The 56,968-nt window shown below is 68.3% G+C and carries 49 protein-coding genes and 1 pseudogene (2 of these 50 cut by a window edge); 23 read left to right on the top strand and 27 right to left on the bottom strand.

Annotation, left to right across the window (positions count from 1 at the left end):
- On the top strand, window positions 1-631 hold the 3' end of the coding sequence (locus LRH25_RS03620; RefSeq protein WP_231010181.1) for a peptide MFS transporter. It extends 845 nt beyond the left edge of the window; only the last 631 of its 1,476 coding nucleotides appear in the window; the start codon falls outside the window, past its left edge; the stop codon is at window positions 629-631.
- Window positions 632-653: 22 nt separating this feature from the next.
- Entirely contained in the window at window positions 654-3,566 is a 2,913-nt protein-coding gene (locus tag LRH25_RS03615) for a protein kinase domain-containing protein (protein ID WP_231010180.1), read from the top strand.
- A 21-nt stretch (window positions 3,567-3,587) separates the two neighbouring features.
- Here LRH25_RS03615 and LRH25_RS03610 read toward each other — a convergent pair whose 3' ends face one another.
- Entirely contained in the window at window positions 3,588-4,343 is a 756-nt protein-coding gene (locus LRH25_RS03610; protein WP_141287736.1) for a Crp/Fnr family transcriptional regulator, read from the bottom strand.
- A gap of 130 nt (window positions 4,344-4,473) precedes the next feature.
- On the opposite strand from LRH25_RS03610, the gene LRH25_RS03605 reads away from it, so the two are divergent.
- The 10 genes and pseudogenes from LRH25_RS03605 to LRH25_RS03560 all read left to right on the top strand — a co-directional run bounded on the left by LRH25_RS03605 (window position 4,474) and on the right by LRH25_RS03560 (window position 14,019).
- Window positions 4,474-6,423 (top strand): AMP-dependent synthetase/ligase, encoded by a 1,950-nt coding sequence (locus LRH25_RS03605; protein ID WP_141287735.1) that lies wholly within the window; start codon window positions 4,474-4,476, stop codon window positions 6,421-6,423.
- 1 nt (window position 6,424) lies between these two features.
- A pseudogene (locus LRH25_RS03600) lies at window positions 6,425-7,210 on the top strand (ABC transporter ATP-binding protein); the annotation flags it as partial.
- A gap of 94 nt (window positions 7,211-7,304) precedes the next feature.
- Window positions 7,305-8,234 (top strand): branched-chain amino acid ABC transporter permease, encoded by a 930-nt coding sequence (locus tag LRH25_RS03595; RefSeq protein WP_141287733.1) that lies wholly within the window; start codon window positions 7,305-7,307, stop codon window positions 8,232-8,234.
- A gap of 12 nt (window positions 8,235-8,246) precedes the next feature.
- Window positions 8,247-9,311 carry a branched-chain amino acid ABC transporter permease gene (locus LRH25_RS03590; protein ID WP_141287732.1) on the top strand — a complete coding sequence of 355 codons (1,065 nt, stop codon included), beginning with the start codon at window positions 8,247-8,249 and terminating at the stop codon, window positions 9,309-9,311.
- 131 nt (window positions 9,312-9,442) lie between these two features.
- Complete coding sequence (locus LRH25_RS03585) at window positions 9,443-10,765, top strand: ABC transporter substrate-binding protein (protein WP_141287731.1); 1,323 nt, start codon at window positions 9,443-9,445, stop codon at window positions 10,763-10,765.
- A 19-nt stretch (window positions 10,766-10,784) separates the two neighbouring features.
- A complete protein-coding gene (locus LRH25_RS03580) occupies window positions 10,785-11,654 on the top strand; it encodes an ABC transporter ATP-binding protein (RefSeq protein ID WP_141287730.1) in 870 nt (289 codons plus the stop codon).
- Window positions 11,655-11,663: 9 nt separating this feature from the next.
- Window positions 11,664-11,975: a hypothetical protein gene (locus LRH25_RS03575; protein WP_141287729.1), complete on the top strand. Its 312-nt coding sequence runs from the start codon at window positions 11,664-11,666 to the stop codon at window positions 11,973-11,975.
- A gap of 10 nt (window positions 11,976-11,985) precedes the next feature.
- Entirely contained in the window at window positions 11,986-13,257 is a 1,272-nt protein-coding gene (locus LRH25_RS03570; RefSeq protein ID WP_231010263.1) for a phenylacetate--CoA ligase family protein, read from the top strand.
- 80 nt (window positions 13,258-13,337) lie between these two features.
- Window positions 13,338-13,583, top strand: a complete 246-nt coding sequence (locus tag LRH25_RS03565) for an AbrB/MazE/SpoVT family DNA-binding domain-containing protein (RefSeq protein ID WP_211361581.1) — start codon at window positions 13,338-13,340, stop codon at window positions 13,581-13,583.
- A 1-nt stretch (window position 13,584) separates the two neighbouring features.
- On the top strand, window positions 13,585-14,019 hold the full coding sequence (locus LRH25_RS03560; protein ID WP_141290530.1) for a type II toxin-antitoxin system VapC family toxin: 435 nt from the start codon (window positions 13,585-13,587) through the stop codon (window positions 14,017-14,019).
- A 59-nt stretch (window positions 14,020-14,078) separates the two neighbouring features.
- On the opposite strand, the gene LRH25_RS03555 is transcribed toward LRH25_RS03560, so the two are convergent.
- The 4 genes from LRH25_RS03555 to LRH25_RS03540 all read right to left on the bottom strand — a co-directional run bounded on the left by LRH25_RS03555 (window position 14,079) and on the right by LRH25_RS03540 (window position 19,087).
- Window positions 14,079-14,501, bottom strand: a complete 423-nt coding sequence (locus LRH25_RS03555) for a DUF1801 domain-containing protein (protein ID WP_211361582.1) — start codon at window positions 14,499-14,501, stop codon at window positions 14,079-14,081.
- A gap of 10 nt (window positions 14,502-14,511) precedes the next feature.
- The gene (locus LRH25_RS03550; protein WP_141290532.1) at window positions 14,512-14,775 is read right to left on the bottom strand and encodes a hypothetical protein; all 264 of its coding nucleotides are present in this window, start codon (window positions 14,773-14,775) and stop codon (window positions 14,512-14,514) included.
- A 13-nt stretch (window positions 14,776-14,788) separates the two neighbouring features.
- The gene (locus tag LRH25_RS03545) at window positions 14,789-17,074 is read right to left on the bottom strand and encodes a beta-propeller fold lactonase family protein (protein WP_231010179.1); all 2,286 of its coding nucleotides are present in this window, start codon (window positions 17,072-17,074) and stop codon (window positions 14,789-14,791) included.
- Between the two features lie 153 nt (window positions 17,075-17,227).
- On the bottom strand, window positions 17,228-19,087 hold the full coding sequence (locus tag LRH25_RS03540) for an ABC transporter ATP-binding protein (RefSeq protein WP_141288588.1): 1,860 nt from the start codon (window positions 19,085-19,087) through the stop codon (window positions 17,228-17,230).
- Between the two features lie 219 nt (window positions 19,088-19,306).
- On the opposite strand from LRH25_RS03540, the gene LRH25_RS03535 reads away from it, so the two are divergent.
- Genes LRH25_RS03535 through LRH25_RS03515 form a run of 5 tightly spaced genes read left to right on the top strand, consistent with a single transcriptional unit; the run spans window position 19,307 to window position 25,040 of the window.
- Window positions 19,307-20,986, top strand: coding sequence for an ABC transporter substrate-binding protein (locus LRH25_RS03535; protein ID WP_141288584.1), 1,680 nt, complete (start codon window positions 19,307-19,309; stop codon window positions 20,984-20,986).
- A gap of 14 nt (window positions 20,987-21,000) precedes the next feature.
- The gene (locus LRH25_RS03530; RefSeq protein WP_141288585.1) at window positions 21,001-22,023 is read left to right on the top strand and encodes an ABC transporter permease; all 1,023 of its coding nucleotides are present in this window, start codon (window positions 21,001-21,003) and stop codon (window positions 22,021-22,023) included.
- Window positions 22,020-22,991, top strand: a complete 972-nt coding sequence (locus LRH25_RS03525) for an ABC transporter permease (protein ID WP_141288586.1) — start codon at window positions 22,020-22,022, stop codon at window positions 22,989-22,991. The genes LRH25_RS03530 and LRH25_RS03525 overlap by 4 nt, the downstream gene beginning before the upstream one ends.
- Window positions 22,984-24,030, top strand: coding sequence for an ABC transporter ATP-binding protein (locus tag LRH25_RS03520; RefSeq protein WP_231010178.1), 1,047 nt, complete (start codon window positions 22,984-22,986; stop codon window positions 24,028-24,030). Before LRH25_RS03525 ends, LRH25_RS03520 begins: the two co-directional genes overlap by 8 nt.
- Complete coding sequence (locus LRH25_RS03515; RefSeq protein WP_231010177.1) at window positions 24,030-25,040, top strand: ABC transporter ATP-binding protein; 1,011 nt, start codon at window positions 24,030-24,032, stop codon at window positions 25,038-25,040. The genes LRH25_RS03520 and LRH25_RS03515 overlap by 1 nt, the downstream gene beginning before the upstream one ends.
- 111 nt (window positions 25,041-25,151) lie before the next feature.
- Here the strand turns inward: LRH25_RS03515 and LRH25_RS03510 are convergent, their stop codons facing one another.
- Window positions 25,152-26,129 carry a proline iminopeptidase-family hydrolase gene (locus tag LRH25_RS03510; protein WP_141291762.1) on the bottom strand — a complete coding sequence of 326 codons (978 nt, stop codon included), beginning with the start codon at window positions 26,127-26,129 and terminating at the stop codon, window positions 25,152-25,154.
- Between the two features lie 406 nt (window positions 26,130-26,535).
- Between LRH25_RS03510 and LRH25_RS03505 the strand changes: the two genes are divergently transcribed.
- Window positions 26,536-29,514, top strand: coding sequence for a di-heme oxidoredictase family protein (locus LRH25_RS03505; RefSeq protein ID WP_310742405.1), 2,979 nt, complete (start codon window positions 26,536-26,538; stop codon window positions 29,512-29,514).
- A gap of 354 nt (window positions 29,515-29,868) precedes the next feature.
- Here the strand turns inward: LRH25_RS03505 and LRH25_RS03500 are convergent, their stop codons facing one another.
- Window positions 29,869-33,156: an amidohydrolase family protein gene (locus LRH25_RS03500; protein ID WP_170200820.1), complete on the bottom strand. Its 3,288-nt coding sequence runs from the start codon at window positions 33,154-33,156 to the stop codon at window positions 29,869-29,871.
- Between the two features lie 95 nt (window positions 33,157-33,251).
- Window positions 33,252-34,328 (bottom strand): dihydroorotase, encoded by a 1,077-nt coding sequence (gene pyrC / locus LRH25_RS03495; RefSeq protein ID WP_141287141.1) that lies wholly within the window; start codon window positions 34,326-34,328, stop codon window positions 33,252-33,254.
- A gap of 219 nt (window positions 34,329-34,547) precedes the next feature.
- Here pyrC and LRH25_RS03490 point away from each other — a divergent pair, with 219 nt between their 5' ends.
- Window positions 34,548-34,853, top strand: coding sequence for a hypothetical protein (locus tag LRH25_RS03490; protein ID WP_141287139.1), 306 nt, complete (start codon window positions 34,548-34,550; stop codon window positions 34,851-34,853).
- 140 nt (window positions 34,854-34,993) lie between these two features.
- On the opposite strand, the gene LRH25_RS03485 is transcribed toward LRH25_RS03490, so the two are convergent.
- From LRH25_RS03485 to LRH25_RS03465, 5 genes are all read right to left on the bottom strand, one after another.
- Window positions 34,994-35,728: an amino acid ABC transporter ATP-binding protein gene (locus tag LRH25_RS03485; protein ID WP_141287137.1), complete on the bottom strand. Its 735-nt coding sequence runs from the start codon at window positions 35,726-35,728 to the stop codon at window positions 34,994-34,996.
- 9 nt (window positions 35,729-35,737) lie between these two features.
- Window positions 35,738-36,403 (bottom strand): amino acid ABC transporter permease, encoded by a 666-nt coding sequence (locus LRH25_RS03480; protein ID WP_141287135.1) that lies wholly within the window; start codon window positions 36,401-36,403, stop codon window positions 35,738-35,740.
- Window positions 36,400-37,143 (bottom strand): amino acid ABC transporter permease, encoded by a 744-nt coding sequence (locus LRH25_RS03475; protein ID WP_141287133.1) that lies wholly within the window; start codon window positions 37,141-37,143, stop codon window positions 36,400-36,402. The genes LRH25_RS03480 and LRH25_RS03475 overlap by 4 nt, the downstream gene beginning before the upstream one ends.
- Window positions 37,144-37,225: 82 nt before the next feature.
- Window positions 37,226-38,155 carry an amino acid ABC transporter substrate-binding protein gene (locus tag LRH25_RS03470; protein ID WP_141287131.1) on the bottom strand — a complete coding sequence of 310 codons (930 nt, stop codon included), beginning with the start codon at window positions 38,153-38,155 and terminating at the stop codon, window positions 37,226-37,228.
- A gap of 50 nt (window positions 38,156-38,205) precedes the next feature.
- Window positions 38,206-39,135, bottom strand: a complete 930-nt coding sequence (locus LRH25_RS03465) for a transporter substrate-binding domain-containing protein (protein WP_231010176.1) — start codon at window positions 39,133-39,135, stop codon at window positions 38,206-38,208.
- 405 nt (window positions 39,136-39,540) lie between these two features.
- Here LRH25_RS03465 and LRH25_RS03460 point away from each other — a divergent pair, with 405 nt between their 5' ends.
- Entirely contained in the window at window positions 39,541-39,786 is a 246-nt protein-coding gene (locus LRH25_RS03460) for an AbrB/MazE/SpoVT family DNA-binding domain-containing protein (protein ID WP_141289395.1), read from the top strand.
- The gene (locus tag LRH25_RS03455; protein WP_141289394.1) at window positions 39,783-40,199 is read left to right on the top strand and encodes a type II toxin-antitoxin system VapC family toxin; all 417 of its coding nucleotides are present in this window, start codon (window positions 39,783-39,785) and stop codon (window positions 40,197-40,199) included. Before LRH25_RS03460 ends, LRH25_RS03455 begins: the two co-directional genes overlap by 4 nt.
- Before the next feature lie 181 nt (window positions 40,200-40,380).
- On the opposite strand, the gene LRH25_RS03450 is transcribed toward LRH25_RS03455, so the two are convergent.
- From LRH25_RS03450 to LRH25_RS03405, 10 genes are all read right to left on the bottom strand, one after another.
- A complete protein-coding gene (locus LRH25_RS03450; RefSeq protein ID WP_141289393.1) occupies window positions 40,381-41,994 on the bottom strand; it encodes an inorganic phosphate transporter in 1,614 nt (537 codons plus the stop codon).
- Between the two features lie 86 nt (window positions 41,995-42,080).
- A complete protein-coding gene (locus LRH25_RS03445) occupies window positions 42,081-43,115 on the bottom strand; it encodes an AAA family ATPase (protein WP_141289392.1) in 1,035 nt (344 codons plus the stop codon).
- The gene (gene pnuC / locus LRH25_RS03440) at window positions 43,112-43,699 is read right to left on the bottom strand and encodes a nicotinamide riboside transporter PnuC (RefSeq protein WP_141289391.1); all 588 of its coding nucleotides are present in this window, start codon (window positions 43,697-43,699) and stop codon (window positions 43,112-43,114) included. Before pnuC ends, LRH25_RS03445 begins: the two co-directional genes overlap by 4 nt.
- Entirely contained in the window at window positions 43,696-45,066 is a 1,371-nt protein-coding gene (locus LRH25_RS03435) for an AMP-binding protein (protein WP_231010175.1), read from the bottom strand. Before LRH25_RS03435 ends, pnuC begins: the two co-directional genes overlap by 4 nt.
- A complete protein-coding gene (locus LRH25_RS03430; protein ID WP_231010174.1) occupies window positions 45,063-45,935 on the bottom strand; it encodes a hypothetical protein in 873 nt (290 codons plus the stop codon). Before LRH25_RS03430 ends, LRH25_RS03435 begins: the two co-directional genes overlap by 4 nt.
- A 74-nt stretch (window positions 45,936-46,009) precedes the next feature.
- A complete protein-coding gene (locus LRH25_RS03425) occupies window positions 46,010-47,365 on the bottom strand; it encodes a sigma-54-dependent transcriptional regulator (protein ID WP_141290618.1) in 1,356 nt (451 codons plus the stop codon).
- Entirely contained in the window at window positions 47,362-49,236 is a 1,875-nt protein-coding gene (locus LRH25_RS32970) for a sensor histidine kinase (RefSeq protein WP_231010173.1), read from the bottom strand. The genes LRH25_RS03425 and LRH25_RS32970 overlap by 4 nt, the downstream gene beginning before the upstream one ends.
- A 7-nt stretch (window positions 49,237-49,243) precedes the next feature.
- Window positions 49,244-50,170: a LysR substrate-binding domain-containing protein gene (locus LRH25_RS03415; protein WP_231010172.1), complete on the bottom strand. Its 927-nt coding sequence runs from the start codon at window positions 50,168-50,170 to the stop codon at window positions 49,244-49,246.
- A 6-nt stretch (window positions 50,171-50,176) separates the two neighbouring features.
- Complete coding sequence (locus LRH25_RS03410) at window positions 50,177-51,112, bottom strand: 2-hydroxyacid dehydrogenase (RefSeq protein WP_231010171.1); 936 nt, start codon at window positions 51,110-51,112, stop codon at window positions 50,177-50,179.
- A gap of 44 nt (window positions 51,113-51,156) precedes the next feature.
- Entirely contained in the window at window positions 51,157-52,998 is a 1,842-nt protein-coding gene (locus tag LRH25_RS03405; protein WP_141285767.1) for an ABCB family ABC transporter ATP-binding protein/permease, read from the bottom strand.
- Between the two features lie 46 nt (window positions 52,999-53,044).
- Here LRH25_RS03405 and LRH25_RS03400 point away from each other — a divergent pair, with 46 nt between their 5' ends.
- Entirely contained in the window at window positions 53,045-53,482 is a 438-nt protein-coding gene (locus LRH25_RS03400) for an acyl-CoA thioesterase (protein ID WP_141285765.1), read from the top strand.
- Window positions 53,483-53,520: 38 nt separating this feature from the next.
- Window positions 53,521-54,609 carry a zinc ribbon domain-containing protein gene (locus LRH25_RS03395; protein WP_141285763.1) on the top strand — a complete coding sequence of 363 codons (1,089 nt, stop codon included), beginning with the start codon at window positions 53,521-53,523 and terminating at the stop codon, window positions 54,607-54,609.
- On the opposite strand, the gene LRH25_RS03390 is transcribed toward LRH25_RS03395, so the two are convergent.
- The 4 genes from LRH25_RS03390 to LRH25_RS03375 form a co-directional block, all read right to left on the bottom strand.
- Window positions 54,606-55,013, bottom strand: coding sequence for a hypothetical protein (locus tag LRH25_RS03390; protein WP_141285760.1), 408 nt, complete (start codon window positions 55,011-55,013; stop codon window positions 54,606-54,608). The genes LRH25_RS03395 and LRH25_RS03390 overlap by 4 nt on opposite strands.
- A 71-nt stretch (window positions 55,014-55,084) precedes the next feature.
- Window positions 55,085-55,858: a hypothetical protein gene (locus LRH25_RS03385; RefSeq protein WP_141285758.1), complete on the bottom strand. Its 774-nt coding sequence runs from the start codon at window positions 55,856-55,858 to the stop codon at window positions 55,085-55,087.
- 78 nt (window positions 55,859-55,936) lie between these two features.
- The gene (locus LRH25_RS03380; RefSeq protein WP_141285756.1) at window positions 55,937-56,701 is read right to left on the bottom strand and encodes an enoyl-CoA hydratase; all 765 of its coding nucleotides are present in this window, start codon (window positions 56,699-56,701) and stop codon (window positions 55,937-55,939) included.
- 70 nt (window positions 56,702-56,771) lie between these two features.
- On the bottom strand, window positions 56,772-56,968 hold the 3' portion of the coding sequence (locus tag LRH25_RS03375) for an acetyl-CoA C-acyltransferase (protein WP_141285754.1). The gene runs 1,003 nt beyond the window's last position; 197 of the gene's 1,200 nt are visible here — the last part of the coding sequence; its start codon lies beyond the right edge, outside the window; the stop codon is at window positions 56,772-56,774.

The following is a 56,968-nucleotide window of genomic DNA, read 5'->3' as shown; positions in this document are numbered from 1 at the left end:
GCTGGCCATCGCGGTGATCGTCTTTTTCGTGATCTTCTTCTGGCTGGGCTACGAGCAGACCGGCGGCACGATGACGCTGTTTGCCGACGAGCAGACCGACCGCCATCTCTTCGGCTGGGAGATCCCGGCGACCTGGTTCCAGCTCGTCAACCCGCTGACCATCATCCTGCTGGCGCCCGCCTTCGCTGCGCTCTGGACCCGGCTGGACCGCTCGCGCTACGCACTGCCGGACCCGGCCAAGATGGCGCTGGGCATGATCACGCTGGGCCTGGGTTTCGTCGTGATGGCGATTGCACAGCAGCGCGCGCAGGCCTTCGGCCATGTCGGCCCGCTGTGGCTGGTGGTCGTGTACGTGCTGCACACGCTGGGCGAGCTGATGCTGTCGCCGGTCGGCCTGTCGCTCACCTCGCGCCTGGCGCCGCGCCACCTGGCCGGCCTGCTGATGGGCTGCTGGATGGCGGCCACCGGCGTGGCCAACTACCTGGCCGGCTCGCTCGAAGGCCTGCTCGCGGGCAGCGGCATCCCGCCTTTCGTGTTCCTCTACGGCAGCTCCATCGGCGCAGGACTGCTGCTGCTGTGCCTCACGCCCTGGCTGAACCGGTTGACCCGGCACACGTCAGGCGAAAGCTGATCGCCCCCGCGGGAAAGACGCGATGAAAAAGCTCGACAAGTTCTCGTCCAACTGGGCTGCCATCAGCGGACTGCTCGACGAAGCGCTGTCGCTGCCGCCGGCGCGGCGCGAAGCGTGGCTGGCCGGCTTGTCAGGCGCGGACGCCGACCACCGCGAAGCGCTGCATGCGCTGCTCGCCGGGCAGTCGAAGATCGAGTCGGGCGACTTCCTGGCCAAGCCGCCGGCCTTGCACGCCATGCCGGCCGACGCGGGCGAAGGCCTGGCGCCTGGCGGCAGCGTGGGCCCGTACCGGCTGGTGGAACGGCTCGCGCTCGGCGGGATGGGCGCCGTCTGGATCGCCGAGCGCGCCGACGGTTTGATGAAGCGGCAGGTCGCGCTGAAGCTGCCGCGGGCCGTCTGGGGCGATGCCTTTGCCGAACGCCTGGCCCGCGAGCGCGAGATCCTCGCCTCGCTCGAACACACGCACATCGCCCGCCTCTACGACGCCGGGGCCGATGCCCAGGGGCGGCCCTACCTGGCCATGGAGCTGATCGACGGCGAGCCGATCGATGCCTGGTGCCGCGAGCGCGCGCTGCCGCTGCGCGAACGCATCGCCCTGCTGCTGCAGGTGATGGCGGCTGTCGCCCACGCCCACGCCAAGCTGGTGGTGCACCGCGACCTGAAGCCCAGCAACATCCTCGTCACGAACGACGGCCAGGTGAAGCTGCTGGACTTCGGCATCGCCAAGCTGCTGCAGGCCGGCGAAGCAACGCAGGAAACCGGGCTGACCGCCGCCCACGGCCGCGCGCTGACGCCGGACTACGCGAGCCCCGAGCAGATCGCCGGCGAGCCGCTGGGCACAGCCAGCGACATCTACAGCGCAGCGGTGGTCGCCTTCGAGTTGCTGGCCGGCGGCCGCCCGTACCGCCTCAAGCGCGCGAGCGCGGCGCAACTGGAGGAGGCCATCGCCTCCGTCGAACCCGCGCTGGCCAGCCAGGTGGCTGACACGCCAACGCTGGCCCGGCAGCTCAAGGGCGACCTGGACGCCATCCTGCACAAGGCGCTGAAGAAGCAGCCCGCGCAGCGCTACGCGACGATGGACGCGTTTGCGCAGGACCTGCGGCGGCACCTGGCGGGCGAACCGGTGGAGGCCCGGCCGGACCGGCTGTCGTACCGCTTCGCCAAGTTCGTCGGCCGCTACCGGCTGCAAGTGGCCGCGGGAAGCCTGGTCGCGGTGGCGCTGGTGGCGGGCGCCTCGGTCTCGGTCTGGCAGGCGCGGCTCGCGCGCAACGAGGCGGATGCCGCGCGCGCCGTGCAGCAGTTCCTCGAAAGCGTGTTCACCGCCAACAGCGCCGACCAGGCCGACCCCGCCAAGGCCCGCAACACCACGGCAAGCGAACTGCTGAACCGCGGCGCCCAGCGCATTGACACCGAGCTGCACGACGCGCCATTTGCGCGCCTGCGGCTGCTGAAGATCCTGGCGTCCATGTCCGAGGACATGCAGCTCGAAGAACAGCAGCTCGCGCTTTGCCGCAAACGGCTGGCGCTGGCGCGCGAGCTGACCGGCCCCGAGAGCGACGACACCGTGCTGGCGATGGCCGACACGGCTGCCGCACTGACCCAGCAGGAGCATCGCGAAGAGGCACAGCTGCTGCTGAAGGACGGCGCCGCCATCCTCGACGCCCGCCATGACGACAGCTCGCAGGCACGGTTTCGCATCGAGCTGCGGCAGGCCGCGCTGGACGCCCGCCTGGACCCGGCGCATGGCGAGGCGGCTGCGGCCCGGGCGGTCGCCATCGCGCGGCGCGGCCCGCCCACCGCCGACCTCGGGCTGGCCCTGCAGTGGCTGGGCCAGAATGCTTCCTACGTCGGCCACAACGAACAGGCGCGCGACGCGCTGACCGAAGCGATCACGCTGGGTGAAGCCCATCCAGAGTTCGGTGCCAGCCAGTTGTTCACCGCCTACATCACGCTGGGCAACGTGCAGCGCGCGCTCGGCGCCTACGACCAGGCCCGGGCGAGCTTCCTGCACAGCCTGGAGATCGGGCACCGGACGGCCGCGGCGCCCGGACAGGTCCATTTCACCGAGGCGACCTTCGCCAACTTCCTCTACGACACAGGCCGCTTCCACGAAAGCCTGGCCGTCGTCGAGCCGGCCTACCGCTTCGGCCTCGCCGGCGAGCTTCAGATGGGCCTGGCCAAGCCGATGATGGTGGCTGCGCACGGCAGGATCCTGATCGCCCTGGGCCGGACCGAAGAAGGCCTGGCCGACGTGGATCAGGCGTTCAAGCTCGGCGACCGGATGAAGGATGCACCCGACTTCGCCGTGCCGCTCCTGAGCTTCCGGGCACGGGGGCTGACCGACCTCGGCCGCTTCGACGAGGCGCAAGCCGCCATCCAGCAGGCGCAGGACATCGCCACCAAGGCCAACTACCAGGCGGGTAGCTTCATCCGCGCGGCGCATCGGCGCCTGCTGGTCGCACAAGGGCAAGGCCGGCAGGCGCTGGCCGAGTACCAGCAAGCGCGCGCCGACAAGAAGCTGCCGAAGGACCCGGCGCCTTCCGAGACAGTGGCTGCACAGGCTGAATCGGCATGGCTGCAGATGGCCGCGGGCAACGCCGCCGATGCCGAGCGGCTGGCCCGGCAGGCGCTTGAAAAGATCGCGCAAGGCCAATCCGCCGACTACCAGCGGGACCACGAAGCGCTGGCCACGCTGGTGCTCGGGCAAGCCCTGCTGGCGCAACACCGCGCAGCCGAAGCGAGGCCCGTGCTGGAGCAGGCCGTCAAGCTGCACCGCGCCGAGTACGACGCCGCGCGCAGCCTGGCGCTTGCGGACGCACTGCGCAGCTTCGCCGACTGCCAGCGCGCGCTCGGCGAATCCGCCCACGAGGCGCTGGCCGAGGAGAAGCGGATCCGAGCGACACACGGCCAGGCTGCCGTGGCGTTAACGCACTGAAAGTGCCGGCCAGAATGCTGGCTATTGGCTGCCCGCAGGTGGCACCGGATAGCGCCTCAGCCCTTCCAGGTTCAGCACCCGCAAGCCCCCGTATTCGATCTGGATCAGCTGCGCGCCCTGCAGCGAGCGCAGCGCCTCGTTGACCCGCTGGCGCGACAGGCCGACCAGGTAGGCCAGTTCCTGCTGGGTGATGCGCAGCAACTGGCCCACGCCCGGGTAGAGCACCGGGTGGAACAGCGCGGCAAGGTTGCGCGCCACGCGCGAATCGGGGTCGTTAAGGCGGTCCGTCTCGCGGGCCAGGATGAACTGGCCCAGGCGCTCGTTGAGCTGGTTCAGCACGAAGCGGTTGAAAGCGATGCTGCGGCCCAGCAGGTCGTGGAAGGCATCGATCGGCAGGCCGGCCACCGCGCTCTGGCGCAGCGCCTCCACGTTGTAGCGGTAGGGCTCGCGCTTGAGCAGCGTGCCCTCGCCAAACCAGGCGCCCGGCGGCAGGCCTGCAAAAGTGACGATGGGGCCATGGCTGCCGTCGTTGCTCATCTTCAGAAGGCCTTCCACCAGGCCGAACCAATAGGTGGGCGCCTTGCCGAGACGGCAGATCAGGTCGCCCGGCTCCGCCGTGACGACGCGGACCTCGGGTTTCACGAGTGCCTGGTCCTCGCCGCTCAAGAGCGCCAGCCACGGAATGGTGGCCAGCTCGGCCTCGTGTGCGCGCCGCGAGCGCTGGTAGAGCGAGGGCGCCGCTGGGCCGGAATGCTGGAGAGTTAAGGCGACGTTCATGTGCCCCGACATTGCCAGCAAGCCGCGGGAAAGTCCGCCCCGGACAGACCCGTAGATTGTCGTTGAACCGACAACATGGCGTCAAAGCCGGCCCTAGCATCCGGCGCAAACAGCCACCGGAGACTCGCCCTTGGACACGACGTTTGTGCGCCTGCTGCTGCTACACGCCGCCGCTCGACCGCAGGACCCGGCGCTGCGCGAAAAGGAATACGGCATCTGGCAAACCACCTCCTGGGGCGCACTGGCCGAGCGCGTGCGCCTGCTGGCCGCGGGCCTGGCCGCAGCAGGCCTGCAGCGTGGCCAGCACCTGGCCGTGATCGGCGACAACCGGCCGCGGCTTTACGCCACCATGCTGGCCGCGCAGGCCCTGGGCGCGGTGCCGGTGCCGCTTTACCAGGACGCGGCGGCGGCCGAGTTCGTGTTCCCGCTGGTGAATGCCGAGATCGGGTTTGCGGTGGTAGAGGACCAGGAGCAGGTCGACAAGCTGCTGGAGATCCGCACGCAGTGCCCGCAGCTCGCGCGCATCTGGTTCGACGACCCGCGTGGCCTGCGCCGCTACGAAGCGCCCGGCCTGGCCTCGCTGGACCAACTGCTGGCCGAAGGCGCAGACTTCCATACCGGCCAGCCAACCTTCGTGGACGCGCAGATCGCGCTTGGCCAACCCGACGATGTGGCCGCGATGTTCTTCACCTCCGGCACCACCGGCCAGCCCAAGGGCGTGGTGCACAGCCACCGCACGCTGCTGGACCGCGCCGCGGCCGGCCAGGCCTTCGACAGGCTGACCGAGCACGAAGAAGTGCTGGCCTACCTGCCGCCGGCCTGGATTGGCCAGAACATCTTCAGCTATGCGCAGTGGCTGGCCTGCGGCTACGTGGTGAACTGCCCCGAGTCGGCCGCCACCGTCAGCATCGACCTGAAGGAGATCGGGCCGACCTACTATTTCGCGCCGCCGCGCATCTTCGAAGCGATGCTGACCACCGTCACCATTCGCATGGAAGACGCCAGCGCGATCAAGCGCGGCCTGTACCAGCACTTCATGGCACTCGCCCGCCGCGTGGGCACTGCGCTGATGGACGGCCAGCCCGTCGGCGCGCTGGACCGGCTCCGCTATGCACTGGGCAATGTGCTGATCTACGGCCCGCTGCGCAACACGCTGGGCCTGTCGCGCGTGCGGGTGGCCTACACCGCGGGCGAGGCCATCGGGCCGGACCTGTTCGCGTTCTACCGCGCCATTGGCATCAACCTGAAGCAGCTTTACGGCTCGACCGAGACCGCCGTGTTCGTCTGCCTGCAGCCGGACCATGAAGCGCGGTCCGACACCGTCGGCGTGCCCATCGCCGGCGTGGAGCTGAAGGTCTCCGAACAGGGCGAGGTGCTGATCAAGTCGCCTGGCCTGCTGCGCGGCTACTACAAGAACCCGGCCGCCACCGCCGAGGTCATGACGGCAGACGGCTGGTACCGCAGCGGAGACGCCGGTTTCCTCGATGCCGGCGGCCACCTGAAGATCATCGACCGCGCGAAGGACGTTGGCCGCCTCGCGGGCGGCGCGTTCGACGGCGCGATGTTCGCGCCCAAGTATGTGGAGAACAAGCTGAAGTTCTTCCCGCACATCAAGGAGGCCGTGGCCTTCGGCGACGGCCGCGACCGCGTCTGCGCCTTCATCAACATCGACTTCGAGGCCGTGGGCAACTGGGCCGAGCGGCGCAACCTGGCCTACGCCGGCTACACCGACCTGGCGCAGAAGCCCGAGGTCTACGCGCTGATCCAGGACTGCGTGCAGCAGGTCAATGCCGACCTGGCGCGCGACGAGCTGCTGGCCGGCTCGCAGATCCATCGCTTCCTGGTCCTGCACAAGGAACTGGACGCCGACGACGGCGAGATGACCCGCACCCGCAAGGTCAAGCGCAGCTTCATTGCCAGCAAGTACGCGCCGCTGGTGGACGCGCTCTACGGCGGCCTGAAGCAACAGTACATCGAGACGGCGGTGACCTTCGAGGACGGCCGCAGCGGCCGCATTGCCGCGACGCTGCAGATCGCCGACACCCAGACCTACCCTGCCGCTTCACGGAAGGCTGCATGACATGAGCAGCAAGACTTCAACGGCCGCCGGCGAGGTCATCCTCGACGTGCAGCACATCAGCCTGCGCTTTGGCGGCGTCAAGGCGCTGAGCGACATCAGCTTCAATGTGCGCGAGCACGAGATCCGCGCCATCATCGGCCCGAACGGTGCCGGCAAGAGCTCGATGCTGAACTGCATCAACGGCGTCTACACGCCGCAGGAGGGCCAGATCACCTTCCGCGGCCAGACCTTCAGCCACATGAACTCGCGCCAGGTGGCCGAGATGGGCGTGGCCCGCACTTTCCAGAACCTGGCCTTGTTCAAGGGCATGAGCGTGCTGGACAACCTGATGACAGGCCGCAACCTGCGCATGAAAAGCCCGCTGCTGCTGCAGGCGCTGCGCTGGGGGCCGGCGCTGAAGGAAGAGATCGCGCAGCGAGAAGCGGTCGAACGCATCATCGACTTCCTGGAAATCCAGGCCTTCCGCAAGACGCCCGTCGGCCAGTTGCCCTACGGCCTGCAAAAACGCGTGGACCTGGGCCGCGCGCTGGCGATGGAACCCAGCGTGCTGCTGCTGGACGAGCCGATGGCCGGCATGAACGTCGAGGAGAAACAGGACATGTGCCGCTTCATCCTGGATGTGAACGACGAATTCGGCACCACCATCGTGCTGATCGAACACGACATCGGCGTGGTGATGGACCTCTGCGACCGCGTGGTGGTGCTGGACTACGGCAAGAAGATCGGCGACGGCACGCCGGCCGAGGTGCGCGCCAACCCCGAAGTCATCCGAGCCTACCTGGGCACGGACGCCGCGCCGCCCGCTGCGGCTCCACGCGCCACATCGCCTGTCACCCCGCCGCTGGCCGACCAACGCGCCGCAGCCTGAAAGGAACATCGAGATGGGGTTTTTTCTGGAAACGGTGTTCGGCGGGCTGATGGCCGGCATGCTGTACGCGCTGGTCGCGCTGGGCTTTGTGCTGATCTTCAAGGCCTCTGGCGTCTTCAACTTTGCACAGGGTGCGATGGTGCTGTTCGCAGCGCTGGCGATGGCGCGCTTCTCCGAATGGTTCCCGCAGTGGTTCGGCTTCGAGAGCCTGATCCTGGCCAACCTGCTGGCGCTCATCGCCAGCGTGGCCTGCATGATCGTGGTGGCCTGGCTGGTGGAGCGGCTGGCGCTGCGCGGCCTGGTGAACCAGCCGGCCATCACGCTGCTGATGGCCACGCTGGGCATCAGCTACTTCCTCGATGGCGCCGGCCAGCTGCTGTTTGGCAGCGCCACCTACAAGATCGACGTGGGCCTGCCGAAGGACCCGATGTTCGTGCTGGAGAACACCTTCCCCGGCGGCCTGCTGCTGAACAAGGAAGACCTGTATTCGGCGCTGATCGCCGCGCTGCTGGTCGCCACGCTGACGTTGTTCTTCCAGAAGACCCGCACCGGCCGCGCGCTGCGCGCGGTGGCCGACGACCACCAGGCCGCCCAGTCCATCGGCATTCCGCTGGCGCGCATCTGGGTCATCGTCTGGGCCGTGGGCGGCGTGGTGGCACTGGTGGCCGGCATCATCTGGGGCAGCAAGCTGGGCGTGCAGTTCTCCATCTCCATGGTCGCGCTGAAGGCCTTCCCGGTGGTGATCCTCGGCGGCCTGACCTCGGTGCCCGGCGCCATCGTCGGCGGGCTGATCATCGGCGTTGGCGAAAAGCTGTCGGAAATCTACCTCGGGCCCACCGTGGGCGGCGGCATCGAGAACTGGTTTGCCTACGTCCTTGCGCTGGGGTTCCTGCTTGTTCGCCCCCAGGGTCTTTTCGGCGACAAGATCATTGACCGCGTCTGAGGAGGCCATCACATGCTCTATCGTGAAAACGGCCAGTTCAAGACCTCGTACGCGGCGGACCTGGCGCTGTTCCCCATCGCGCAGGACCGCTGGGCCATGTGGGCGCTGGTGGCCATCGCCTTTGTCGCCGTGCCCTGGCTGGCCAGCGACTACACCTTCCGCGCGGTGCTGATCCCGTTCCTGATCCTGTCGCTGGCCGCCATCGGGCTGAACGTGCTGGTGGGCTACTGCGGCCAGATCTCGCTGGGCACCGGCGCCTTCATGGCGGTGGGCGCGTATGCCGCGTTCAACCTGCAGGTGCGCATCGAGGGCATGCCGCTGATCCTGTCGCTGATCGGCGGCGGGCTGGCGGCCACCGTCTGCGGCGTGCTGTTCGGCCTGCCCAGCCTGCGCATCCGCGGGCTGTACCTGGCGGTGGCCACGCTGGCGGCACAGTTCTTCATCGACTGGTTCACCAACCGGGTCAAGTGGGTCACGAACGACTCGCCTTCGGGCTCGGTCAGCGTCGGCCCGCTGCAGGTCTTCGGCTTCGACGTGAGCAGCCCGGTCCAGAAGTACCTCTTGTGCCTGACGCTGGTGGCCGTGCTGGCGCTGGCGGCCAAGAACCTGGTGCGTGGTGCCATTGGCCGCGAATGGATGGCCATGCGCGACATGGACGTGGCGGCAGCCGTGATCGGCATCCGCCCGGTCTATGCCAAGCTCAGCGCGTTTGCGGTCAGCAGCTTCATCGTCGGCGTGGCCGGCGCGCTGTGGGCCTTTGTGCACCTGGGCGCTTGGGAGCCCGCGGCGTTCGGCATCGACAAGTCCTTCCAGCTGCTGTTCATGATCATCATCGGCGGGCTGGGCTCGATCGCCGGCAGCTTCCTCGGCGCGGCCTTCATCGTGCTGCTGCCGCTCCTGCTGAACCACTTGCCGCATTGGCTGGGTCTGCCGATTTCCACCGGCACGGCCTCGCAGCTGGAACACATGATCTTCGGCGCGCTGATCGTGTTCTTCCTGATCGTCGAGCCACACGGCCTGGCCAAGCTGTGGTCCACGGCCCGGCAAAAACTTCGCCTCTGGCCCTTCCCGCATTGACATGAACCACCCCTACCGCCTTCGGCGGCCCCTCAAGGGGCAGCGCCAGTGGCCCGGCGAAGCCGGATCCACGGCGCTCGCTTGATTGAAGTCACGCACCGCACAGAGTGCATCACCTAGGAGACAAACACATGCGCTTCACTTCCCTGGTTCGCACCACGCTGTTGGCCGCGGCCGCGCTGGCTTCGGCCACCGTTCCGCTGGCCGTGCAGGCCCAGGCAGCCAATGAGCAGTTCATCCCGCTGCTGGTCTACCGCACCGGCCAGTTCGCGCCGCTGGGCATTCCCTGGGGCGACGGCAAGCAGGACTACCTGAAGCTGATCAATGCCCGCGACGGCGGCGTCAACGGCGTGAAGCTGGCCTTCGAGGAATGCGAGACGGCCTATGACGCGGCCAAGGGCGTGGAGTGCTACGAACGCCTGAAGACCAAGGGCGGCGGCGCGAGCGGCTTCGACACCCAGTCCACCGGCATCACCTTCGCGGTGACCGACAAGGCCTTTGTCGACAAGGTCGTCGTCGAGACGCCGGGCTATGGCCTCTCGGCCTCGGCCGACGGCAGCGTGTTCGAGTGGAACTTCCCGCTGCTGGGCACCTACTGGACAGCGGCCGACGTGATGCTGCAGGACATTGCCAAGAAGGAAGGCGGCAGCCTGAAGGGCAAGAAGATCGCGCTGGTCTATCACGACAGCCCCTACGGGAAGGAGCCCATCGCGCTGCTGCAGCGGCGCTCAGCCGCCGAGGGCTTCGAGGTGCAGCTCTACCCGGTCACGCCGCCCGGCGTGGAGCAGAAATCCGTCTGGCTGCAGATCCGCCAGGCGCGGCCGGACTACGTGCTGTTCTGGTCCGCCGGCGTGATGACGCCGGCCGGCATCCGCGAGGCCCAGGCCAGCGGCTTTCCGCGCGAGAAGATGTACGCGATCTGGTGGGCCGGTTCGGACCATGACGTGAAGGACATTGGCGCCGGCGCCAAGGGCTACAACGCGATCACGCTGCACAACAGCTCGGCCCGCGACCGGGTGCACGAGGACCTGAAGAAGTTCGTCTACGACAAGGGCCAGGGCACGGGCGCGGCGACCGAGATCGGCGCGCTGGCCCACACCCGCGGCATGATGATCGCGATGCTGCAGGTCGAGGCCATTCGCGCGGCGCAGGAGAAATACGGCAAGGGCAAGGTCATGACGCCCGAGCAGGTGCGCTGGGGCTTCGAGAACCTGAACCTCACGGCCGACAAGCTGAAGGCTCTGGGCTTTGGTGAAGTGATGCGGCCGGTGCAGACCAGCTGCAGCAACCACATGGGCACCGACTGGGCCCGCATCGTCCAGTGGGACGGCGCGAAATGGAACCTGGCCTCCGACTGGTACCAGTCCGACAAGACGCACATCGATCCGATGGTCAAGGAAGCCGCGGCCAAGTACGCCAAAGACAAGAACCTCAAGCCACGCAGCTGCAGCTGAACCGAGGGAGCCGGCCACCATGGAAGCGATTGCTGAATCGGCCCCACCGTTGGCGGCCACGCCGAAGGCCGCGTTGCCGCCCGCACTGCTGGACGTCAACGGCATCGAGGTGATCTACCACCACGTGATCCTGGTGCTGAAGGGCGTGTCGCTTCAGGTGCCTGAAGGATCGGTGGTGGCCTTGCTGGGCGGCAACGGCGCGGGCAAGACGACCACGCTGCGCGCCGTCTCCAACCTGCTGGCGGGCGAGCGCGGCGAGGTCACCAAGGGCCGCATCGAGCTGCGCGGCGAGCGCATCGAAAAGCTCAGCCCGGCCCAGCTGGTGCAGCGGGGCGTGGTGCAGGTCATGGAAGGCCGGCACTGCTTTGCGCACCTCACCATTGAAGACAACCTGCTCACGGGGGCCTATGCGCGCAAGGACGGCAAGGCCGCGGTCGCCGAGACGCTGGAGAAGGTCTACGCCTACTTCCCGCGGCTGAAGACCCGCCGCAGCAGCCAGGCCGCCTACACCTCGGGTGGCGAGCAGCAGATGTGCGCGATCGGCCGCGCACTGATGGCCAACCCGAAGATGGTGCTGCTGGATGAGCCGTCCATGGGCCTGGCGCCGCAGATCGTGGAAGAGGTCTTCCAGATCGTGCAGGACCTGAACCGCAAGGAGCGCGTGACCTTCCTGCTCGCCGAGCAGAACACCCACATCGCGCTGCGCTACGCGGACCACGGCTACATCCTCGAAAACGGCCGCGTGGTGATGGACGGCGCCGCGGCCGAGCTGCGCGAAAACGAGGACGTGCAGGAGTTCTACCTGGGCATGGGGCGCGAGGAAGGCGGCGAGCGCAAGAACTTCCGCGACGCGAAGAGCTACAAGCGCCGTAAAAGATGGCTGGCATGAGGAGCCGCGATGAGTGACGACGATCTGTCCGGCTGGGCCCTGCCCGCCTTCAAGCCCGACGAAGCGTTGCAGACGCTGCGCCGTGGCCTGCGCGACCTGAAGCTGCAGGAGCAGGCCGGCGGCGCGCCGCTGCGCTACCAGTTCAAGGGCAAGCCGGTGGCCGAGCTGAGCCTGGCCGAAGGCGGCTTGCAGGTGCGCTGGGTCAAGCGCCCGTCGCACAGCCCTGAATGGCAAAGTCGCACGCTGGGCAACGCGGCAGCGGTGCGGGACTGGCTGGCCGCCCTGAAGCGCCAGGCGGCCGGCTGGGACGGCAAGGAGTGACACGGTGAGCCTGACCTCGTTCTACGACCTGCTGGAGGCCCGCGACCCGGCGCAGCGCGAAGCCAGGCTGATGGCCGCACTGCCCGGCGCGGTGGACAGCGCGCAGCGGCGCAGCCGGGCGATGGCCGAAACGCTGCAAGGCGTGGACGCCGCCGCGGTGTGTTCCCGCGCCGCGCTGGCCACGCTGCCCGTCACGCGCAAACACGAGCTGCTGGCGCGCCAGCAGGCCAGCCGCGCGGCCGGTGGCGAGCCGTTTGGCGGCTTCTCGGCCGTCGGCTGGACGGGGCAGCCGGTGGCACATGGCGCGCGCCGCGTGTTCCAGTCGCCCGGCCCCATCTACGAGCCCGAGGGCACCGCGCCGGACTACTGGCGCATGGCCCGTGCGATCTGGGCCGCCGGCTTTCGTGCCGGCGACCTGGCGCACTGCAGCTTCAGCTACCACCTCACGCCTGCCGGCTCGATGATGGAAACCGGCGCGCACGCCATCGGCTGCGCCACCTTTGCCGGCGGCGTGGGCAACACCGAGCTGCAGCTGCAGGCCGCGGCCGAGCTGAAGCCGCAGGGCTACATCGGCACGCCCAGCTTCCTGAAGATCCTGCTGGACAAGGCAGCCGAGACCGGCGTGTCCCTCGCCTCGCTGCGCAAGGCGCTGGTCTCCGGCGAAGCCTGCCCGCCCTCGCTGCGCGACTGGCTGGCCGAGCGCGGCGTGGCCGCCTACCAGTGCTACGCCACGGCCGACCTGGGCCTGATCGCCTTCGAGACCCCGGCCCGCGAAGGCCTGGTGCTGGACGAAGCGGTGATCGTCGAGATCGTGCGCCCCGGCACCGGCGACCCGGTGCCCGAAGGCGAGGTCGGCGAGGTCGTGGTCACCACGCTGAACCCGGACTACCCGCTGATCCGCTTCGGCACTGGCGACCTCTCCGCCGTGCTGCCCGGCCGCTGCCCCACCGGCCGCAGCAACACCCGCATCCGCGGCTGGCTGGGCCGCGCCGACCAGACCGCCAAGGTCCGCGGCATGTTCGTGCACCCCAGCCAGGTGGCAGAAGTCGGCCGCCGCCATCCGTCACTGGGCCGCCTGCGCCTGGTCGTCAGCGGCCAGATGGCGCAGGACCAGATGACGCTGCAGGCTGAGTGCGCCGAGCCCGCCAACGAAGGCCTGGCCCGGCAAGTGGCCGAGACCGTGCGCGAAGTCACCCGGCTGCGCTGCGAGGTGCAGTTGCTGCCGGTGGGCAGTCTGGCGAACGACGGCAAGGTGATCGAGGACGCGCGCAGCTACGCTTGACATGACCCCTGGCGTGCATGCCACTGCTTGACAGCACGCGTCGAGCACGTACGATGTAGATCCACATAAGGATATACATCATGGACCTGCAAGTCGCGAGGTGGGGCAACAGCCTGGCACTGAGAATTCCGTCTGAGGTCGTGCGCCGGCTCGGCCTGCGCGAAGGTGCGACCGTCGAGGCGCAGTTCACCGTGGATGGCACCCTGTCCATTCGGCCGGCGCAATGGGACCGCAAGGCGTTTGCCCGCGAGCTGGCCGAAGCGCGCAACGAAATGCCGACGAGCGAATCCGTGATGGAAGAAGTTCGCAGCGACGCCCGGTACTGAGGTGGTTTACGTCGACACCAGCGTGCTCGTGCCGCTGTTCGTGAACGAGCAGCACAGCGCCGCTGCAGCTGCCTGGTATTCGGGCGAAAAAGACGAACTGGTGGCGGCTGCTTGGTGCATTCCCGAATTCGCCAGTGCCCTTGGCATCAAGCAGCGCACTGGCGCCATTGACGCGCCACAGGCCAAGGCCGCCTGGGCTCGTTTCGAGCGCATGGTGGCGGCTGACCTCGGGCTGCTGCCTGTAGCGCCGGCACACTTCCATCGCGCGGCAGAACTGGTGCTGGATGCCGCGAGCGCGCTGCGCGCCGGCGATGCACTCCACCTGGCCTGCGCCGAGGCTGCGGGTGCGAAGCACATCGTGACGCTCGATGAAGTCCTGGCGCGCAACGCCCAGCGCCTGAAAATCAAACCTGTTGTGCCGCGCAGCGCGACCTGACTGGCATTCACAGGCTCATCGGCAATCTCGGGAAGCTGGCCCGGCCGCCGCAAAGCCGTTCAGACGAACTGGAGCCACCGCCGCAAGATCGCCTGAAACGCCGGCTTCGCCTCGTCGAAGGCTTGCGCATCCGCGAACTCGACCATCGCGCGGTCCTCGCCGAGCCATTTCACCAAGCCCGCCGGGTCGGCGATCTGCACGCCGCCGGGCGGTAGGTCACGCACCTTCGCGCCGAGGTGAAGGATCACGCCGATGCCGGCCTTCGCCCGCAGATTCGTCGTGGCGAAATACTCGGTGGTGCGAAAGCTCGGAGCATTCCACTTCACGCCTTCCTGCACCAACGGGTCCAGCGCCAGCATCAGCACCCGCAGGGATTCGATCACGGCCTTGTGCGGGTGCACGAGCGATGCCATGAACGCATCGACAGCGGCCGTGGCATCTGCGGGCGAGGTGTGTGCGCCCTTGGGCTTGGTGGCTGGCACGTTTTGTCCATCAGTCCAGGACGGGAGGGGAAACGCCCTGATCCATCTGCGGCTCGACGCTGGATACAACACCACGGCCGCCAGGTTCTCGCGCCAGGCCCCAATTGATCAGGTGCACAGCCAAGGCGCTCAGTGGTGGCAGCAGCCAGACCAGCAGGCACTGCGCCAGCTTCTGCTGTCGCTCAAGCGCTGAATTGCCAAGCACGATGCGGGTGACCCATGCCGCATGGCCAACCAGCATGCCCACCAGCAGCAGAACGAGCCATGTGTTCATGGAAATCTGTGCCCTACAAGACCTTCAAATACTCGACGAGTTGCTTGCGCTCCGCATCCGTCAAGGGCGCCGCCGCCTGCCCGTGCGCGTCGTTCGGGTTCATCGTCAGCACATCCATCAACGTCTTGGCCTGGCCCTGGCTCAGGTAGGGCGCCGTCGCCCAGGCACCGCGCAGGCTGGGGACGTTCGCGGGGACGAGGGTGGTGCCGATGCCGTCGGGGATGGTGAGCGGGCTGCCCGCCGGCGGGATGAAGGTGCTGCCGGCGTGGCACTGGGTGCAGCGGGCGCTGCCTTCGAAGATGGCTTTGCCGGCCTGCTGGTCGGCGGTCATGCTGCCGTCCTGGTTCAGGTAGATGCTGGCAGGTGGCAGGTGGCCGGTGAGGAAGTTCAGCAGAGCCGTCGTGGCGCCTGAAGGGGGCGGCTGGCCGGTATGGTTGTGCAGGGCCTGGGCGCCGGCGACCAGGCGCTGGATGGTGGGCACCGAGCCGTCCCAGAAGAACGGCGCCGTTTCGACCGCGCCCCAGGGCGCCGGGACCTGGATGGGCACGCCGATGGGCACATCGGCCGAGGGGTTCACGGCCTTCGCCATCGTGCCGTGGCCGGCCGGCTTGCGTGCAGCCTGGAGCGACTGCAGCCCCGGTGCCTCGACCACGTGCAGGCTGGAGTTGTCGGACGCGCCGTCCATGTGGCAGCTGTTGCAGGTGACGGAGTTGGGCGCGGTGGCGGTGCCGCCCAGCGCAACCACGTTGCGGAACATCCATTCGCCTTCGTCTGCGGCCGACAGCACGCCGGTACCGGGCACGCGCACCTGGCCGGACCAGGCGAGCGGGATTTCTGGCCGCAGCTTGTACAGCGGGCTGCCGGTGAGCAGGATGGGCCGCACGGTTTCGCGGAACAGGTCCACCACGTAGAGCTTGGACGGGAGCTTGGTGGCCGGGTTGTTGACGATGGCCAGGTCCTGCGGCGTGGCGTCGGGGTAGCTGGTGCTGAGCACCAGGTTGGCGAGCGTGGCGCCGGTGTTGCCGTCGACGATCAGCGTGGTGCCGGTGCCGCTGCCGTTCACGGCGATGAGCGGCTGGCCGGGCAAGGTCGTGGGCCGCACGGCAATGCTGCGGTAGTCGGTGCCGACGTTGTCCAGCAGGTAGCCGGTAACCTGGTAGGTGGCCGGGTCCATGCGCAGCACGCGGTTGAAGCCGGGCACGCGGGCCTGGCTGAAGACCACGAAGGTGGGGATCAGGATGTCGCTGCCGCTCCAGGCCAGCTCGTGCGGCGCGCCGGAAATGGCGGTGATGGCGACCGTGGTGGCGCCAGCGGGTGCGGCCGGGTCCAGGATCTCGATTACGTTGTCGGTGCGCGCGCCGACGGCCAGCTTGCCGTCCGGCAACACCAGCAGCGGGCCGGGCGCGGCACTGCGCAGCGGGATGGCGGGCTGCGCGGTGAACACACCCAGCGGCGCCTCCTTGAACACCAGCACCGCGCCCTGCGTTTCGTTGGCCAGGTAGATGCGCCGCGTGCCGTTGCGGAAGTCGAAGCCGATGCCGCGGCTGCCGCGCGGCACCGGGATCTGCGCGGCGACCGAGCCGGTGGCCGTGTGGATGACCGACAGCGTGGACGCGGTGGTGTTGGCGATGAAGGCATGCCGGCCTTCCGGGTCCACCGCGATGCGGATGGGCCGGTGCGGCGTGGTGCCCACGGCCGAGGTGATCGGCAGGTCGGCGAGCTTGGTGTCGTTGACCGCGTTCAGCACGGTGATGACGCCGCTGAGCTTGTCGGCCACGTAGGCACGCGTGCCGTCAGGCGTCACGGCGATGGCCGAGGTCTTGCGCGCGCCGCTGGGCGGCGCGGCCTGCACGCGGTAGGCCAGGCCGTTGCTCAGCAGGCTTTGCCCGCCCAGCTGCGACAGCGCCTGCGCATAGACGATGCTGCCCGGCGCCGCATTGGCCGGGATGCTCAGCGTGGCGCTGAAGCTGCCGCCGGCGGGAATGCTGCCGGCGGCCACGGTCGTCTGCGTGCCGGCCTTGTAGAACTGGATGCCGGCCGCGCCGAGGTTCTGCTCGGCCGCCTGTGGCGAGGTGACGATGCGAACCAGCGCACCCGGCGAGCCGGTGACCTGCAGCACCAGCGTGCCGCCGGGTGCTGCAAACGGCGAAGCAGCCGACAGCCGCGGCACCGCATGCTGCTGCGCCATTGCCGCGCCGGTCGCCAGCGCCAACCCTGCCCACAAGACCAGCGTGCGCGCGCCCGCGGCCCACGCCCATTGCCTCCGCCACTGCCCCTGCCCCTGCCACTGCGATCCCATGCGGTCCCCCTGCATTCGTTGGCCAGCGGCGGGCGCCGCACAGCCCACCGAAGCTACCAGCGGCACGCGAAGCGGACAACGTCAAAGCTGGTGATGCCCCTAGAAGCAAGCCGGCACGTTAGAGGGACAGTGGCACCGCGAGGCGCGGATTCTTCAGGCGGCCGCGACCGCGTCCTCATCGGTCTCGCCCAGGAAGCCGCCGCTCTGGTGGGCCCACAGCCGCGCATACAGCCCGCCCTTGAGCAGCAGCGCCTGGTGGCTGCCTTCCTCGACCACGCGGCCGGCGTCCATCACGATGAGGCGGTCCATCGCGGCGATGGTGGACAGGCGGTGCGCGATGGCGACGACCGTCTTGCCTTCCATCAGCTTGTACAGGCTTTGCTGGATGGCGACTTCGACCTCGCTGTCCAACGCGCTGGTGGCTTCGTCCAGCAACAGCACCGGCGCATCCTTCAGCATCACGCGGGCAATGGCAATGCGCTGGCGCTGGCCGCCGGAGAGCTTCACCCCACGCTCGCCGACCTGCGCGTCGTAGCCGTGGCGGCCCTTGGGGTCCGTCAGCGTGGCGATGAAGGACTCGGCCTCGGCACGCTGGGCAGCGGCGCGCATCGCGTCGTCACCGGCATCGGGCCGGCCGTAGAGGATGTTCTCGCGCACCGAGCGGTGCAGCAGCGAGGTGTCCTGCGTTACCATGCCGACCTGGGCGCGCAGGCTGTCCTGCGTGACGTGGGCGATGTCCTGGCCGTCGATCAGCACGCGGCCCTGCTGCACGTCATGGAAGCGCAGCAGCAGGCTCAGCACGGTGCTCTTGCCGGCGCCGGAGCGGCCCACCAGGCCGATCTTCTCACCAGGGCGGATGGTGAGGTTCAGCCGGTCCACCACCGGCTTGCCCGCAGTGGCCTCGCCGTAGTGGAAGCTCACGTCCTCGAAGCGGACTTCGCCGGCATGCACCTGCAGTGGCTTGGCTTCAGGCGCGTCCACCACACGCCGCGCGCGGGCCAGCGTGCCAATGCCGTCCTGCACCGTGCCGACGTGCTCGAACAGCGCGGCCATCTCCCACATGATCCAGTGCGAAATGCCGTTGAGCCGCAGCGCCATCGCGGTGGCGGCGGCGACCGCGCCCACGCCGACCGCGCTGTCCGTCCAGCGCCAGAGTGCAACGCCGGCCACGCCCAGGATCAGCAGCACGCTGAGCATGTGGATGACGATCTCGAACCAGCTGACCAGGCGCATCTGCGCGTGCACCGTGCCCAGGAATTCCTGCATCGCGCCGCGGGCATGCGCGGCCTCGCGCTTGTCGTGCGCAAACAGCTTGACGGTGGCGATGTTGGTGTACGCATCTGTGATGCGGCCGGTCATCAGCGAGCGCGCGTCGGCCTGGCTTTGGCCGACCTTCGCGAGCCGCGGCACGAAGAAGCGCATCGCGATCAGGTACAGCCCCAGCCAGACGCCCAGCGGCACCAGCATCCAGTGGTCGAAGCCACCGACCACCGCCATCAGCGTGACGAAGTAGATGATGATGAAGACCAGGATGTCGCAAAGTGTCATCCATACATCGCGCGCGGCGAGCGCCGTCTGCATCACCTTCGCGGCAATGCGGCCGGCGAACTCGTCCTGGTAGAAGGCCATGCTCTGGCCCAGCATCAGGCGGTGGAAGTTCCAGCGCAGGCGCATCGGGAAATTGCCGGCCAGCGCCTGGTGCTTGAACATGGTCTGCAAGGCAACCGCCAGGCCGCTGCCCACCAGCACCGCGGCCACCGCCAGCAAATTCCCACCCTCGCGCGCCCACAGCTGGGACGGCGGAATGGCCGAGAGCCAGTCCACCAGCCGGCCCAGCATCGCAAACAACCAGGCCTCGAACACGCCGATCAAGGCAGTGAACAGCGTCATGCCTGCGATGTAGGGCCGCGTGCCTTCGGTGGCAGCCCACAGGAAAGGCCAGAAACCCGCAGGCGGGCGCTCAGGCTCGGCGGCGGGAAAGGGGTCGACAAGGGCTTCGAAACGGGCGAACAAGGACAAGAACGGATTCCCTTCGGCATTCGGCCAGACATGATGACAGGCAGCACGCCAGACTTGGCGTGCTGACGGCGAGGACCTGCCAGTGTCGCCGCAGGCGAGCGACCGGCACGGTATGCAAATTGCTGATGTCACTGGCGGCGAGCCATTGCACCGCCGAATTCACACCCAGACTCGCCAGCTGGCACCGTTGTACCGCCTTGCACCCCGTTGTTCATGACGATCTACAAGAATTCCCCCCGGATCCGATCCACCTTGGTGCTGCTGGCAGCCCTGCCGCTGGGCATGGCCTGGGCCGGCAGCCCCGGCCCGAACGACCCGCACCGGGGCGGCAAGCTGCGGCTGATGTCCACCGCCGGCGCCGGCACCATCGACCCGCACATCAACTACACGCTGCAGTTCGCGCAGATTTTCCAGGGCGTGTATGACGGCCTGGTGGCCTTCAAGAAAGCGCCTGACGCGCAGGCCTTCACCATCGTGCCGGATCTGGCCGAGGCCCTGCCGGCGCCCGAGAACGGCGGCAAGCGCTATGTCTTCAAGCTGCGCCGGGGCATCAAGTTCTCCGATGGGCGCGAGCTGACGGCCAATGACGTGGCCGCCTCGTTTCGCCGCATCTTCAAGGTCTCCGGACCCACGGCAGGCAGCTTCTACAACGGCATCGTCGGTGCCGATGCCTGCCTGAAGACCCCCGCCAGCTGCACGCTGGCCGGCGGCGTGGTGGCCGATGCCAAGGCCGGCACCGTCACGCTCAATCTGGTGGCGCCGGACGCCGAGATCTTCTACAAGCTGGCCGTGCCGCACGCCTTCATCGTGCCGGCCGATGCGCCCGCCAAGGACGTGGGCGTGAACCCGCTGCCCGGCACCGGGGCCTACAAGATCGTCAGCTACGACCCGAAGAAGCAGCTCAAGCTGTTGCGCAACCCGCAGTTCAAGCCCTGGAGCGACGAGGCCCAGCCCGACGGCTACGTGGACGAGGTGGACTACGACTTCGGCCTGAACGATGAAGACCAGGTCACCGCCATTGCCAACGGCCAGGGCGACTGGATGTTCAACCCGCTGCCGGCCGACCGCCTGGGCGAGCTGAGCAGCAAATACGCCAAGCAGCTGCACGTGTCGCCGCTGACGGCCATGTTCTACCTGCCGATGAACACCCGCATCGCGCCCTTCAACAACCTGCAGGCGCGCCAGGCCGTGAACCTGGCCATCGACCGCAACGCGCTGGTCAAGATCTACGGCGGCAGCAACCTGGCCACCGCCAGCTGCCAGGTGCTGCCGCCGCAGTTCGCCGGCTACGAAGCCTACTGTCCTTACACGAAGAACCCCGGCAGCAAGTGGACCGCACCCGACCTGGCGCGCGCCAAGGACCTGGTCAAAGCCTCCGGCACCGCCGGCCAGAAGGTGACCTTGCTGACCGAGGACACCGCCGTCGGCAAGCAGATCGGCACCTATGTGCTCAGCGTGCTCAACGACCTGGGTTACCAGGCCTCGCTGAAGGTGCTGGCGCTAGGGGTGGAGTTCACCTACATCCAGAACACGCAGAACAAGGTGCAGATCTCGTACAGCAACTGGTATCAGGACTATCCGGCGCCCTCGAACTTCCTCAACGTGCTGTTCTCCTGCGGCAGCTTCCATGAGGGCAGCGATGCGTCCATCAACATCTCCGGCCTGTGCGACAAAGGCCTGGACGCCGACTTGAACAAGGCCATGAGTGTGGGCGTGACCGACCCGGCCGCCGCCGCCAAGCTGTGGGCCGCCATCGACCGCAAGGTGACCGACCTGGCTCCGGTGGCGGTGATGTTCAACCCCAAGCAGCTGGACTTCGTCTCCAAGCGCGTGGGGGGCTACCAGTTCAGCGGGCAGTTCTACTTCCTCTGGAACCAGGCCTGGGTGCGCTGAAGGCGGTACGGCGAATGCAAGCGGATGTGCCCGCCGGCGGGATGACGCCGGGCTTGTGGCGGGTGGCGCTCGCACGTCTGCTGGCCGACCGCAGCGCGCTGGTGGCCGGCGCCTTGCTGCTGCTGGTGCTGCTGGCTTGCGCGGCCGCGCCGCTCTATGCCGAGCGCATGGCGCATGCCGATCCGTTTCGCTCCAACATCAGCGGCCAGGTCATGCTGGACGGCCAGCTGCGCGATGTGATCGAGGCGTCCACCGAAGGCCTGGGGCTGGGCCAGACGCCCATCGGCCCGACCTGGCAGCCCAGTGCCTACCTGCTGGGGGCAGACAACCAGGGCCGCGACGTGGCCGCGCGCCTGCTCTACGGCGGCCGCGCCTCGCTGCTGATTGCCTGCGGGGCCACGCTGCTGAGCCTGTCGCTGGGCGCCCTGCTGGGCATCGTGGCAGGCTATTTCGGCGGCGTGGTGGACTGGCTGCTTTCGCGGGTGCTGGATGTGCTGTGGGCCTTTCCGGTCTACCTGCTGGCGATCTCCTTGTCCATCGTCACCATCGGCAGCGGGCTGCACCTGGGGCCGCTGCGCATCGAGGCTGACAGCCTGTGGCTGCCGGCGCTGATCATCGGCCTGGTCTACCTGCCGTATGTGGCCCGCCCGGTGCGGGCGCAAGCCCTGGCGCTGCGCCGCAGCGATTTCGTGCATGCGGCCATCGGCCTGGGCGTGCCCACGCACCGCATCCTGCGGGTGGACATCCTGCCCAATGTGGCCACCACGCTGATCGTCTTCGTGCCGCTGATGATGGCGCTCAACATGCTGACCGAGTCCGCGCTGTCCTTCCTGTCCATCGGCGTGCAGGCGCCCAACGCGAGCTGGGGCACCATCATCCAGGACGGGCTCTCGCTGCTCTACACACGACCCATGGTGGCGCTGGCGCCCGGCGTTGCCATCGTGATCACCGTCGTGGCGCTGAACCTGCTGGGCGACGCGCTGCGTGACGCGCTGGACCCACGGGCCACCTTCAGGGTCAAAGGGGGCGGGGCATGACACTGGCCATCCTGCGGCGCCTGGGCCAGATGCTGTTCGTGATGGCGGGCATCAGCATCCTGACCTTCGCGATCTTCTTCGCCACGCCGGGCGCCGACCCCTCGGCGCGCATTGCCGGGCGCAATGCCTCGCCCGAGACGCTGGCCGCCGTGCGGCACGACTTCGGCTTCGACCAGCCCATGGCCGTGCAATACGGGCTGCTGATGAAGCGGCTGTTCATCACCGGCGAGCTGACCTCCTTCGTCAACCGCGGCGAACAGGTGCTGCCCGAGATCGCGGCGGCCATGCCGGTCACCTTGTCGCTGGTGGGCGGCGCGGCGCTGCTGTGGCTGCTGGGCAGCGTGCTGATGGGCCTGGTCGCGGCGGCCCACCGCGGCCGCTGGCCCGACAAGCTGCTGATGGTGCTGGGCCTGGTCGGCATCTCCATGCCGGTCTACTGGCTGGGCTCGGTGGTCAACCTCGTCACCCAGAGCCGCTGGCATGACACCTGGCTGTTCAGCTGGGTGCCGCCGCTGGGCTACGTGCCCTTCAGCCAAAGCCCGCTGGGCTGGCTGCTGTGCCTGGTCTTTCCCTGCCTGACGCTCTCGGTGCTCTACATGGGCTTGTACGGCCGGGTGCTGCGCGCGGCGCTGATCGAGGCCGGGCAGGAGGACTACATCCGCACCGCCCGCGCCAAGGGCCTGAGCCCGCGCCGGGTGCTGCTGGCACATGCGCTGCGTACCTCGCTGATCAGCGTGGTCACGCTCTTCGGGCTGGACTTCGGCGCGCTGGTGGGCGGCGGCGCGCTGCTGACCGAGGTCGTGTTCGGCCTGCCCGGCATCGGCAAGCTGACCTACGACTCGCTGCAGACCCTGGACCTGCCGGTGATCATGGCCACGGTGATGTACGCCTCCTTCTTCGTCGTCGCGGCCAATGCGCTGGTGGACGTGGCCTATGCCTTCATCGACCCGCGGGTGCGCGATGCCTGAGCCCAGCCTTGAACCGCTGCTGTCCGTGCGCGACCTGCGCGTGAGCTTCCGGTCCGCGCAAGGCCGGGTGCGCGCGGTGGACGGCGTCTCCTTCGAGCTCTCGGCCGGCGAGATCCTGGGCGTGGTGGGCGAGTCCGGCTCGGGCAAGTCGGTCACGCTGATGAGCCTGCTGGGGCTGATCGACAACCCGAACGTGGAGATCGAAGGTTCGGTGCGCTTTCGCGGGCGCGAGCTGATCGGCCTGTCCGCAGGCGAGCTGCAGTCGGTGCGGGGCCGCGAGATCGCCTACGTGTTCCAGGACCCGATGACCGCGCTGACGCCGGTCTGGCGCGTGGGCTGGCAGATCGTCGAGCAGCTGCGCGCGCACACCGATCTTTCGCAGGCCGCGGCGCGAGCCCGCGCCATCGAGCTGCTGGCCGCCGTGGGCATGCCCAGCCCGGCGCAGCAGTTCGAGCGCTACCCGCACGAGCTTTCCGGCGGCATGCGCCAGCGCGCGGTGATCGCCATGGCCTTGAGCTGCAACCCTGCCGTGCTGATCGCCGACGAGCCCACCACCGCGCTGGACGTGACGGTGCAGGCACAGATCCTGGGCCTGATCCACCGGCTACGCGAGCAGTTCGGCTCGGCGGTGCTGCTGGTCACGCACGACATGGGCGTGGTGGCCGAAACAGCCGACCGGGTGATGGTGATGTATGCCGGCCGGGTGGTGGAACAAGGCAGCGCGGCTGAGCTGTTCGACACGCCCTGGCACCCCTACACCTGGGGCCTGCTGGGCTCGATTCCGCCGCTGGATGGCCCGCGCCCGCGCCGCCTGCCGGCCATTGCCGGCCTGCCACCGGCCTTGTCGGCCCTGCCGCCGGGCTGCGCTTTTGCGCCGCGCTGCGCGGCTGCCCATGCAGCCTGCACCCAGCAGCGGCCCCTGCTGCAGGCGGGTGCACCGGGCCCGTTGGCGCCGCGCGCGCACGCCGCCGCCTGCCTGCTCCCGGCCGACGAACGTGCCCCTGCACGCGAGCGCTGCACCTCTTCGCTGGACGCCTGATGCCCGACACCTCCCCCGCAGCCGCAGTGCCCCTCCTGGAGGCCCTGCACCTGCGCAAGCAGTTCAGCGTGGGCTCGGCGCTGTCCCGCGCCGGGCGCCAGACGGTGCAGGCCGTGGATGACGTGTCGTTCCAGGTCTGGCCCGGCGAGACCCTGGGCCTGGTCGGTGAATCGGGCTGTGGCAAATCCACGCTGGCCCGCTGCCTGGTGCGGCTGCATGGGATCACGGCGGGGGCGCTGCGCTTCGAGGGCCGGGACATCACCCACCTGGGCAGCGCCGCCCTGCGCCCGCTGCGGCCCCGGCTGCAGATGGTGTTCCAGGACCCCAGCACCTCGCTGAACCCGCGCCGCCGCGTGGGTGACCTGATCGCCGAGCCGCTGCGGGTGCACCCCGGGCCGCAGGGCAGTCGCAGCGCGGGCGAGGTGCAGGCGCGGGTACGGGAACTGGCCGAGCTGGTGGGCCTGCGGCCCGAGCAGTTGCAGCGCTTCCCGCACGAGTTCTCCGGCGGCCAGCGCCAGCGCATCGGCATTGCCCGCGCGCTGGCGCTGAACCCGCGGCTGGTCGTGGCGGACGAACCCGTCTCCGCGCTGGACGTGTCCGTCCAGGCCCAGGTCATCAACCTGCTGGCCGACCTGCAGGAACGCCTGGGGCTGACCTATCTCTTCATCGCCCATGACCTGAGCGTGGTGCGCCAGGTTTCCAGTCGCACCGCCGTGATGTACCTGGGCAGCATCGTCGAGATCGGCCCCACCGACGCGCTCTACGCCCAGCCGGCCCACCCCTACACGGCAGCGCTGATCTCGTCGGTGCCGGTGCCCCGGGTCTCAGGCGCGGCGCGGCGCCCGCGCATCCTGCTGCAGGGCGACCCACCCAGCCCGCTGAACCCGCCCCCAGGCTGCCGCTTCCACCCGCGTTGCCCGGCGGCCACCGAACGCTGCCGCACCGAGCGCCCGATGTTGCAAGGCCTCAGCGGCGGCCGCCAGGTCGCCTGCCACTTTCCCTTGAACTAGCGCACCCGGCTTCGCGGGTACGCGAAGCCACCCGCCGGGCGGGTTGCGGGGCCGCTTGGGAGCGGCCCGGCGCTGGCCCCGCAGGATGGGGCGCCCAGTTTGGAGCTTCTTTCAGCCCTGCGCCTGCAGCCGGTGCAGGAAGGCGATCAGGCCGCGCATGTAGGTCAGCTGATCGTCGTACATCGCCATGTGGCTGCCTTCGGGGCAATGCAGGTACTCGCCCCGAGGAAGCTGCTGCGCCATGGCCTCGACATGCGCCGGGTCCATGGTGTCGTACGCGCTGCCGATGGTCAGGGTGGGCACCTGGATGCGCTGGAGGTCATCAAAGCGGTCCCATTCAACCAGCTTGCCGCTGGCGCCCAGCTCGCTGGGGCCTTGCATGGGGATGTAGACCGACTGGTTGATGTGCGCAAACGCGCGGTTGACCGGATCGGGCCATGCCTCGGCCGGGCGGCGCAGGATGTGGAACACATAGTGATGCGCCATCAGCAGACCCATGTAGCGCGGGTTCGCATAGTCCTGCGCCGCCTCCAGCGCCTGGATCTCGGCCAGCACAGCCGGGTCGATCTGCGGCATCAGCACCTTGCGGGCATAGTCGTTGTAGGCCGGGAAGCTGGCCATCATGTTGGAGATCACCAGGCCCTTCAGGTGCTGCTGATGGGCCAGCGCGTATTCGATGGCCAGCACACCACCCCAGGAATGGCCCAGCAGCACGAAGTTGCTGGCGTCCAGGCCCAGGGCCTGGCGCACCTGTTCGACTTCATCGACAAAACGGGCGGTGTCCCACAGCGCGGGGTCGGTGGGCTGGTCGCTGCGGTGTGAACCCAGCTGGTCGTAGTAGTAATACTCGATGCCGGCCTCCGGCAGGAAGCTGTCGAAGGCCTCGAAATACTCGTGGGTGGCACCCGGGCCGCCGTGTAAGAGCAGCAGCTTGAGTTGCGGGTTGTGGCCCACCCGCTTGGTCCAGACCTTGAAGGTCCCGCTGGGCGTGGTCACGGGGATCAGACGAGCGCCGCCGGACCAGGCGTCTTCGCGATCAGACACATGCAGGTAGCTGGCCAGATCGGCAGCGGCGGCGTTCGACGACATCACGGGCTCCAGGTTGGACCGCCCCGGAAACCGGGCGGCAGGCAACCATGGTAGACGCCCGACCCATCACGCCCAAGCAGGCTGCGACAAAGTCGGTCCATCTGCGTGTGCCCCCTGACCAGGATGGTCACCTCGCAGACCCGGCCAAGAAGGTTACATGTTGGCGAGTCAGCACTTGCGCCGAATGCAGTTTCCCAGGAGAACCATTGCATGGGACGTTCCGCATGGATGTTACGGCGCGCTAAACCACGATCCCAACCGGTTCCACTGGCGTTTTTCTTGCAGTTCAAGGCCCCATCGAGGCAGCGACGCGCCGCAGGCCCTTTTCGACGAGGGCATGTGACGCATCGCGTCCATTCCACAAGACCAAGTCAGAGCGAACGCCATGCGCAGTCCCGGTTCCCCCTTGCCCACGCCGACCCCCTGCCCCACCCCTCAACCGCCGTCACCATCTCCGCTGCGCTCCTCGCTCACGCTGGGCCTGATGTTCAGCGCTGCACTGGGGCTTGCTGCCTGCGGTGGTGGGAGTGGGGGTGGAACGGACACCGTCGGCAGTCCGCCCACCGCCAACGAGCCGGCGCCGCCCTCACCGGCTCCGGCGCCCACCCCAACGCCGGAAGACCCGGTGCTGGAGCCCGCGCCCAGCCCAGCGCCCGCGCCCATGCCCAGCGGCGACCAGCCCGGCGTGCCGGCGCCGCCACCGTCACAGCAGTTGCCCACCGGCTTTGACCTGAGCAAGCCTGGCGTGGCGGTGAACCCGGTGACCGCCACTTCTTCGGCGGTCGAAGGTGGCAACAGCGCGGCGCTGGCGATCGACGGCAGCATGACGACGCGCTGGTCCAGCGCGCAGGAGGATGCGGCCTGGATCCAGTTCGATTTCGGCGCCAAGACGCCGCTGGGCTACCTGAAACTGTCCTGGGAGAACGCCTACGGCAAGGAGTATGCAATCCAGGGCTCGGACGACGGCGTGACCTGGTACCAGATCCGCTACGTGATCGGCGGCAAGGGCGGCAACGAAGAGTTCTTCAACCTGAATGCCAACGTGCGCTACCTGCGCCTGCAGGGCGTGGCCCGCGGCACGCAGTACGGGTATTCGCTGTACGAGGTGAGCTTCATGTCCCCTGGCAGCGACAACTCGCTGCCGGTGCTGGCCACCTCGGCCGTGCTGTTCCCGGCCAACGGCGCGGCACTCGCCGCCCCGCCCGCCGCGCAGGCGCCGCTGGAGACGGTGCAGTTCACATTGGCCGACGGCACGCTGGTCACGCGCTTCGGCATGGTTGGCCGTTCGCGCCACGCCCGCGAGCGTGGCGAGGACTGGAACGAGATCGGCTACGGCGTCAACGACACGGTGGACGCCAACGGCAAGCCGCAGGACAAGGGCCCCGGCGCGCACCTGAACTTCGTTGCCAACTACTTCAAGAACCGCACCTGGGGCGTGGAGTTCATCGACAACAGCAAGGTGGTTGGCGTCACCAAGCCGACCATCGTCGTCAACCAGTACTACCAGGAAGCCCAGCGCGGCGGCGGCCATTCCTTCTTCCGCCGCTTCGACGACCCGGGCGTCACCGGCTATGGCTGGATGTCCCCCGGCGACCTGCTGGACGACACCACCTACACGGACGGCTTCAAGGACCTGACCTCCTGCCCGGTGATCGCCAAGCCACCGCAGAACGCGCTGGCCAAGCCGACCAGCGGCTACAACGGCGTGATCGGCGCCAACGACGGCTGCAGCGTGGTGCTGGACAACGTGCCCGGCCACAGCGACATCGCGGCGAATGCCAATGGTGTGATGGTCCCGAACGGCGTGAACGTTCCTTCGCGTGCGCTGAAGGTGGGCGATGCGATCGAGTTCACAGGCTCGTTCTTCTCCAGCCGCGCCGCGATGGACGCCGTGGGCGACAGCGGCGCCTACCGCTACTACACCAACGAGGTCACCTACGTGGTGGGCAGCGGGCTGCGGCCCTGGTACGGCATCCAGCCGCGGCTGATGAACGCGCCGCTGCCGGCCGAGGCACTGCAAGGCGGCATTGGCTCGATCTCGTATGACTACGCCGACAACGCCACGTTCATGTTCCAGCAGCCGAACAACCAGATCGGCATGCAGAACATGCAGCGCTTTGTCGAAGGCCGGCGCTGGATCCACACCAACATGTGGACCGGCGACCACACCGAAGCCGGCAACGACCGTAACGAAGCGGCCGTGCGCCTGCAGGGCCCACGCTTCAACCAGTCGACCTGCTTCGGCTGCCACATCAACAACGGCCGCAGCCTCGCACCCAGCGCGCTGAACCAGCGGCTGGACACGATGGCCGTGCGCACCGCGACGCTGGACGGCAACGGCAACCAGCTGCCGCACCCGACCTATGGCCTGAACGTGCAGATGAACGGCCGCTCGCTGAGCACCGGCCTGCCGCAGGACTGGGGCACCAGCGTGCGCGTGGCCGGCTTCGACACCAAAACCGTGACGCTGGCCGACGGCACCGCCGTGGAACTGAGCAAGCCCAGGGTCGCCTTCGACGGCCCGACGCCCAGCGTGTATTCGCTGCGCAGCGCACAGCCGATGATCGGCATGGGCCTGCTGGAAGCCATCACCGATGCCGAGATCCTTTCGCGCGTGCGCAGCACGCCGGACGAAGACGGCGTGAAGGGCGTGGCCAACTTCGTCTACGACCCCGAGACCAAGGCCGTGCGCGTGGGCCGCTACGGCTGGAAGGCCGCCAAGGTCAGCCTGCGCCACCAGGCCGCAGCCGCGGCACTGCAGGACATGTCAGTCACCTCGCCGGTCTACCCGAACCGCGACTGCCTGGCGGGCCCGGCGAACTGCACCACCGCCAAGGTCGAACCCGGCATCAGCGAAGACGCGCTGCAACTGCTCACCCGCTACCTCGGCCTGCTGGGCGTACCCGCGCAGCGCAGCCAGGCCAGCGGCTTCCCCAAGGGCGTCATGCCGCTGTCCTACCTGGACGTGAACCCGACGCAGGTGGCCGCCGGCGCCCAGCTGTTTGCCAGCACCCGCTGCGTGGCCTGCCACACCGCCGAGATCAAGACCGGCGGCCTCTCCGAACTGGCCGAGAACCGCAACCAGACCATCAAACCCTACACCGACATGCTGCTGCACGACATGGGCCCGGACCTGGCCGACAACCTGGTCGAAGGCCAGGCAACCGGCAGCCTGTGGCGCACCTCGGCGCTGTGGGGCGTGGGCTACACCGAGAAGGTGGCCGGCACCGCAGGCAAGGTCGGCTACCTGCATGACAGCCGCGCCCGCACGCTGACCGAGGCCATCCTGTGGCACGGCGGCGAAGCCACCAAGAGCCGCCAGCGCTTCGAGGCGCTGAGCAAGGACGACCGTGAGGCGATGCTGGTGTTCCTGAACTCGCTGTGATGACACAGCCTCATTGAGGCACCTCAGTTGCAACGGTCTTCGGGTCGCCTGTGACATCGCCCCGCCAGTTGCAGCGCTCCGGTGTGATCCGGAACCGCCGCCACTGGCGGGGCGATTGCTTCGGAGGTTCAGTGTTGGATGTTGGGCTTGCCGCAGCGCCGAGGTTGAGCGCGAATAAATGGGGTCAGAGTCAATTTATCTAGACAGGACCGTGCCCTTGATTTGAGGTATCTCAGGATAAATTGACTCTGACCCCATTTATTCGTGGCACCGCCGTGACTGGGCAAGCCTTGAACAGCCACCAAGTCAGGCGACTCCGGGCTGACATGCCCGGAGCGTTACCGCCCCCCGCCCTCAGTCCTGATCAGCCCCATGGCCCTGCAGCGTCACCGGCATCGCGGCCCCTTGCTGCCCGGCGAAGAACAGCGGGGCGCGAGCCTTCTGGCGCGGGGCGACTTCGTTCAGCGTCGCCGCGTCATAGAGCCGGCCGTTCTGCATGACCTGCGAAACGCGGTCGCTCTGCCGGATGTCGGCCACCGGGTTGCCGTCGATGATCACCAGGTCGGCCAGCTTGCCCACCTCCAGCGAGCCGATGTCGCGGTCCATGCCGAGGTAGCGCGCGGGGGTCAGCGTGGCGGCGCGAATGGCCTCCAGTGGCTGCATGCCGCCCAGCGCGAACATCCACATTTCCCAATGCGCGCCCAGGCCCTCGCGCTGGCCGTGCGCGCCAATTTGCACGCCCACGCCGGCGCGTGACAGCTCGGTCGCGGTGCGCGCAGCGCGGATCACGTTGTAGTCCTCGTCAGGCGCGGTCGGCCGGCGCACGCTGCGCGGCACCAGCACCGAGGGCGGCACGTAGCGCGTCAGCAGCGGGTGCTTCCAGACTTCCGTGCGGTCGTACCAGTAGTGCTCGCCGTCCAGCCCGCCGTAGGCAACGTTCAGCGTGGGCGTGTAGCCCACTGCCGTTTGCGACCAGAGCTGCTTGACATCGTCGTAGACAGCGTCCACCGGCACCGCGTGTTCGATGCCGGTGTGGCCGTCGATCACCATGCTCATGTTCATCTCGAACAGCGAGCCGCCTTCGGGCACCACCATCATCCGGGTCTGCCTCGCGGCCTCGATCACCTGCTGGCGCTGCTCGCGGCGGGGCTGCTGGTAGCTCTTCACGCTGATCGCGCCCTCGGCCTGCTGGCGCTTCAGGTGCGTCAGCGCATCGTCCAGGCTGTCGATCACCGCCGTCTGGTCCGCCTTGGCGCCGTAGAGGATGGTGCCGGTGGAGAAGATGCGCGGGCCGATGACCAGGCCGGCGCGCTGCAGCTCGGACTGGGTGAAGATCTCGCCGTTGTCGTTGGACGGGTCGTGAATGGTCGTGACGCCAAAGGCCAGCGACGCGAAGTTGACCCAGCTCTGCTGCGGGATCACGCCGCTTTCGCCCATGCCACCGTGCCAGTGCACATCGACCAGGCCGGGGATGACCGTCTTGCCATGCGCGTCGACCTGTTTCGCATCGGCCGGGATGCTGACCGCAGCGCGCGGGCCGACTGAGGCGATGCGGTTGCCTTCGACCAGCACCGTGCCGTCTTCGATCACCTCGTCGCCGCGCATCGTGACGATGCGCGCGCCGGTGATCGCGATGCGGCCGGCGGGTTTGTCGGCCGCCTGCGTGAAGCCGATCTTCTGGCCGTGCTCCGGCGGCTTGTAGCCTGGCTTGTCCTCGGTCCCTGGCGCAAATGCGGCACTCAGCGCGGTGGTGAACAACTCGTCGCCAATCGCCACATGCAGGCGCTGGCTGTCGCCGCTCCAGTGCATGTATTCGCCTGCGTTCACGTCCAGCTGCCGCACCGGCAGGCCATCCATCTTCGGGCCGATGCTGATGGGCTTGCCGGTCTGCGGCAGCGGCGCCACGTAGGCATGGAAGCGTTCGACAAAGCCAAGCCACTGGCCGTTGGGCGAGACGGCGAATTCGGACGCGAACTCGCTGTGCGCGACCTCCGTCTCCTGGCGATCCGCCAGGTTGAGGCGCATCAGCTTGTGCTGGGCGTCGACCTCGCTGGTGCTGACATCGCGCGTGAAGAAAAGCGTGTCGCTGCCAGCACCGAACTGCGGCGCTTCACCGTCTTTCACGATGCGCTGCGGCTTGCCGCGGCCGTCGGCATCGGTCAGGTAGATGCCGGTGTCCAGCGCATGCCACGGCGAGCTGAGGTAGCCGCCGCGTGCCTTGCTGTAGGCCACGCGCTTGCCGTCCGGCGAGAAGCGCGGCGCGAGGTAGTGGCCGGGCTCGGGCGTGAGCACGGTTTCCTGGCCGTTGGCCAGGTCCAGCGTGCGCACCTGGGCCAGCTGCGCGTCGGTCCAGCTGGTGAAGACCAGTTGCTTGCCGTCGCGCGAGAAGCTGGGGAAAAACTCGAAGCGCTCGTCCTGCTTCGTCAGCCGGCGTGGCACGCCATCCGGCAGGCGCTTTTCATAGAGGTGCCCCAAAGCGGAATAGACGACACGGCTGCCGTCCGGCGACACGTTGACCCACCGCAACTGATGCACCGCGAAACTGTCCGGCGCGACGGGCACCGGCTCGCGCCGCGCTTCGCGCACCTCGCGCGTGTCCTGCACGTGGAACGGGATCTCGGCCGCGCTGCCCTTGAACGGGTCCACGCGCCAGAGCCTGCCCTGGGCCCAGACGACGATCTGCTTCGCGTCATGCGTCCACGCAAACGCCGGGTACACGCCGTAGACCGACCAGGCTTCCTGCAGATCGCGGTCCAGGTGGGACCACGCGGCGCGCTCCTCGCCGGTGCGCAGGTTCTTCAGGAACAGCGTGCTCTGGTTGCGCACGCGGCGCACGAAGGCCAGCCACTGGCCGTCCGGCGAAGGCGTGGGGCGCACCGCGCCGCCGGGGCCGCGCACCAGCGTCTCGGTGCTGCCGTCGCGCAGGTCCTGGCGGTAGATGCGGAAGATGTCGCCGTTGGCGTCCTTGTTGTATTCGAAGCTGGTGCCGGGCGTGCTGTCCTGCGAGTAGTAGAGGAAGTTGCCGTCCGGCGACAGCGCGGGCTCACCGCGGTCCTTCTGCCAGTTCGGCTTCTCGTTGAGCTGCAGGCCTTTGCCGCCGTTCACGTGGTACAGCCAGATCTCGCCCGAGCCCAACGAGCGCGTGCCGGTGAAGTGCTTGCGCGCGGCGATGTACTGGCCGTTCGGGTGCCAGACGGGGCTGTTCAGCAGCCGGTAGTCTTCCTTGGTGATGGCGCGCGCACCACTGCCATCCAGGTTCATGACCCAGAGGTTGTCGCCGCCGCCCGCATCGCTCACGTAGGCGATCTGCTTGCCGTCCGGCGAGAAGCGCGCCTGCTGCTCCCAGGCCATGGAATGTGTCAGCGGTTTGGCCTCCCCACCGGCCACCGGCAGCAGGTAGAGGTCGCCCAGCAGGTCGAAGACCAGGGTCTGGCCGTCGGGGCTGATGTCCACGCTCATCCAGGTGCCGGTGCGCGTGTCCAGCTTGACCGTCTTGGCCGGGCCGGGCGGCTGGTTGACGTTCCAGGCGGGCGGTTTGTCGGCAGCCGGCGGCGTGTCTGCGCCCCAGGTCGGAAAAGCCAGGGCCAGCGAGACGAGCGGCGCCAGGGTGCGGGCGCGAGCAAAGCCGGGAAGCGGGTGCATGCTGCAGGGTTCCTGTGGCACGACCCGCCTTGTGGGCAGACCTGCCGGGTCCATGAAAAACGGCGCCCGAAAGCGCCGCTGGAAGGTCTTGGCGCTCAGTCGACCAGGCGCCAGGCGACGGTCTCGCCGCCGCGCAGCGGCTTGAGCTGCGCGTCGCCAAACGGGATGGCCTCAGGCAAGGTCCATGCCTCGCGGACCAGCGTCACCGTGTCGGTGTTCGGCGGCAGGCCGTAGAAGGCCGGGCCGTGCAGGCTGGCGAAGCCTTCGAGCTTGTCCAGCGCACCGGCGTTGTCGAAGGCCTCGGCGTAAAGCTCCAGCGCGCTCAGTGCCGTGAAGCAGCCGGCACCGCAGACCGAGGCTTCCTTCATCACCGAGGCGTGCGGCGCGCTGTCGGTGCCGAGGAAAAAGCGGTCCGAGCCGGAGGTGGCCGCTGCGACCAGGGCCTGGCGGTGCACTTCGCGCTTGAGCACCGGCAGGCAGTAGTAATGCGGGCGCAGGCCGCCGAGGAAGATGGCGTTGCGGTTGTAGAGCAGGTGGTGCGCGGTGAAGGTGCCGGCCGTGTACTGGCCGGCCTGGGCCACGTATTCGGCCCCTTCCTTGGTCGTGAGGTGTTCCATCACGATCTTCAGCTCGGGGAAGTCCTGGCGCAGCGGCTTCATCACGCGCTCGACGAACACCGCCTCGCGGTCGAACAGGTCCACCTCGGGGTCCGTCACTTCCCCGTGCACCAGCAGCAGCAGGCCTTCGCGCTGCATCGCCTCCAGCGTCCTGTAGGACTTGCGCAGGTCGGTCACACCGGCGTCGCTGTTGGTGGTGGCGCCAGCCGGATAAAGCTTGAGCGCGACCACGCCGGCGGCCTTGGCCTTGGCAATCTCTTCCGGGGGCGTGTTGTCGGTCAGGTAGAGCGACATCAGCGGCTGGAAATCCCGCCCTGCGGGCACGGCGCCGAGGATGCGCTCGCGGTAGGCCGCTGCCTGCGCGGCCGTGGTCACCGGCGGGCGCAGGTTGGGCATGATCAGCGCGCGGCCCATCTGGCGCGCGCTGGCCGGCACCACGCCGTGCATGGGCGCGCCGTCGCGCACGTGCAGGTGCCAGTCGTCCGGGCGGATCAGGGTGAGGCGGTCCACGGCGGCGGGCGTGGTGGAAGCAGGGGAAATCGCGGCAGCAGTCATGCGGCGGATTCTCCCACCGGGGCGATGGCCGCTCCGCCGCGAAACCAATCCCCAAGCGTAGGACAAACCGCACGCGCGCGTGCGCTGCACGCTGGCATCAAGGACATCTGTTGCGCCGCATGATCAACCCCATTGCGACCCCTCCCAAGAATGTTCACGATGCCCTCGTGGACCGCCTGCGGTCGCGGCGGTCACGGGGTTTGTCTTCAGGAGCGCGCCATGTCTGAAATTGCTGTCCAGAAACAGATCTTCCCCAGCCCGCTGGCGGCCGAACGCCGCGACAGCGCCCGCCGACACATCGCGCGGCCCTTGCAGCTGCCTTCGGCCACCGCGCCCGGCATCAGCGAAGCCTCGTGCTGCGTGCCCGAGCAGGCCACGCCGGGACTGGTGGCCCTGCCCACCGGCCGGCTGGTCTGGTGGACCGGCCGGGTGGCCATCGGCCTGCGCTACCAGCCGCTAGCACGTTCGGTGGACACCGAGGTCAGCCAGTCCGCGGAGTGGATCCAGTCCCTCCTGCTGCATTGAGCACCCGGTCTCAGGCGTACCTGATCCCACCCGCCGGGCGGGCTGCGTCTCCGGCTCCGACAAAAAGGGCCGGCGCTCCCTTGACGGAGGCGCCGGCCCGGTCCTGCCCGTGAATCTCGGGCTGGCAGCTCACTGCCTGTTCAATGCTGCAGGATTTTCGACAGGAAATCCTTGGCGCGTGGGGAGCGTTCATCGGCATTGCCGAAGAAGGAATCCTTGTTGCAGTCCTCGATGATCTTGCCGGCGTCCATGAAGATCACGCGGTTGCTGACCTTCTTGGCGAAACCCATTTCGTGGGTCACGCACATCATCGTCATGCCCTCTTCGGCCAGCTTGACCATCACGTCCAGCACTTCGCCGACCATTTCCGGGTCCAGCGCCGAGGTGGGTTCGTCGAACAGCATCACCATCGGGTCCATGGACAGCGCGCGGGCAATCGCCACGCGCTGCTGCTGACCACCGGAGAGCTGGCCGGGGAACTTGTCCTTGTGGGCGCTCAGGCCCACGCGTTCCAGCATCTTCAGGCCGCGGACGATGGCGTCGTCCTTGCTGCGGCCCAGTACCTTGATCTGCGCCAGCGTCAGGTTCTCGGTCACCGAGAGGTGCGGGAACAGCTCGAAATGCTGGAACACCATGCCCACGCGGCTGCGCAGCTTGGGCAGGTTGGTCTTGGGGTCCGACAGGCTGATGCCATCGACCACGATGTCGCCCTTCTGGAACGGCTCCAGCGCGTTCACCGTCTTGATCAGCGTGGACTTGCCGGAACCCGATGGGCCGCAGACCACCACCACCTCGCCCTTCTTGATCGTCGTCGTGCAGTCCGTCAGCACCTGGAAGCTGCCGTACCACTTGGAGATGTTCTTGATGTCGATCACAGCATGTCCTTATCTGATGATGGCGATTTTCTTCTGCAGGCGACGCACCAGCATCGACAGGCTGAAGCAGATGACGAAGTAGACAACCGCGGCGACCAGGTAGGTCTCGACCGGGCGGTTGAAGTTCTTGCCGGCCACCTCGAAGCCCTTGAGCAGGTCATAGGCGCCGATGGCATAGACCAGCGAGGTGTCCTGGAACAGCACGATGGTCTGGGTCAGCAGCACCGGCAACATGTTGCGGAAGGCCTGCGGCAGCACCACCAGCTTCATGGTCTGCGCATAGGTCATGCCGACCGCGTAGCCAGCGTACTGCTGGCCGCGCGGCACGCTCTGGATGCCGGCCCGCATGATCTCCGAGTAGTAGGCTGCCTCGAACACCGAGAAGGTGATGATGGCCGACAACTCGGCGCCCATCGGGCGGCCGATCAGCAGCGGGATCAGCAGGAAGAACCACAGGATCACCATCACCAGCGGGACGGAGCGCAGCGTGTCCACGTAGATCGTGGCCGGCCACACCAGCCACGGCTTGCCGGACAGGCGCATCAGCGCCAGCAGCGTGCCCAGTGCGATGCCGCAGATCATCGCGACCAGCGTCAGCTGGATCGAGAAGAAAAAACCCTTGGCAATGAAGCTGGAGACGATCTGCCAGCTGAGGAAGGAAAAATCGAGATTCATCGCCCACCCCCCGCGACACCCGGCACACGGATCCAGCCTTCGATCAGTTTGGCGATCCGGTTGATGGCAAAGGCGGACACGAAGTACAGCCCGGTCACCGCGAGGTAGACCTCGATGCCGCGCGAGGTTTCCTCCTGCGCCTGCATCGCGAACTGGGTCAGTTCGGCCACGCTCACCGCGAAGGCCACCGACGAGTTCTTCACGATGTTCATGCTCTCGCTGGTGAGCGGCGGGATGACGATGCGGAAGGCCATCGGCAGGATCACGTAGCGGTAGGTCTGCGGCAGCGTCAGGCCCATCGCCAGGCCGGCGTAGCGCTGGCCCTTGGGCAGGCTCTGGATGCCGGCACGCACCTGTTCGGCCACGCGCGCCGAGGTGAAGAAGCCCAGGCCCACGACCACCAGCAGGAAGCTGGGCACCGCACGCAGCGGCGGCACCAGCGTGGGCAGCACGTGGTACCAGAGGAAGATCTGCACCAGCAGCGGAATGTTGCGGAACAGCTCGGTCCAGGCATTGCCGAAGGCCACCAGCGCCTTGCTCGGCGTGGTGCGCAGAATGCCCATCAGCGAGCCGACCAGCAGCGCCACGATCAGCGCCAGCAGCGAGACGCTCAGCGTCCAGCCCCAGGCCGACAGCAGCCAGTCCAGGTAGGTGACGTCGCCCTTGGCGCCGAAGCACCGCGGGGCCACCTGTTGCTCAATGGTGTCCTTGCAGAACACCTCCCAATCCCAAGTCGCCATTGCGAACTTCCCTCCTGGCTGGCCTTGATGAGTCATGAAGGGCGCCGCCGCTCAGCGACGGCGCCTCCGCATGAAGCGCAGATCACTTCTTCGCGTACTCTTCCATCGGCTTGTCGTTCGGGTTCGCCCAGGCCGCCTTGGTGGCTTCAGACAGCGGCAGGCCAACCTTGGTATTGGCCGGCGGGATGGGCTGCAGGAACCACTTGTCGTAGAGCTTGGCGATGTCGCCGGACTTCATCATCGCCTTGATGCTGTCGTCCACGGCCTTCTTGAAGGCCGGGTCGTCCTTGCGGATCATGATCGCGATCGGCTCGACCGACAGCACTTCGCCGACGATCTTGAAGTCGGCCGGGTTCTTGGCCTTGGAGATGTTGCCGGCCAGGATCTGGCCGTCCATCACGAACGCATCGGCGCGGCCGGATTCCAGCAGCAGGAAGCTGTCGGCGTGGTCCTTGCCGAAGAGCTCCTTGAAGTCCACGCCGGTGGCGCGCTCGTGCTTGCGCAGCGTCTGCACCGAGGTGGTGCCGGTGGTGGTCGCAATCGTCTTGCCAGCCAGTTGGGCAATGCCAGTGATGCCGGAGCTGGCCTTCACCGCGATGCGCACTTCTTCGACGTAGGTCGTGACGGCGAAGGCCACGTCCTTCTGGCGGGTCGCGTTGTTGGTGGTGGAGCCGCACTCGATGTCCACGGTGCCGTTCTGGACCAGCGGAATGCGGTTCTGCGAAGTGACCGGCTGGTACTTCACGGCCAGCGAGCTCAGGCCCAGCTGCTTGCGCACGTCACTCAGCACCTTCTCACAGATCTCGATGTGGTAGCCGACGTACTTGCCGTCACCCAGGGTGTACGACAGCGCGCCGGACGACTCGCGCACGCCCATCGTGACGCTGCCGCTGTCCTTGATCTTCTTCAGCGTGTCGGTGGCCTGGGCATGCACGCTGCCCACCACGGCGGACAGGGCAGCCGCAGCCAGCAATGCACGGCGGGTCGAAGGGGAAGCAAGTTTGGTGAACATCAAGGACTCCATCATGGTCAGGAAACGAAAAAAGGAAACGCGGGCCAGCCTCAGGGGAGCGGCTGGTCACCGGGTTGGCGGTAAAGCTTGAGCAGAGACTCGGAGGGCGGCCAGTTCAGGTTCTGGCCGCGCGGCGGAATGGGCCGCTGGAACCAGCGGGTGTAGATCTTCAAGGCCTCGCCGCTGGTCAGCAAGCGGGTCAACGCGCGGTCCACGACGGCCTTCAGCGCCGGGTCGTCGCGCCGCATCATGCAGCCGTAGACCTCGGAGGACATCGGCGTGCCGGTGACGATCCAGTCCTCGGGTTGTCGGGCCTTGGCGCGCTCGCCGTAGAGCAGCGCGTCGTCCAGCATCAGCGCCTCGACCTGGCCTTGCTCCAGCGCCTGGAAGGCGTCGTCGTGGTCGCGCGCGGTGACGATCTGGATGCGGCTGCCGCGGGACTCGTTGTAGGTGCGCAGCAGCCGGTCCGAGGTGGTGCCGGAGGTGACGACAACCTTGCGGCCGGCCAGGTCGGCAAAGTCCTGGATGGCAGCGCCGCGCTTGACCAGCAACCGCGTGCTGATGACGAAGATGGAGGTGGAAAACGCCACCAGCCGGCCGCGCTCGGCCGTGTTCGAGGTCGAGCCGCATTCCAGGTCCACGGTGCCGTTCTGCACCAGCGCCAGGCGGTTCTGCGAGGTGACGGGCACCAGCTTGAGCGTCAGCGCCGGCAGCCTCAGCTCGGCCTTGATCGCATCGGCCACCTTCAGCATCAGGTCCTGCGAGTAGCCGACCACCTGGCGCTTGCCGTCGTAATACGAAAACGGCACCGAGGACTCTCGGTGGCCCAGGTTGATGGTGCCGGTTTCGGCAATGCGCGCCAGCGTGGGCGAGGCCGGCACCGCGCTGGCCGCGGCAGCCACCGGTGTGGCCGCGCGGCCCACCAGCGCCAGCCCGCAAAGGGCGACGGCAGCGCACAGCCTGGCGGCTGTTTGCCTCATCGCTCCCCTTGCCTGGTGACTGCCCATCTGCTGCTGGCCTGCTTGTACGGTATTGGCGGCGCATTTGCGCCATCCACCCCCTAATGCAGGCACCGTGCCAGCCCAGCGCGGCGGGGCACCAAACCGCTTTTCCCCGCTGGCGAGGCCAGCTGGCAGCCGCGCCGAACGGAAAACCGTCCGAGCCAGTCCGCAGCGCGAACGGATTCCCGTCCAGATAGCTTGAGCCGCCCAGCCCGGCCCACACGCAGGCCGCCAAATCTGCCCGTCCAGACTGGCGTTTGCGCAAGCCGAGGGTCCTGCCCAACGCACGGGCGCCCCGCGCTTGGCACTGGGCACCAGTCGCGAGCCACCATTGCCAGGTTGGACCGGCGCCGCTAGTATTACCGTGTAATACTTGGAGACGCAATGGCAGTCACGTCAGTCACCAGCAAAGGGCAGGTGACCATCCCGAAGGAACTGAGACAGCAGCTCGGCATTCGGCAGGGCAGCCGCATTGAGTTCTCGCTGGTCGGTGACCACGTCGAAATGCGGGTCCGGAGTTCGCCCTCCGGCGAGGCCGGCAGCGGGTTCGGCATGCTCAAGACCCGGCGCACGACCGTGCCGGCGGATCTCGATCCCGCCATGTTGATCAAGCGCGGACTCAAGCGATGATCGGCCTGGACACCAACGTCCTGGCCCGGTACTACATCGACGATGAGGCGGACGCCGAGGCGCAGCGCCAGCGCCTGGCAGCTCGGCGCCTCATCGAGTCCGGTCAGCCACTGATGGTGTGCAAGTCCGTGGTTCTCGAGCTTGAATGGGTCATGCGCGGTTACTACGGTTTCGACCACGCCGAGGTGGCCTCTGTCATGCGGCACCTGCTTGCGCAGGCTCACATCACCCTGGAAGACCGCGAGGCCATTGAGCAAGCGCTCTCCAACAGTGGGGCAGGCATTGATTTCGCTGACGCGCTGCACCACGCAAGCTACAAATCTTGCGAGAGCCTCGCAACATTCGATGATCGCAAGTTCGCCCGGCGAGCCAAGAAGCTCGGACTGGCACCTGCCGTGATGGTCCTGGCGTAGCGGACGGCCTGAAGCATCACGGCAAGTTCGCACCCTTGAGCATTCAGGGCCAGGTTCCGGCGTGATGCGTTTGGCAGAACGCACCTGTCAGGGCGCTCCCAGTTCTGGACAGCGAGGCCCAGGATGTTGCGGAGACGAACGCCCGCTCGGCGCTTGAGTCGATTGAGCTCTGCCGTGAGCTTCAGAACAGCTGCGTGAACAGCCAGTACAGCGAGCCGGACAGCACGATGGCCGCCGGCATCGTCAGCACCCAGGCCATCAGCAGGTTGCGGATGGTGGACCACTGCAGGCCGGAGCGGTTGGCGGCCATCGTGCCGGCCACGCCGGACGACAGCACGTGCGTGGTCGAGACCGGCAGGCCGTAGATGTCGGCCGCGCCAATCGTCAGCATCGCCACCAGTTCCGCCGACGCGCCCTGCGCATAGGTCAGGTGCGTCTTGCCGATCTTCTCGCCCACCGTCACGACGATGCGCTTCCAGCCCACCATCGTGCCCAGGCCCAGCGCGATGGCGACCGCCACCTTGACCCACAGCGGGATGAACTTGGTCGCGTCGTCGATGCCGCTCTTGAAGGCCTTCAGGTTGGCCTTGGACTGTGCGTCCAGCTTGCCCTCGCCGGACTTGTCCAGCAGGCGGATGGCTTCCGAGGTCAGGTACATGTCATTGCGCACATTGGCCACCGCAGCCGCAGGCACCTTGGCCAGCGAGCCGTGGGCCTGGACCTGCGCGCCGATGTTGCCGGCCATCTCGGCCAGTGCCGGCACGACTTCGGGCGTGTAGGCCTTGGTGCGCACGTAGTCACTGAGCACCTTGCGCGCGTCCGCTGGCACCACCAGCACTGCGTTGCCGGACAGCGATTGCTGCGTGACCTGGGCCATCGCGGTGAACTGCACCGTCTGCTCGACCGGCATCGCGCGGTTCAGCGCATAGGCCATCGGCACCGTGCCGACGAGGATCAGCATGATCAGGCCCATGCCCTTCTGGCCATCGTTCGAGCCGTGCGCAAACGACACGCCGGTGCAGGTCAGCACCAGCAGGCCGCGGATCCACCACGGCGGCGGCGTCTGGCCCTTGGGCTCTTCGTACAGCTCGCGCTTCTTGACCAGCGCGCGCAGCACCACCAGCAGCAGCGCCGCGCAACCGAAGCCCACCAGCGGCGACAGCAGCAGCGAATAGCCGACCTTGGTGGCCTGCGCCCAGTCCACGCCGCTGGTGCCGTCCCGGCCATGCATCAACGCATTGGCCACGCCCACGCCGATGATGGAGCCGATGAGGGTGTGCGACGACGAGGCTGGCAGCCCCAGCCACCAGGTGCCCAGGTTCCACAGGATGGCCGCGATCAGCAGCGCAAAGACCATCGCGAAGCCTGCCCCCGAACCAACCTGCAGGATCAGCTCCACCGGCAGCAGCGAAATGATGCCGAACGCCACCGCGCCGCTGGAGACCAGCACGCCCAGGAAGTTGAAGAAGCCCGACCAGACCACCGCCACGTTGGGCGGCAGCGAGTGGGTGTAGATGACCGTGGCGACCGCGTTGGCGGTGTCGTGGAAACCGTTGACGAACTCGAAGCCCAGCGCGATCAGCAGCGCCACGCCCAGCAGCAGGTAAGGCACCCAGGTCGTTGCCACTGCGCCCGCCTCGGTCACGTCGCGCGTCAGGCTGTAGCCGGTGAACAACAGCCCGGCGGCCAGCAAGCCGATGAAGACGATGGCCGTCACCGGTCCAGGTTTGTGGTCCAGGTGCGGCTTGGCACTGGGGGCCGCGGGCAGGCCGGCGTGCGTGGCGGATGTGGTCATGGGGTGGGCTCCAGGCTGCCGTGCAACAGAACCCGGTGAGGCTAGCGAGGCAATGTGGCAGCGGCGTGACGCCGCCGGCCCGGCGCTCAAGCCAGAGAAGCGAGGGCTGCATCCACCTGCTGCAGGCGCTGCGCGACGCTGCCGCTGGCGCGAAGCCACGGCCCCGACTGTTCGGCCAGGCGCGCCTCGTACCAGGCCTGCTGCTGCAGCCGGAAACCGGCCGGCTGGCGCGTGCCGTCCTGCTCGAAGGCAATGTCCGGCTCGCACAGCACCGTGAGCGCATAGCGGCGCCCGGCCAGCGCCTGCAGCGCTGACGGTTGCGCGCCGAACATCCAGCCGGCGTAGCCCAGCGTGGTCAGCGGCGAGGTGTCGCAGAACAGCAGGCGGTTGGCATGGCCCGCCGCCTCGTCTTCGCGCTCGACCTGGATGCGGCCGATGTCCAGCAAGTCCTGCAGCGCCAGCTCGCCGCCGCAGGCCAGCCAGCGTTCGCGGCCGTATTCGGGCACCCAGCGAGTCTCATGCCGCTCGGCCAGCGCCTGCGCCAGCATGGTCTTGCCGGTGGACTCGCCACCCAGCAACACCACGCGCTGCACGAAGTCCCGGTAGACCTGCGGGTGCAGCCACTCGCGGTGGGCATGCACGTCGGCGCGGATGCGCGTCGCGCTGATCGGTCGCGCACTGCGCGCCGGGTCCACAGAAACTGGCGCCACCGCATGGCCCAGCGCCTGACTGAGCACCGCCGCGCAGGGCTGCAGGTAGGCCTCGCTGGCGAACATCGCGTCGGGCCGCAGGTCCAGCGGGGCGGTGAGCAACCAGGCCAGGTAGGCCTGCTGCTGGGCATCGGCCGCGGCGTTGCCCGGCATGGGCTGGAACGGCAGGCCGCGCGCCTGGCAGCGGCGCTGCACGTCCTCGTCGTCGAGCTGGATGTTGAGCACTTGCGGAAAACGCCGCTGCAGCCAGCGCTCGCGCCGCGCCCGGTCGCACCCAGCCAGCACCGGCTCGCTGTAGCCCAGCACCAGCACCTGCTCGCAGCAGGCCAGCGCGTGCGCGATGACCAGTTCATGCCCGAGGTGCAGCGGCGAGAACTTGCCGACCACCAGGCCGAGTCGGAACCTCGTCATGCCAAAGCCGGCGCGCGATGCTGCAGCCGGTGCCAGCGCCACCAGCCGTACCAGGCGTTGAGCCAGAACAGCGTGTAGAGCCCAGCAGTGAGAAATAGCCCGCGGCTCAGGTACAGCGGCACCGACAGCGTGTTGACCACCAGCCAGGCGGGCCAGGTCTGGTGATGGCCGCGCATCAGCAGGACCTGCGCGATCACGCTGGTCACCAGCACGGCGGAATCCCAGAACGGCGCGTAAGCCTGCGTGAAGCGCTGCAGCAGCGCGCCATAGGCCAGCGCCACCACGAGACCGGCTAGCACCATGCCCAGCAGGCTGCGGCCTGCCAGCGCCTGCCGCTGCTGGGTGGCGGCAGGCCCGCCGGCGCGCTGCCATTGCCACCAGCCCGAAGCGCTGGTGGCGATGAAGAACAGCTGCAGCGTGAGGTCCGCATACAGCTGGTTCTGCCAGAACAGCCAGCCAAACAGCGCGCTGCCGATGATGCCAGTGGGCCAGGTGGCCACGCGGGCCTGCGCAGCCAGCAGCACCGACAGCGCGGTGACGAGGTTGGCCGCCCATTCCAGCGGCGAGAGGTCGGCAAGGTTCATCGGGATGGGGGTGAGAGTTCGCTGGTGTATTGACGCACCTTGTCCTCTGCTTGCAGCGGCAGGACGGTCAAGGGCCAGTCGCCGAGCAGACCGGCGATGGTGGGCGCCAGTTCGGGGCTTGTCGGGCCGGCCACACGCAGGCACAACCCGCCGTTGGCCGCCTGGTGAAGGGCGTAGCGCTGCAGGTCGAAGCGCCGCAGCGCCTGCGTCAGCTCGACGTTGTTGACCCACGCGCCGCTGCGTGCGAGGAAGCGCACCGGCGGGCGGCCCTGCAGGTCGCGCAGCGTGGGACCGAGGGTGGTCATGACCAGGCGCGCATGGTCGCCGGTGCGGTAGCGCAGCAGCGGCAGGCAGGGGTTGAAGCCACCGCTGAGCGTCACCTCGCCGAGCTCGCCCGGGGGCAGCGCGCGGCCGGCCTCGTCCAGGATCTCGACGAACAGCCGCGGTTGCAGCAGCACAAAGCCTTGCGCGGCTTGAACAAACGCAGCAATCGGCCCGGCCTCGTTCATCGAATAGACGTCCACCACCGGGCAGCCGAAGCGTGCGGCCAGGCGGTTCCGCTGCCCGTCGGACATGGCCATTGACGTGGACAGCAAGGCCTGCGGGCGGTGTTGCATGGCCAGCGTGGCGAGCTCGTCCAGCGACACCGGGTCGCCCGAGATCAGCTCAGGGGCCATCGCATCCAGGTAGGTCGCTCGGTCGGACGCGTGGTGCCATTCGCCCGGATGCAGGTTGATCTTCGCCAGCCCGCATTCGCCGCGCAGCGGGTTCACCGAGACATAGGTGAAGCAGCGCTGCTGGAAGCCGGCCAGCACCACGCCCACGTCGCCCTGCCCGGCCTGCAGCCGCACGCCATGCAGCGCCAATGCGCGCTCGTGCAGGGCTGCGTAGCTGGCCGCGGTGGCGGGCGTGGACGGCACGCGGATCGGGTGGCCTGTGGTGCCGCTGGTGGTGAAGCAGATCAGGTCCGGGGACTGCAGGTGGCGCGGGACGTGACGCGCCAGGTCGGCCTGCAGGTCCGCCCGCGAGGTGGTGGGCAGCGCCTGCCAGCCGTGGCGCAGCGCCGCGAGCGACGGCCAGGCCGCCACCGACGCCTGCTGTCGCAGCCACCAGGGCCACAGCCAGGCGGGCGGCGCGCCGTGCACACGCGGCTGCACGCCCGCATGGCGCAGGAAGGCATGGCGCGCGCGCTGCGCCCATTGCACGGCGGGGGTGAGCCGGTGGCCGCTGAAGTCCCGGAAGACCGGCGCGGCGGGATGCGCGCGCAGACGTCGCAGCATGGCCTCGCCGGACGGCGTGAGCCCGGGCAGGCGCGCTGGCGAGGTCAGCTCGCGCCACTGCTGCTCCGGCGACAGCGTGGTGCTCATTCCCGTGTGTACTTGTCAGCGCCTTCCTGGGCTGCCTGTGCGTCCAGGTAGGCCTGCAGGTCGGAAGCGCTGGCTGGCGGGGCGGCGGCACGTGCCGCCTGCGCCGCCGCCATCCCCGCATCGGCCGCGGCCCGGCTGGCCTGCGCCTCTGCCACGATGGCCGGCAATCGCAACCACCAGTGCAGCCAGCAGGCGGCGGTGACGGCCAGTGCCAGTGCGGTGCAGCCGGCCAGCAGCGGCGCGCCGAGCTGCCAGGTGTCCAGCACACGGCCGAGCAAACCGAACACCGAACCGGCCAGGATGGGCAGCGCAGCGTAGCCCCAGGAGCCAAGGCCGAACAGCAAACCCATCACCAGCATGGCGGCCAGCACCCAGACCGGCAGCGCCAGGCCGGCGGGCTGCACAAAGAAGTACCCCAATCTCAGGCCCAGCGCCAACAGCGCCAGCCAGGCGCCCAGGCCCGCGACGCGGCGCATCCGGGGCCCCAGCACGGGCTGCACGTTTTGCGCGATCAGCGTGATGGCGATGAAGGGCAGCAGCAGCCACCAAAAGAGCCACGGCCAGCCCGGCACACCCGCCACCCAGCGCAGGCTCGCCACCGCCAGGGCCTGGCCCTGCAGCAAGGCCATGAGTGCCGCCCCACCCGGCTTGGTTGGCAGCAGCAGCCAGCCGCTGAGGTGCAATTCCACCGCGGTGACGAGCAGCAGCAAGGCGCAGCCCAGGTGCCAGCGCCTGCCAGTCGGTTCCGGCGAGACCAGCGCCAGGATCGCGATGCCTGCGGCCAGGGCCGCGCAGAGCTGGCACAGCCAGCGCGGCGGCAGGCCAGGCTGTTGCGGCAGGAACACCCACAAGCCCAGCAGGATGGCCATGAGGCCGCACGCCATCCCACTGCGCCGCCGCCATGGACTCATCGCCGACCAGGCCAGGTTCAACCGACTCAGGCTCATTCGGCCGCCGGCTCGCTGTTCAACCCGTACTTGCGGATCTTGTCGTTCAGCGTGGTCTTGGGCACGCGCAGCGCCTGGGCGGTGCGGGCGATGTGGCCGCCCTGGCGCTGCAGCGCCTCGCGAATGAGGCTGCGCTCGAAGTCCTCCACCGTCTCGGCAAGAGACAGGCTCTGCGGCGGTTGGGGCTGGTCGGCCGCCACGCCGCCCAGCACTTCGCTGTGCACGCCGAGCACAAGGCAGTCGGCCACGTTGCGCAGTTCGCGCACATTGCCGGGCCAGTCATGCGCCATCAAGGCACGCAACTGCGCCGGGCTCACCTCGGGCTGCGGCAGGCCGTAGCGGCTGGCGGCCAGCAGCAGGAAATGTTCGAGCAGCAGCGGGATGTCCTCGCGGCGCTCGCGCAGCGGCGGCAGCTCGATGGTGACGACGTTGAGCCGGTAATAGAGATCGCTGCGGAAGGTGTTCTGTTTCGCACGCTGAAGCAGGTCATCCTTGGTCGCGGCGACCACGCGGCAGTCCACCGAGACGCGCTCGTTCGAGCCCAGGCGCTCGACCACGCGGTCCTGCAGAACGCGCAGCAGCTTGACCTGGACGCCCAGCGGCATGCTCTCCACCTCGTCCAGGAACAGCGTGCCACCGTGGGCATGCTCGATCTTGCCGATGCGGCGCTTGGCTGCGCCGGTGAAGGCGCCGGCCTCGTGGCCGAAGAGCTCGCTGTCGATGATGCTGTCGGGCAGGCCGCCGCAGTTCAGCGCCACCAGCGGCGCCTTCTGCCGGCCGGACAGCTCATGCAGCGCCTGCGCCACCAGCTCCTTGCCGGTGCCGGTTTCGCCCTTGACCAGCACGTCCACCGCCGAGCCGGCGACGCGCGAGACCAGCTGCCGCACCGCGGCCATCTGCGGCGAGCGGCCCACCAGCTTGGCCACCCCGCCTTCCTTGCGCGCCAAGGCTTGCCGCAGCGAAAGCACCTCCAACGTCAGCGCACGTTTTTCCAGCGCCCGCCGCACCACTTCGACCAGCACCTCGGGCGAAAACGGCTTCGGGATGAAGTCGTAGGCGCCGCTGCGCATGGCCTCGACGGCCAGTGTCACGTCGCCATGGCCGGTGATCATGATGACCGGAAGGTCGGCGTCCAGCTCGCGGCAGCGGCGCACCAGCGACAGGCCATCGGCCCCGGGCAGCCGCATGTCGGTGACGACCACGCCTTCGAAGCCGGGCTGCAGCCGCGGCAGCGCGGCTTCCACCGATTCAACTGCCTCGACGCGCAAACCCGCGAGTTGCAGGGCCTGCTGGCAGCCCAGCTGCATCGGCAGGTCGTCTTCCACCAGCAAAACGGTGAGGGGCGCGGTCATGGGGTATCGTCAGGCGGCAACGGCAGGGACAGGCGGAAGCAGGCGCCGCCGTCGGCGTGATTGTCCGCCTCCAGCTCGCCGCCGGCCTCGCGGGCAATGTCGCGCGAAATGGCCAGCCCCAGGCCCAGGCCGACGCCGGCTTCCTTGGTGCTGAAAAACGGTTCGAACAGCCGTGCCTTGACCGCCTCGGCCAGGCCGCTGCCGCTGTCGTGCACGGTGACCCAGGCCTGTTCGCCCTGCACGCCCGCGGCCAGCCGCAGCACACGTTCCGGTGCATCGCGCATCGCATCCAGCGCATTGCCGATCAGGTTGATCAGCACCTGTTCCAGCCGGTTCGGGTCGCACCAGGCGAAGACCTGGCCGGGCGCGATGGCGTTCTGCACCTGCACGCATTCCTTGCGCAGCCGCTGGTCGTAGAGGAACAGCGCGTTGCCCAGCGCGACCGCCACGTCGGTGCGGGCTGGCCGGGCCTGCGACTTGCGCGCGAAGCCCTTCAGCGGCTCGATGATGGCGCCCATCTGGTCGGCCAGCCGGGCCAGGATGCCCAGGTTGCTGCCCACCGTCTCCAGCTCGCCGCGGCGCATGAATTCGACCGCGTTGGCCGACAGCGTGCGGATGGCCCCGAGCGGCTGCGTCAGCTCGTGCGTGATGCCGGTGGCCAGCTGACCCAGCGCGGCCATCTTGCCGGCGTGCACGAGCTCGTCCTGCGCGTTGCGCAGCGTGCGCTCGGCCTGCTCGCGGTCGCGCACTTCCTTGCGCAGCTGGCGGTTGGCGTCGCTCAGCGCCTGGGTGCGCAGCAGCACCTTTTCCTCCAGCTCGCGGTTGGCCATCAGCTTCTGGCGCACGATGCGGCGGCGCTGGTTGACCAGCACGCCCAGCAGCAGCAGGAAACCGGCGCTGACGGCCGCGAGGAAGCTGGCGCGCACGGCGTCCTGCCGCACCACTTGCAAGTCGGTGAACATCAGCAGCCGCCAATCCATGCCGTCCAGCGTGCGGCCCAGCACCAGCACGCCACGCGTGGCGCCGGGCCGGCTGCGCGCGCCCGCCTGGCCCAGGCCTTCGGGCAGCACGCCTTCGACGATCTGGCTGTCCTCGTCCACCCGCAGGTCCACCTGCAGCGGAAAGCGGGTGATGCGCTGCTCGCCGTAGAGGCGCGTCAGCTGCAGGTCCACGCGGCGGTCCAGCGCCAGGTCGGTCAGCGCGGTGTAGCGCCACTCAGGGCGCGAGGAGAGCACGACGACCTGGTTCGAATCCGCCAGCAGCGCCGGCGCGCCCAGCAGCGACCAGGCCTGGTTGACCGGCTCCAGGCTGATCTGGATCACCGCGACGCCGAGCACGCGCGCGCCGTCGTGCACCGGATGGGAGACGAAGTAGCCGGGCCGCCCGTCGCGCACGCCAATGGCGAAATGCCGGCCCACGCGGCCGGCCAAGGCTTCGAGGAAATACGGCCGGAACGACAGGTCTTCGCCCAGCACGGCCGGCTCGCTGGCGGCCAGCACCTGGCCGCGCTCGCCGAGCACGAAGACCGCTGCGCTGCCCAGGTGGGCATTGAGCCGGCGCAGGTAGCTGCTGGCCTGCGCGGCGCGGGCGCCGTCGCCCGGCTGGCGCAGCAGCGCCAGCACCTCGGGGTGCAGCTGCAGCGTGGCCGGCACGTATTCCAGCTGCCGCACCATGCCCTGCACCACCGAGGCGAACAGGTCCAGCTGGTGGTTGGACTCGGCTCGCAAGGCCTCGGTGCCCTGGCGCACGCTGGCACTGAAGCCGGCCCAGCCCGCCAGCACCACGATGGCCAGCGACAGCAGCGTGAGCAGCACCGGCCGCGCGGCGGCGCGGCGCTGCGCGGCATTCAGCTGCGGGGCGGGTGCGCTCACCGGTGGCTCAGCCGCTGCGCCCGGCCCGGTCTTTCAGGAAGGACCACAACTCCTCGGCCGCCGGCTTCACATGCCGGGCCGAGGCCGGCCGCTCGCGGTAGATGCGCACTTCCATCGTCAGCTCGAAGTCGCTGCTGCCGGCGGCCACCAGGCGGCGCGAGCGCATTTCCTTGCGCACCGAGCTGGCCGGCAGGAAGGCCAGGCCGTGGCCCTCGGCGGCCATGGCCTTCAGGCCCTCGGCCATGTCGGTCTCGTAGATCGGGTCCAGGTGCGGCGGCTGCGGCGCGTGCTTGATGATCTGCTCGACCAGGCGCGCCAGGTAGGCGCCGGAGGCGTAGCTGAGGAAAGGCACCGGCTCGCGCGCGGTGCCGGGCAGGCGGAACAGGGGCTGGCCGTCCGGCCCGGCCTTGGCATAGGGCGCCACGGTCTCGTGGCCCAGGCTCAGCATGTCGTAGCGCTCGGAGCTGAGCTGCAGCGGCTGGGTGGCGTGGTGGTAGGCGATCAGCAGGTCGCAGCTGCCTTCGGTCAGGCGCATCACCGCGTCGTGCACGTTCATCGCGATCAGCCGGCTCTTCAGTCCCTTGAAGTGCTGCTTGAGCTCCATCAGCCAGTGCGGGAAAAACGTGAACGCCATCGTGTGCGGCACGGCGAACTCGATCATGTCCTGCCCGGCCACCTGATGGCTGCGCATCATGTTGCGCGTGGCCTGCAGCGAGCCCAGCACTTCCAGCGCCTGGGCATGGAAGGTCTCGCCTGCGGGGGTCAGCCGCGTCGGGTAGGCCGAGCGGTCGACCAGGTCGATCCCGGCCCAGGCTTCCAGCGCCTGGATGCGGCGCGAAAACGCCGGTTGGGTCACATGCCTCAGCTGGGCCGAACGCGAGAAGCTGCGGGTTTCGGCCAGGCTGACGAAGTCTTCGAGCCACTTGGTGTCCATGGCCGATTATGGGATGGGCGTCACCACGCCCTGCCCGGAGAAATGCCCGTTGAGGTTGGCAATGAAGCGGTCCACCATGGCCAGCGCGGACTCGGGCGACTGGCCCCCGACGTGCGGCGTCAGCACCAGGTTCTGCTGCAGGTCCAGCAAGGGCTGCGGCGGCTCGGGCTCGCTCTCGTAGACGTCCAGCCCGGCGCCGGCAATGCCGCCGCTGCGCAGCGCAGCGGCCAGCGCCTCGGTGTCGACCAGGCTGCCGCGGCTGATGTTGACCAGGTAGCCCTGGGGGCCCAGCGCGGCCAGCACTTCGGCGTTGACCATGTGGTGCGTCTCGGGCCCGCCGGGCGCGGCCAGCACCAGCACTTCGCACCATTCGGCCAGCGCCAGCGGGCTGTCGAAGAAGCGGTGCGCCAAGCCTTCGCGCGGGCGGCGCGCGTGGTACCCGACGGGCATGTCGAAGCCGCTGGCGCGCTTGGCAATGGTGCTGCCGATGGCGCCCAGGCCCACCAGGCCCAGCTTCTTGCCGGTGAGTTGCGGCAGCATGGGCAGGCTCTCGCGGCGCACGCCGCTGCGCGCAGCGCGGTCGTTCTGCGGCAGCTGGCGCACGCAGGCCAGCAGCAGCGCCATCGCCTGATCGGCCACCGAGTCGGCATTGGTGTTGGCGCCGTGGCCGAGCGCGATGCCGCGCGCGCGGGCCGCTGCCACGTCGATGCGCTCGTAACCCACACCCAGCGCGCAGACCAGTTCCAGATGCGGCATGGCCTGCATTTCCTCGGCCGTCAGGCCGATGGTGCCGATGGTCAGCACCGCGTTGATGCGGGCGCCGTGTTCGGCAATGGCCGATGCGCGCTTGGCACGGGGCGCGTAGATCAGCTCGCAGTGCGCCGCGATCATCGCGCGGTGCGCGTCGGACAGGGCATTCAGCATCAGCACAACGGGTTGCATCGCTCCGCTCACTCCAATTGAAAAAGGGACAGGAATGGAAACCTTCAGAGCACCACCGGCGCTGCCTCGCTGCGGTGCTGCAGCGTCCACATGCGGGCATAGCGCCCGCCCTGGGCCAGCAGGGCTTCGTGGTGGCCCCGCTCGACCACGCGGCCGGCCTCCATCACCAGGATCTCGTGCGCGTCGACCACGGTGGACAGCCGGTGGGCGATGACCAGCGTGGTGCGGCCCTCGGCGGCGCTCTTCAGCTCGGCCTGGATGGCGCGTTCGTTGGCCGAATCCAGCGCCGAAGTGGCCTCGTCGAAGATCAGGATGGGCGGGTTCTTCAGCAGCGTGCGGGCAATGGCAATGCGCTGCTTCTCGCCGCCGGAGAGCTTCAGCCCGCGCTCGCCCACCGTCGTCTCATAGCCCTTGGGCTGGGCCGCGATGAAGCTGTGGATGTGGGCGGCGCGCGCCGCGGCTTCGATCTCTTCCTGCGTGGCGCCGGTGCGGCCGTAGCCGATGTTGTAGCCCACGGTGTCGTTGAACAGCACCGTGTCCTGCGGCACGATGCCGATGGCCCGGCGCAGGCTGTCCTGGGTGACCGCGCGGATGTCCTGGCCGTCGATGGTGATGCGACCGCCACCGGCCTCGCTGACGTCGTAGAAGCGGTACAGCAGCCGCGCCAGCGTGCTCTTGCCCGCACCGCTGGCGCCGACCACGGCCACCGTCTTGCCCGCCGGGATCTCGAAGCTCAGGTCATGCAGGATGGGCCGCGCCGGGTCGTAGGCAAAGCGCACGTTCTCGAAGCGCACCGCCCCGCCGCGCACCTGCAGGTCCTGCGCGCCCGGCGGATCCTGCACCTCGCGCTCGCGCTCCAGCAGCTTGAACATCTTGTCCAGGTCGGTGATGCTTTGCTTGACCTCGCGGTACAGCACGCCCAGGAAGTTCAGCGGAATGTAGAGCTGGATCAACAGCGCGTTGACCATCACCAGGTCGCCCAGCGAGCGGTGGCCGTCCACCACGCCGGAAGTGGCCCGCCACAGCATGGCCAGCAGCGAGGTCGCGATGATCAGCTGCTGGCCGGTGTTCAGCATCGACAGCGTGGTCTGCGACTTGATCTGCGCGCGGCGGTAGGCGTCCAGCCCGCGGTCGTAGCGCTCGGCCTCGAAGTCCTCGTTGTTGAAATACTTCACCGTCTCGTAGTTCAGCAGCGCGTCCACTGCCCGGCTCTGGGCCTTGGAGTCCAGCTCGTTCATCGTGCGGCGGTACTGGGTGCGCCATTCGGTGACGCTGACGGTGAAGACGATGTAGCTGGCCAGCGCCGCCAGCGTGATCCAGACAAAGCCGGCGTCGAACTGGGTGCCCAGCAGCACCATCGCCAGCGTCAGCTCCACCAGCGTGGGCAGGATGGTGTAGAGCGAATACGAGATCAGCGACTGCAGCGCGCGCGTGCCGCGCTCGATGTCACGGGTCATGCCGCCGGTCTGCCGCTCCAGGTGGAAACGCAGGCTGAGCGCATTCAGGTGCCGGAAGGTCTGCAGCGCGATCTGGCGCGAGATGCCGTGCGTGGCCTTGGCGAACACCAACTCGCGCAGCTCGCCGAACACCGAGGTGGCCAGCCGCAGCCCGGCATAGGCCAGCAGCAGCGCCACCGGCACCACCAGCAGCGCGCGCCGGTCGCCAGCCGGAATGGACAGGCTGTCGACCATGTGCTTGAGCAGCAGCGGCACGCCCAGGTTGGCCACCTTGGCCGAGATCAGGCAGCCCAGCGCCAGCACCACCCGCAGCTTGTACTGCCACAGGTAGGGCAGCAGGCGCTTGAGCGTGGCCCAGTCGGAGCGCTCCGGGGCTGCACCGGCCGCAGGTGCAGGGGGTTCCGACAGGGCAGAGGAAGCGCGGCGCATCGTGAAACAATCCAGCGAGATGTATGTCGATTCAAAGGAACCTTGCATGAGCGCAGCTCCCACGCCTTCCAGTGTGCCCCAGGCCGGCACGCCGGGCTTGCCGACCGATCAAACCCTGGTCATGCGTGTGATGCCCATGCCGGCCGATGCCAATGGCAACGGCGACATCTTCGGCGGCTGGATCATGGCCCAGGTGGACCTGGCCGGCTCGGTGCTGCCGGCGCGCATTGCCAAGGGCCGCATCACCACGGTGGCGGTCAACGAGTTCATCTTCAAGCAGCCGGTCTCGATGGGCGACCTGCTGAGCTTCTACGCCACCGTGACGCGCATCGGCCGCACCTCGGTGACGGTGCGCGTGGAGGTGTTCGCCGAGCGCAATCCCAGCAACCTGCAGGTGGTGAAAGTGACCCAGGCCAATCTGACTTACGTGGCCATCGACATGAACGGCCAACCGCGCGAGATCCCCAAGCCGCTGGCCGAATGATCCTGCACTGACGCTGCACAACCAACACGAGACACCCCATGTTCAAGAGCCTGCGAGTTCCGGAGCGCGCGTTTGCGCTGTTGATGTGGATCGTGTCGCTGGTCTTCGCCAGCTTCCTGATCGGCCTGGGTGGCAAGCTCATCGGCGACCTGCCGCAGGTCGAGCCCAGCCTCAGCGTCGAGCAGTTTGCCGACGCCAACACGCTGGCCGCCGAGCGCGAGCAGATCAAGGACCTGGACGAGCGTGAGCGCGCGCTGGGCGAAGACGCGGAGCAGGTGCGGCTGCAGATGACGGCCGCCAACAGCGCCTACCAGTCGGCCCGCAATGCGCAGCAGAACTGGCTGGCCAGCCGGCAAGTGACCGGCGACGCGAGCCAGGACCCCGAAGTGAAACGCCGCGTGGCCGAGTTGGACCGGCTGAAGGACGCCGAGCGCAGCAGCCAGCAGAAGCAGGAAAAGCTGAACCAGGAGACGCTGGACCTGCAGCAGGCCCGAGACGCGCACCAGCGCCGGCTCGACACACTGCTGCACGACGCCAGCGGCGCCTACGAACAAGCCATGTTCCGTCAGGAGCTGCGCGTGTTCGGCCTGCGGCTGGCGCTGACGCTGCCGCTGCTCGTCATTGCCGCCTGGCTGGTGCTGAAGAAGCGCCGCAGCGACCACTGGCCGCTGATGCGCGGCTTCGTGCTGTTCGCCGCCTTCGCGTTTTTCTTCGAGCTGGTGCCCTACCTGCCCAGCTACGGCGGCTATGTGCGCTACGGCGTGGGCATCCTCTTGACCGGCCTGGGCGGCCACTACGCGATCCGCGCGATGCGCCGCTACCTGGCGCGCCGTGCCGCCGCCGAGCAGCAGACCGAGGTGCAGCGCCGCCAGACGCTGGCGCCCGAGGAAGCGCTGAAGAAGATGGCCGCCAACGTCTGCCCCGCCTGCGAACGCGCCATCCTTACCACCGGCGACGTCAAGCCCGACTTCTGCGTGCACTGCGGCCTCACGCTGTTCAACCGCTGCGGTGGCTGCAGCACCCGCAAGAACGTGTTCTTCCGCTACTGCCCGAGCTGCGGACTGGGAGCGCAGCCGGAAGCGACGGCCGCCGAGCCGCTGCCGGGCAATCCGTCCGTGGGTGTCTAGCTTTCGCCCAGCAAGGGTCGCTGGCCGTTCTCGAACCAGGCGGTGTCGAAACCGTCCTTGAGCAGCACGGTTCTTGTCGACGGCGCCCCGGGCACCTGGGACCTCGCGACGTACTTCACGAGCGTACCGGCATCCTCGCTCAGCAAATGGGTGATCCCTTCGCAATCGCACTGCGCGATCAGCTTGAAGTCGTCCTTCACCCGCACGCGGTCGTCCTCGGCATCACGCTGGAACTGCCGCACCAGGATGCCGCAACGCATCGCGTGATCAACATTGAACGGCAGCACGACAAAGTTGCGCAGTGGCAAATCGTTGATGGCCTGCTTGACCTGGAATTCCGAGATCACGATGCTGGAGAGGTACATCGGCACCTGCCGCTGCACGCATTCACGAAAGTAGCGCATCGCCACCTCATGATGAGGCCGCTGAGGATTGGCAAACGTGATCAGGAAGCTGGTGTCCAACAGCACGCTGTTCAAGACTCGCCCCCGCGCAGTTCGTCGACCCAGGCCACCGGATCTGCAACGTCCTTCCAGGCCGCAGCGCCGCGTTGAGCCAAGCGGGCCAACTGCTCCTCGTCCACTGTCGAGGCGTATTCGACGAACGCCAACAGGCGTGCGTTGCGCAGCTCGCGTGTCAGCACGTTGTATTCGGCCTTCACACGCAGCATGGCAGTCTTGTAAAGGCGATTGACCTTGTCGTCACGCAGCAAGTCTTTTTCGGTGCTCACAGTCAATGTGGAACCGTCGGGCAAGCGCACATGGGCGTTGACCTTGTTGGCGCCGCCCAGGTCCTGGATCTCGCCGCGGATGTAGCGCTCGACCTGAACCCATTGATCGGCATCGTCGGCACGGTAGTCCGTCTGGGCACTCACGACGACGGGCTGCGACAGAAACGGTGCAGAGATCCGATAGGCCAGCGCCCGGCTCTTGCGTGCCGCCTTCTGCCAGCGCTCCACCACTTCCTTGCGCCGGGCGTCCAGGCCATCCAGCAACTCACCTGTCAGCAGCGCTTGCAGGTCCTGGAAGAGCTTGGGGGCGGCCGGCAGCGGTGCCGTCTCGATGGCGAGCGAGCCGTCCCGAATCGCCACTTCGAGTTGCTGCGTGTCCACTTCGCGGCCATTGCCACGAAGAAAGGTCTGCACATCATCGGCAAAGCGGGCCAGATCGCCCAGGCGCACACGATCCGGCCTGGCCTCATAGCCGGCAGAACTGTCTACCAACGCGAGCGTGATGCGCTGTGCTTCCATGATCAGCCGATTCTAGGCGGGCGAGGCAAGACCGCCCGGCGAGTGGCTTCAGGTGCTCGCGAAGCCGGGTGCCTCAGTTCAAGAGAACTTGCTGAAGTCCGGCTTGCGCTTCTGGAAGAAGGCCTGGAAGGCTTCGGCGGCTTCGGGGCTGCGCAGGCGCTGGCCGAAGATTTCGGCTTCGCTGGCCAGGGTCTGTTTGACCAGCGCGCGCTGGCCGGCCTTCATCAGGCGCTTGCTGTCGCGCACGGCGCCGGGCGGCAGCGCGTTGAAGCGCTCGGCCATGCGGCGGGCATGGGCCAGCACTTCGCTGGCTGGCAGCACGGCGTTGGCAATGCCCATCTCCACCGCTTCAGCGCCGTTGAACGGGTCGCCCAGCAGCAGCTTCTCGGCCGCCTTCACATGGCCCAGCAACTGCGGCACCAGCAGGCTGGAGGCGTACTCCGGCACCAGGCCCAGGCTGACAAACGGCATGGCCAGGCGGGCTTCGTCGCTGACGTAGACCAGGTCGCAATGCAGCAGCAGCGTGGTGCCGATGCCAACCGCAGCACCGGTGACGGCGGCGATGACCGGCTTCTCGCAGGCTTCGAGCGACTGCATGAACTGGAACACCGGCGAGTCCAGGCCTTGCGGCGGGCGCTGCATGAAGTCCTCGATGTCGTTGCCCGAGGTGAAGATGCCGGGCTGGCCGGTGATCAGGATGGCGCGCACGGTGCTGTCGAGCTGCGCGTCGTTGATCGCGTCGGCCATGGCCTGGTACATGGCCTGGGTCAGCGCGTTCTTCTTTTCGGGGCGGGCAATCTCGATGGTGGCCACGCCGTCCACGATGGCCGTCTTGATGCTCATGGAAGTCTCCTGCGATTCCTGAATGAAAAAGGGCGACCCTGGTAGGTCGCCCTCAAGAGGATAAGCCCGATCAGAGCGCCTCGAAGATGCCGGCGGCGCCTTGGCCCGTGCCGATGCACATCGTCACCATGCCGTACTTCAGCTTGTGGCGACGCAGTGCATGCACCACGGTGGCGGCGCGGATCGCGCCCGTGGCGCCCAGCGGATGGCCCAGCGCGATCGCGCCGCCCATCGGATTGACGACATCGGGGTTCAGCCCGAGGTCGC

The organism is Ideonella azotifigens, from assembly GCF_021043325.1.
In the GTDB taxonomy this organism is placed as follows: Bacteria; Pseudomonadota; Gammaproteobacteria; order Burkholderiales; family Burkholderiaceae_C; genus Ideonella; species Ideonella azotifigens.
The sequence above is the reverse complement of the archived record's forward strand: the minus strand, read 5'-3'. Positions and strand labels throughout refer to the sequence as shown.

Bases quoted from the DNA above. Each gene is read 5' to 3' on its own strand.
- LRH25_RS03490 (WP_141287139.1), top strand. From the start codon at position 34,548: ATGTCTGAAATTGCTGTCCAGAAACAGATCTTCCCCAGCCCGCTGGCG.
- LRH25_RS03380 (WP_141285756.1), bottom strand. From the start codon at position 56,701: ATGAGCATCAAGACGGCCATCGTGGACGGCGTGGCCACCATCGAGATT.
- LRH25_RS03385 (WP_141285758.1), bottom strand. From the start codon at position 55,858: ATGGAAGCACAGCGCATCACGCTCGCGTTGGTAGACAGTTCTGCCGGC.
- LRH25_RS03430 (WP_231010174.1), bottom strand. From the start codon at position 45,935: ATGGCCATCCTGCTGGGCTTGTGGGTGTTCCTGCCGCAACAGCCTGGC.
- LRH25_RS03590 (WP_141287732.1), top strand. From the start codon at position 8,247: ATGCTCTATCGTGAAAACGGCCAGTTCAAGACCTCGTACGCGGCGGAC.
- LRH25_RS03610 (WP_141287736.1), bottom strand. From the start codon at position 4,343: ATGAACGTCGCCTTAACTCTCCAGCATTCCGGCCCAGCGGCGCCCTCG.
- LRH25_RS03480 (WP_141287135.1), bottom strand. From the start codon at position 36,403: ATGAATCTCGATTTTTCCTTCCTCAGCTGGCAGATCGTCTCCAGCTTC.
- LRH25_RS03450 (WP_141289393.1), bottom strand. From the start codon at position 41,994: ATGACCACATCCGCCACGCACGCCGGCCTGCCCGCGGCCCCCAGTGCC.
- LRH25_RS03400 (WP_141285765.1), top strand. From the start codon at position 53,045: ATGAGCGCAGCTCCCACGCCTTCCAGTGTGCCCCAGGCCGGCACGCCG.
- LRH25_RS03390 (WP_141285760.1), bottom strand. From the start codon at position 55,013: ATGCGCTACTTTCGTGAATGCGTGCAGCGGCAGGTGCCGATGTACCTC.
- LRH25_RS03425 (WP_141290618.1), bottom strand. From the start codon at position 47,365: ATGACCGCGCCCCTCACCGTTTTGCTGGTGGAAGACGACCTGCCGATG.
- LRH25_RS03455 (WP_141289394.1), top strand. From the start codon at position 39,783: ATGATCGGCCTGGACACCAACGTCCTGGCCCGGTACTACATCGACGAT.
- LRH25_RS03585 (WP_141287731.1), top strand. From the start codon at position 9,443: ATGCGCTTCACTTCCCTGGTTCGCACCACGCTGTTGGCCGCGGCCGCG.
- LRH25_RS03565 (WP_211361581.1), top strand. From the start codon at position 13,338: ATGGACCTGCAAGTCGCGAGGTGGGGCAACAGCCTGGCACTGAGAATT.
- LRH25_RS03475 (WP_141287133.1), bottom strand. From the start codon at position 37,143: ATGGCGACTTGGGATTGGGAGGTGTTCTGCAAGGACACCATTGAGCAA.
- LRH25_RS03405 (WP_141285767.1), bottom strand. From the start codon at position 52,998: ATGCGCCGCGCTTCCTCTGCCCTGTCGGAACCCCCTGCACCTGCGGCC.
- LRH25_RS03460 (WP_141289395.1), top strand. From the start codon at position 39,541: ATGGCAGTCACGTCAGTCACCAGCAAAGGGCAGGTGACCATCCCGAAG.
- LRH25_RS03435 (WP_231010175.1), bottom strand. From the start codon at position 45,066: ATGAGCACCACGCTGTCGCCGGAGCAGCAGTGGCGCGAGCTGACCTCG.
- LRH25_RS03615 (WP_231010180.1), top strand. From the start codon at position 654: ATGAAAAAGCTCGACAAGTTCTCGTCCAACTGGGCTGCCATCAGCGGA.
- LRH25_RS03520 (WP_231010178.1), top strand. From the start codon at position 22,984: ATGCCTGAGCCCAGCCTTGAACCGCTGCTGTCCGTGCGCGACCTGCGC.
- pyrC (WP_141287141.1), bottom strand. From the start codon at position 34,328: ATGACTGCTGCCGCGATTTCCCCTGCTTCCACCACGCCCGCCGCCGTG.
- LRH25_RS03545 (WP_231010179.1), bottom strand. From the start codon at position 17,074: ATGGGATCGCAGTGGCAGGGGCAGGGGCAGTGGCGGAGGCAATGGGCG.
- LRH25_RS03470 (WP_141287131.1), bottom strand. From the start codon at position 38,155: ATGTTCACCAAACTTGCTTCCCCTTCGACCCGCCGTGCATTGCTGGCT.
- LRH25_RS03510 (WP_141291762.1), bottom strand. From the start codon at position 26,129: ATGTCGTCGAACGCCGCCGCTGCCGATCTGGCCAGCTACCTGCATGTG.
- LRH25_RS03500 (WP_170200820.1), bottom strand. From the start codon at position 33,156: ATGCACCCGCTTCCCGGCTTTGCTCGCGCCCGCACCCTGGCGCCGCTC.
- LRH25_RS03445 (WP_141289392.1), bottom strand. From the start codon at position 43,115: ATGACGAGGTTCCGACTCGGCCTGGTGGTCGGCAAGTTCTCGCCGCTG.
- LRH25_RS03465 (WP_231010176.1), bottom strand. From the start codon at position 39,135: ATGAGGCAAACAGCCGCCAGGCTGTGCGCTGCCGTCGCCCTTTGCGGG.
- LRH25_RS03575 (WP_141287729.1), top strand. From the start codon at position 11,664: ATGAGTGACGACGATCTGTCCGGCTGGGCCCTGCCCGCCTTCAAGCCC.
- LRH25_RS03525 (WP_141288586.1), top strand. From the start codon at position 22,020: ATGACACTGGCCATCCTGCGGCGCCTGGGCCAGATGCTGTTCGTGATG.
- LRH25_RS03395 (WP_141285763.1), top strand. From the start codon at position 53,521: ATGTTCAAGAGCCTGCGAGTTCCGGAGCGCGCGTTTGCGCTGTTGATG.
- LRH25_RS03515 (WP_231010177.1), top strand. From the start codon at position 24,030: ATGCCCGACACCTCCCCCGCAGCCGCAGTGCCCCTCCTGGAGGCCCTG.
- LRH25_RS03595 (WP_141287733.1), top strand. From the start codon at position 7,305: ATGGGGTTTTTTCTGGAAACGGTGTTCGGCGGGCTGATGGCCGGCATG.
- LRH25_RS03530 (WP_141288585.1), top strand. From the start codon at position 21,001: ATGCAAGCGGATGTGCCCGCCGGCGGGATGACGCCGGGCTTGTGGCGG.
- LRH25_RS03415 (WP_231010172.1), bottom strand. From the start codon at position 50,170: ATGGACACCAAGTGGCTCGAAGACTTCGTCAGCCTGGCCGAAACCCGC.
- pnuC (WP_141289391.1), bottom strand. From the start codon at position 43,699: ATGAACCTTGCCGACCTCTCGCCGCTGGAATGGGCGGCCAACCTCGTC.
- LRH25_RS03535 (WP_141288584.1), top strand. From the start codon at position 19,307: ATGACGATCTACAAGAATTCCCCCCGGATCCGATCCACCTTGGTGCTG.
- LRH25_RS03410 (WP_231010171.1), bottom strand. From the start codon at position 51,112: ATGCAACCCGTTGTGCTGATGCTGAATGCCCTGTCCGACGCGCACCGC.
- LRH25_RS03550 (WP_141290532.1), bottom strand. From the start codon at position 14,775: ATGAACACATGGCTCGTTCTGCTGCTGGTGGGCATGCTGGTTGGCCAT.
- LRH25_RS03580 (WP_141287730.1), top strand. From the start codon at position 10,785: ATGGAAGCGATTGCTGAATCGGCCCCACCGTTGGCGGCCACGCCGAAG.